Annotated in this window: 39 protein-coding genes and 2 pseudogenes (1 of these 41 running past the window's edge); 8 read left to right on the top strand and 33 right to left on the bottom strand. The window is 49.8% G+C overall.

All coding sequences use genetic code 11. The features are described from left to right. On the top strand, nt 1-286 hold the 3' portion of the coding sequence (pgk, locus tag B9Y58_RS09720; protein WP_073055898.1) for a phosphoglycerate kinase. Its footprint begins 971 nt before the window's first position; 286 of the gene's 1,257 nt are visible here — the last part of the coding sequence; its start codon lies beyond the left edge, outside the window; it ends in the stop codon at nt 284-286. Nucleotides 287-947: 661 nt separating this feature from the next. Further along, nucleotides 948-1,295 carry a hypothetical protein gene (locus B9Y58_RS09710; protein ID WP_073055894.1) on the top strand — a complete coding sequence of 116 codons (348 nt, stop codon included), beginning with the start codon at nt 948-950 and terminating at the stop codon, nt 1,293-1,295. 52 nt (nt 1,296-1,347) lie between these two features. On the opposite strand, the gene B9Y58_RS09705 is transcribed toward B9Y58_RS09710, so the two are convergent. The 24 genes and pseudogenes from B9Y58_RS09705 to B9Y58_RS09585 form a co-directional block, all read right to left on the bottom strand. Further along, complete coding sequence (locus B9Y58_RS09705) at nt 1,348-2,460, bottom strand: iron-containing alcohol dehydrogenase family protein (protein WP_073055892.1); 1,113 nt, start codon at nt 2,458-2,460, stop codon at nt 1,348-1,350. 4 nt (nt 2,461-2,464) lie between these two features. Then, complete coding sequence (locus B9Y58_RS09700; protein ID WP_073055891.1) at nt 2,465-3,022, bottom strand: ribonuclease domain-containing protein; 558 nt, start codon at nt 3,020-3,022, stop codon at nt 2,465-2,467. Between the two features lie 88 nt (nt 3,023-3,110). Next, nucleotides 3,111-4,160, bottom strand: a complete 1,050-nt coding sequence (locus B9Y58_RS09695) for a fibrobacter succinogenes major paralogous domain-containing protein (protein ID WP_083532280.1) — start codon at nt 4,158-4,160, stop codon at nt 3,111-3,113. Between the two features lie 8 nt (nt 4,161-4,168). Then, nucleotides 4,169-6,382 carry an FISUMP domain-containing protein gene (locus tag B9Y58_RS09690; protein ID WP_073055889.1) on the bottom strand — a complete coding sequence of 738 codons (2,214 nt, stop codon included), beginning with the start codon at nt 6,380-6,382 and terminating at the stop codon, nt 4,169-4,171. A 429-nt stretch (nt 6,383-6,811) separates the two neighbouring features. Continuing rightward, nucleotides 6,812-8,518 carry a Na/Pi cotransporter family protein gene (locus B9Y58_RS09680; protein ID WP_073055885.1) on the bottom strand — a complete coding sequence of 569 codons (1,707 nt, stop codon included), beginning with the start codon at nt 8,516-8,518 and terminating at the stop codon, nt 6,812-6,814. 206 nt (nt 8,519-8,724) lie between these two features. After that, nucleotides 8,725-10,545: a hypothetical protein gene (locus B9Y58_RS09675; RefSeq protein ID WP_073055883.1), complete on the bottom strand. Its 1,821-nt coding sequence runs from the start codon at nt 10,543-10,545 to the stop codon at nt 8,725-8,727. Nucleotides 10,546-10,574: 29 nt separating this feature from the next. Then, nucleotides 10,575-14,291 (bottom strand): hypothetical protein, encoded by a 3,717-nt coding sequence (locus B9Y58_RS09670; protein ID WP_073055882.1) that lies wholly within the window; start codon nt 14,289-14,291, stop codon nt 10,575-10,577. Nucleotides 14,292-14,391: 100 nt separating this feature from the next. Further along, nucleotides 14,392-15,015: an imidazole glycerol phosphate synthase subunit HisH gene (gene hisH / locus B9Y58_RS09665; protein ID WP_073055880.1), complete on the bottom strand. Its 624-nt coding sequence runs from the start codon at nt 15,013-15,015 to the stop codon at nt 14,392-14,394. A 61-nt stretch (nt 15,016-15,076) separates the two neighbouring features. Next, the gene (gene ispF / locus B9Y58_RS09660; RefSeq protein ID WP_073055878.1) at nt 15,077-15,562 is read right to left on the bottom strand and encodes a 2-C-methyl-D-erythritol 2,4-cyclodiphosphate synthase; all 486 of its coding nucleotides are present in this window, start codon (nt 15,560-15,562) and stop codon (nt 15,077-15,079) included. Between the two features lie 67 nt (nt 15,563-15,629). Beyond that, a complete protein-coding gene (locus B9Y58_RS09655; RefSeq protein ID WP_083532279.1) occupies nt 15,630-18,563 on the bottom strand; it encodes an FISUMP domain-containing protein in 2,934 nt (977 codons plus the stop codon). Between the two features lie 204 nt (nt 18,564-18,767). Beyond that, nucleotides 18,768-18,830: pseudogene (locus tag B9Y58_RS15165) on the bottom strand (hypothetical protein); the annotation flags it as partial. 508 nt (nt 18,831-19,338) lie between these two features. Continuing rightward, nucleotides 19,339-20,811: an NADH-quinone oxidoreductase subunit N gene (locus tag B9Y58_RS09645; RefSeq protein ID WP_073055871.1), complete on the bottom strand. Its 1,473-nt coding sequence runs from the start codon at nt 20,809-20,811 to the stop codon at nt 19,339-19,341. Continuing rightward, nucleotides 20,804-22,531, bottom strand: coding sequence for a complex I subunit 4 family protein (locus B9Y58_RS09640; protein ID WP_073055869.1), 1,728 nt, complete (start codon nt 22,529-22,531; stop codon nt 20,804-20,806). Before B9Y58_RS09640 ends, B9Y58_RS09645 begins: the two co-directional genes overlap by 8 nt. Beyond that, the gene (nuoL, locus tag B9Y58_RS09635; RefSeq protein ID WP_073055868.1) at nt 22,531-24,483 is read right to left on the bottom strand and encodes an NADH-quinone oxidoreductase subunit L; all 1,953 of its coding nucleotides are present in this window, start codon (nt 24,481-24,483) and stop codon (nt 22,531-22,533) included. The genes B9Y58_RS09640 and nuoL overlap by 1 nt, the downstream gene beginning before the upstream one ends. 3 nt (nt 24,484-24,486) lie before the next feature. Next, nucleotides 24,487-24,801 (bottom strand): NADH-quinone oxidoreductase subunit NuoK, encoded by a 315-nt coding sequence (gene nuoK, locus B9Y58_RS09630; protein ID WP_073055866.1) that lies wholly within the window; start codon nt 24,799-24,801, stop codon nt 24,487-24,489. Continuing rightward, entirely contained in the window at nt 24,801-25,346 is a 546-nt protein-coding gene (locus tag B9Y58_RS09625; protein ID WP_073055864.1) for an NADH-quinone oxidoreductase subunit J family protein, read from the bottom strand. Before B9Y58_RS09625 ends, nuoK begins: the two co-directional genes overlap by 1 nt. Next, nucleotides 25,346-25,915 (bottom strand): NuoI/complex I 23 kDa subunit family protein, encoded by a 570-nt coding sequence (locus B9Y58_RS09620; protein WP_233247904.1) that lies wholly within the window; start codon nt 25,913-25,915, stop codon nt 25,346-25,348. Before B9Y58_RS09620 ends, B9Y58_RS09625 begins: the two co-directional genes overlap by 1 nt. After that, nucleotides 25,915-27,270, bottom strand: coding sequence for a complex I subunit 1/NuoH family protein (locus B9Y58_RS09615; RefSeq protein ID WP_073055860.1), 1,356 nt, complete (start codon nt 27,268-27,270; stop codon nt 25,915-25,917). Before B9Y58_RS09615 ends, B9Y58_RS09620 begins: the two co-directional genes overlap by 1 nt. Beyond that, a complete protein-coding gene (locus B9Y58_RS09610; protein ID WP_085534910.1) occupies nt 27,270-28,889 on the bottom strand; it encodes an NADH-quinone oxidoreductase subunit G in 1,620 nt (539 codons plus the stop codon). Before B9Y58_RS09610 ends, B9Y58_RS09615 begins: the two co-directional genes overlap by 1 nt. 4 nt (nt 28,890-28,893) lie before the next feature. Further along, nucleotides 28,894-30,201, bottom strand: a complete 1,308-nt coding sequence (gene nuoF / locus B9Y58_RS09605; RefSeq protein WP_073055856.1) for an NADH-quinone oxidoreductase subunit NuoF — start codon at nt 30,199-30,201, stop codon at nt 28,894-28,896. 2 nt (nt 30,202-30,203) lie between these two features. Further along, complete coding sequence (locus B9Y58_RS09600; RefSeq protein ID WP_073055854.1) at nt 30,204-31,265, bottom strand: NADH-quinone oxidoreductase subunit NuoE family protein; 1,062 nt, start codon at nt 31,263-31,265, stop codon at nt 30,204-30,206. After that, nucleotides 31,262-32,455, bottom strand: a complete 1,194-nt coding sequence (locus B9Y58_RS09595; protein WP_073055852.1) for an NADH-quinone oxidoreductase subunit D — start codon at nt 32,453-32,455, stop codon at nt 31,262-31,264. The genes B9Y58_RS09600 and B9Y58_RS09595 overlap by 4 nt, the downstream gene beginning before the upstream one ends. Continuing rightward, entirely contained in the window at nt 32,452-33,051 is a 600-nt protein-coding gene (locus B9Y58_RS09590; RefSeq protein ID WP_073055850.1) for an NADH-quinone oxidoreductase subunit C, read from the bottom strand. The genes B9Y58_RS09595 and B9Y58_RS09590 overlap by 4 nt, the downstream gene beginning before the upstream one ends. A gap of 134 nt (nt 33,052-33,185) precedes the next feature. Then, a pseudogene (locus tag B9Y58_RS09585) lies at nt 33,186-33,686 on the bottom strand (NADH-quinone oxidoreductase subunit B); the annotation flags it as partial. A gap of 276 nt (nt 33,687-33,962) precedes the next feature. Between B9Y58_RS09585 and B9Y58_RS09580 the strand changes: the two are divergent. From B9Y58_RS09580 to B9Y58_RS09570, 3 genes are read left to right on the top strand one after another with little or no spacing between them, the layout of a single operon-like run. After that, nucleotides 33,963-35,651, top strand: a complete 1,689-nt coding sequence (locus B9Y58_RS09580) for a putative bifunctional diguanylate cyclase/phosphodiesterase (RefSeq protein ID WP_073055848.1) — start codon at nt 33,963-33,965, stop codon at nt 35,649-35,651. A gap of 17 nt (nt 35,652-35,668) precedes the next feature. After that, a complete protein-coding gene (locus tag B9Y58_RS09575; RefSeq protein ID WP_073055846.1) occupies nt 35,669-35,860 on the top strand; it encodes a 4Fe-4S binding protein in 192 nt (63 codons plus the stop codon). Next, nucleotides 35,853-37,055, top strand: coding sequence for an NAD(P)/FAD-dependent oxidoreductase (locus B9Y58_RS09570; protein WP_073055844.1), 1,203 nt, complete (start codon nt 35,853-35,855; stop codon nt 37,053-37,055). Before B9Y58_RS09575 ends, B9Y58_RS09570 begins: the two co-directional genes overlap by 8 nt. Nucleotides 37,056-37,100: 45 nt before the next feature. Here B9Y58_RS09570 and B9Y58_RS09565 read toward each other — a convergent pair whose 3' ends face one another. After that, nucleotides 37,101-37,826: an NAD(P)H-binding protein gene (locus tag B9Y58_RS09565; RefSeq protein ID WP_073055843.1), complete on the bottom strand. Its 726-nt coding sequence runs from the start codon at nt 37,824-37,826 to the stop codon at nt 37,101-37,103. An 18-nt stretch (nt 37,827-37,844) separates the two neighbouring features. Beyond that, entirely contained in the window at nt 37,845-38,999 is a 1,155-nt protein-coding gene (locus B9Y58_RS15085) for a histidine phosphatase family protein (protein WP_304529004.1), read from the bottom strand. 119 nt (nt 39,000-39,118) lie between these two features. Here B9Y58_RS15085 and B9Y58_RS09555 point away from each other — a divergent pair, with 119 nt between their 5' ends. Beyond that, nucleotides 39,119-41,593, top strand: coding sequence for a glycogen/starch/alpha-glucan phosphorylase (locus B9Y58_RS09555; RefSeq protein ID WP_073055841.1), 2,475 nt, complete (start codon nt 39,119-39,121; stop codon nt 41,591-41,593). A gap of 112 nt (nt 41,594-41,705) precedes the next feature. Further along, a complete protein-coding gene (gene ybaK / locus B9Y58_RS09550; protein WP_073055839.1) occupies nt 41,706-42,206 on the top strand; it encodes a Cys-tRNA(Pro) deacylase in 501 nt (166 codons plus the stop codon). 68 nt (nt 42,207-42,274) lie between these two features. Here the strand turns inward: ybaK and B9Y58_RS09545 are convergent, their stop codons facing one another. The 6 genes from B9Y58_RS09545 to B9Y58_RS09520 all read right to left on the bottom strand — a co-directional run bounded on the left by B9Y58_RS09545 (nt 42,275) and on the right by B9Y58_RS09520 (nt 51,351). Then, the gene (locus B9Y58_RS09545) at nt 42,275-43,276 is read right to left on the bottom strand and encodes a glycoside hydrolase family 11 protein (protein ID WP_073055838.1); all 1,002 of its coding nucleotides are present in this window, start codon (nt 43,274-43,276) and stop codon (nt 42,275-42,277) included. A gap of 71 nt (nt 43,277-43,347) precedes the next feature. Continuing rightward, a complete protein-coding gene (locus B9Y58_RS09540) occupies nt 43,348-45,822 on the bottom strand; it encodes an ATP-binding protein (protein WP_073055836.1) in 2,475 nt (824 codons plus the stop codon). A 47-nt stretch (nt 45,823-45,869) separates the two neighbouring features. Continuing rightward, on the bottom strand, nt 45,870-46,976 hold the full coding sequence (locus tag B9Y58_RS09535) for a BMP family ABC transporter substrate-binding protein (protein WP_073055834.1): 1,107 nt from the start codon (nt 46,974-46,976) through the stop codon (nt 45,870-45,872). Continuing rightward, nucleotides 46,966-48,066 (bottom strand): BMP family ABC transporter substrate-binding protein, encoded by a 1,101-nt coding sequence (locus B9Y58_RS09530; RefSeq protein ID WP_073055832.1) that lies wholly within the window; start codon nt 48,064-48,066, stop codon nt 46,966-46,968. The genes B9Y58_RS09535 and B9Y58_RS09530 overlap by 11 nt, the downstream gene beginning before the upstream one ends. 1 nt (nt 48,067) lies before the next feature. After that, on the bottom strand, nt 48,068-50,293 hold the full coding sequence (locus tag B9Y58_RS09525) for an ATP-binding protein (RefSeq protein ID WP_073055831.1): 2,226 nt from the start codon (nt 50,291-50,293) through the stop codon (nt 48,068-48,070). A 14-nt stretch (nt 50,294-50,307) separates the two neighbouring features. Next, nucleotides 50,308-51,351 carry an HD domain-containing phosphohydrolase gene (locus B9Y58_RS09520; RefSeq protein ID WP_073055829.1) on the bottom strand — a complete coding sequence of 348 codons (1,044 nt, stop codon included), beginning with the start codon at nt 51,349-51,351 and terminating at the stop codon, nt 50,308-50,310. Nucleotides 51,352-51,486: 135 nt separating this feature from the next. Between B9Y58_RS09520 and B9Y58_RS09515 the strand changes: the two genes are divergently transcribed. Then, nucleotides 51,487-52,536 carry a glycoside hydrolase family 16 protein gene (locus B9Y58_RS09515; protein WP_073055827.1) on the top strand — a complete coding sequence of 350 codons (1,050 nt, stop codon included), beginning with the start codon at nt 51,487-51,489 and terminating at the stop codon, nt 52,534-52,536. A 5-nt stretch (nt 52,537-52,541) separates the two neighbouring features. On the opposite strand, the gene B9Y58_RS09510 is transcribed toward B9Y58_RS09515, so the two are convergent. Further along, nucleotides 52,542-57,545: a hypothetical protein gene (locus B9Y58_RS09510; protein ID WP_073055825.1), complete on the bottom strand. Its 5,004-nt coding sequence runs from the start codon at nt 57,543-57,545 to the stop codon at nt 52,542-52,544. Nucleotides 57,546-57,671: the final 126 nt, after the last annotated feature.

The following is a 57,671-nucleotide window of genomic DNA, read 5'->3' as shown; positions in this document are numbered from 1 at the left end:
CTTCGTGAACGCTATCAAGTCCGCCAAGACCATCGTCTGGAACGGCCCTGCAGGCGTGTTCGAATTCGAAGCATTCGAAAAGGCTACCAAGGCTATGGCCGACGCAATCGTCGAAGCTACCGCTGCTGGCGCAATCACCGTGATCGGTGGTGGCGATACCGCTACGGCTGCCAAGAAGTACGGCGCCGACAAGAAGGTGACCCACACCTCTACGGGTGGTGGCGCTTCCCTCGAGCTCCTGGAAGGCAAGGTTCTTCCGGGCGTCGCATTCCTCACGGATAAGTAACTGATTATGAGGCGAGTGAAGCGCGAACGCTTGCGTTCGCATTTCCGAGCCGATGAATCAGCAATCGCGTAGCGATTGAAATTTGCCCATAGGCGTCGCGATACTTCGTTGTCGGGACACTCGCTGTATGATTTATACAGCTTCGGTCCCTCCGCCTCGTCTCGCTAGCCTCTGAACAAATTTTGGATTTTATAGGAGTCCTCATCGCGAGGGCTCTTTTTTTGCTCTGCTCACAACTGAAAAAATTTCTGGATTTATCAACTCCGCAACATCGTTTGCGGAGTTTTTTATTTTATCTATGAATAAACATTTTATATTATAGGCATGGCAAAGTTTTTGAGCAAGCATCTTGGAAATAACAAGCCTCAATGATGGGCCCATTCAAGAGGATTCAGCAAAATTGGACTCCGTTCTAGATCTACCTCAAATATCTAAAGCGAGTGCGCGATAAAAAGCCGAGTTTCAAGGGAACGATTGTCTTAAAACTTGAAATCGGTGAGCCGGTGGAAATTTCCGCAAGCCAAACATGTCGGATCAATCACGATTCCATTTACATTCCAAGAAAACAATTAGCATTCTAATTTCGCAACCAGGTGTTTGCACGCTTTGATTTTAAGTTTTATATATTAAACTTAAGAAGTCTTTAACAAAGGAACATCTTATGTCGATTGCAGAAATTTCTAAAAAATTCCATGCGGATAAGCGTGGTAATTGCGCGATGTCGGTTGCATATGGTTATGCCCGAGCCACAGGCAAGTCCGAGATAGATGCAACGGCCACGGCACAGATGTTCCGTGACTTTGGCGGCGGCAAGGCTCCTAACGGTGCCTGCGGTGCGCTCTATGCGGCAAAGATGATGCAGCCCGACCATGCCGATGCCATCGAGGACTTTTTCAGGCGCGGCGCGCAGAATTTTACCAAGTGCAGCGAAATCCGTCCGAACAAGATTATCCCCTGCAATCGCTGCGTGGAACTCGCCGGCGAAGCACTGGATTTTTTAGAAAAATAGAAACTAGAACCGCCCACCCCTAATGGGCGCAAACAAAAAAAACTAAAACGGTTTAGTTCGATTCTACGACCAAAGACTTTTCGTATATGAAGTCGACATCGGCAGCAGTGATTGCTCCGGGAACGAGGTCCAGCTTAGAGCGATTCGTTTTCATTGCAGCTGCAAACTGGTCGCGCAGAGCTCTCGGGATGGTACAAGTCCCGATTAATTTGCGAAGCATCGCCGCAAATTCCTCAATATTCTTAAGCCCTAAAAGAGAAAGTATTTTCTGAACGTCCTCGGGCACAAATTTTGCGCAGATCTCAGTGTAAGCGGCAAGGAAGTAGCCGACCGCGGGTCCGTGAGGAACACCCGCATGGAGTGTGAGATCATAGCTCATGCCATGCGGCACCGAAGTACTTGTATGGGCAATGGACATGCCGGCAATAGTCGAGGTGAGCATGAGCTTTTCATAGAGGCCCGAATCGATAGCGGCATCGGAGAGCAACGCGCTTTTGCATTCGCCCCAAAGCTTGAGGCCGTATTCCGGGAACATGCGGTTGAACGCATTCGACTTGATATTAAGAATGCTTTCGACCATGTGAGAAAGCGCATCGACAGCCGTATTCACAATCAACTGTTTCTTTGCCGAGGCAAGATACTTTCCGTCAACAAGCGCAAGCGCCGGGAAAATCACATGCGGAATACTTTTCTTGAGTTGAATCCCGTGATTCGTGATGATCGAAACTGGCGTCGCCTCGGAGCCTGTTCCACACGTTGTCGGGACAGCCACGACAGGCGCATGATCCAGAGGGCTGCTTGACGCTTTGTGAAGGTCATCGGCATCGACGGCAGGATTCAACAGGAGCAACGACACCGCCTTGGCGGCATCGATAGCGGAGCCTCCCCCAACGCCAATGACAAAGTCCGCCTTAAAACCTTGCGCAACCTGAACAGCCTTGCGCACCGTATCCGTCGACGGATTCTCTTCGACTTCGTCAAAAACCTGGAACGGGATATTGCCGGAATTCAAGACGCTTTCAACATCGTTCAAGGAGCCATTCGCTACTGCAGAATGGCGACCCGTCATAATGAGCGCGCGCGTTCCGACAGAAAGCAATTGATTCGCGTGTTTTTTCACGCAGTCCTTTTCAACATAAATATCTGTCGGAACAAAGAAACGCATATAATTACCGAATGTCCTGCTTGCTGAATGTCTTGTAATGGTCTGCGGTATAGTAAATCACGCAATCCGACGCATAGACAAGACGCTTGGTTCCACGGCTATCGTCATGATAATCCACGTCGGCTTCGTGATAAGAACCTTTTGGCAGAAGACCTTCACTGTCACTGTAGACGTCACCACCCACCATGAAGTCAAACGCGGTCCACGGATTAAAATTCCACTTCGAAAAATCTCTACCCGTTTCTTCTTCCACAAGGGCTATAGCCTCGTCCTTGGTAATATAATTGCTCGGCAACTTGTCGAACTTGCATAAGTATGCGGCCACGGAATCCTTGGTGGTATACACGCCAGACTTCACTACGGCATCATATACAGACTGCTTCGTTTCGCTAGAAGATGATGTCGCTTCTTCGCTAGAAGATGATTTTCCTTTCTTCGATGCCGAAGACCTTCTATAAAGGTCTTCATCGTCATCGCTGGAAACGGTCGGCGTAGAGCAGGCTGCAAAGAATGCGGTCACCGCACAGGCAAAGGAAATTTTGAAAAAAACATTCTTCAGCATATCTTAAATATATCAAATAAAACCCTATTTAGGAATACTGACCGGAATTAAATTTTGAAGTCGTCAATCAAAATCCACGTAATGGATTCTAGTCAGAGTCCTTCAGGCAACGAACAGACATCCCGACATCCCTCGGAGATCCTTCCAGCACCACTTTTCCCATACTATGCATCAGGAACACATCATTCGATCTCGTATCGGTTTCTTCCGTCGAAGTCCATAAATGGGCTGCAAGCCTGGCCGTGGAACCGAAAGAACCTTGTTCAGACATAAAGCTTCCCGGAAGAATTGAGAATCCGTAATCATCGGTACCTGCATACTGAGCAAACTCTTCTTGAATATACCAGTAAGCCTTTGACTTTAACTTGACACCAGCCATTTCTTGTCCGCCGACATAATTAATCAAGTCAATCCATTCCAAAAGACCCGGCAAATGCCAACCTTCGGGGCACGCTTTCATCGCATCGTTCCAACGATATAGCTTGCCGTATATTTCACATTTTTCAGGATCGTTCTCATGGCAATAGCCAACCGCATCTTCACCGGAATAATTCAAATTTTCGCCAAACCAGACTTGCCTTCCCAACTTGAGAATTCGGTATGTCTGACCATCGCGCGAATCCGTGAATGTAGAATCCGTCAATTCCGACAAACTCTCTGCACTAGAAGACGATTTTTCCTCTTGTATAGACGAGCTGCTCGAAGATTCATCAGGTTTCTCTTTGCTAGAGGAAGACTCTATTCCACTTGAAGATGATTCCTCTAACAAGGTTTCGCTCGAAGAGGACTTTTCGTTTTCAGAGATACTGTTCTCACTAGACGAGGATTCCTCTTTTTTGCTACTAGAAGATTTTTCGTCTTCAACGATTGCATCTTCGCTTGACGATGAAATTTCATCCGATTTGTCAATCTCATCAGAAGGAATCCACTTGTTCGAGTAACAAATGTATTCCTTATCGTCATCGGTTACGAATACGACTTCGCCTTTGCGCTTGTTGGTACAAGCCCCCAAGTCATAAATAGATTCAACCTCTTTTGTATCTGAAGTTGAGAGGCCACTTGAATCAATAGTATTTGATTCATCGCCACAAGCGAGTAATAGTACCAACGGGCAAAACGCGACAAGAGGGAAACGCATCGGGTAATTTATTCCTTATCCTTCACACAGCGCAGAGAGAATCCGCGATCTTTTTCGTTATAGCTGCTATAATAGTAGCTGATATAGTTGTATCGATAGTCAAGGAACCAATAAATAGCACCCGTACTTTTGGCAGCTTCATTTGCACTCCAGAAATTGGCAAAGTAGCCAGCATCGTCAAAAAGATAGCGGCTGTAATTGTCAGTCGGATCAGCATGAATGCCATAATAGGCTCCCGTCGGAATGGCAGAGAAGCCATATTCGTCGGTTGACTGCTTGATTGTGCTGTAACCCACCCAACCTCTAGAGGATTTCAATTTACCGGAATAATCATTTGTTGATGTTGAAGCCGTTTCCATTTTCGCAACGTAAGTCTTAAGCTGTCTCCATTCTGCAGTGTCGGGCACATGCCATTTTTCAGGGCAAAGGCCTCTATGCGGACTTTCAATAAGCGCAGCAGCCGAAGTCTTCAAGTATTTCGAATCAAGATTCATAGCGGCTGTCCAGCTATAAAGTCTTCCACCAACCTCACAATTGTCCTTGACATTTTTATAGCACCAGGCGTTTTCAACAAGGTTTGCATTATCTTCATCGTAATAGTTCAAGTTTTCTGCCATCCAAGTCTGAAGTCCAATGGTTATCGTCTTATAGGTCTTTCCATCACGACTGTCCTTGATTTCTCCATATTCCATTTCACTGTTCAAGTAAGCGCTCTTACTAAAATCGTAAACACCCATCTTGCGCCAATTTCCATTACCACCATCGCATACATAGGTAATAGGAGAACTGCTAGAATTCATATCGGTGAAAGTCTTCTTGTTATTACCCTTGGTGCAAGCGGTTTTGAAACTATTTTCAATAGACGTGGGCAAACGCCAACGGTCACCATCGCAAACATAAGTTTTGCCCAAGTTATCGCTGTAAGCGTTTGTCATCTTAATCATCATGCCGTCTTGCTTTGTATCGCACACTCCAATTCCATAAATTTCGCCAACAAACATGCTGATATATTTTTCGAAATTCGGAACAGAGCTATTCATCGCAGTCAGTTTTGTACGAATAACAGTAAGGTTGGAATCATTTTTCATAGCCCAGTCAGCCATGGCAACCTTTGCCGCAGAATCACTCCAACGGCCGTCATCTTCGAAATCGGTTGCAAGAGTCGTCAATCGGCTGGTAAGGTCAGCGTCGCTCAAGCCCCCCTGCAAAAGAATGGATGCAGCAAGAAGCTTCGCATCATCTTCGTAGCTTCCAAAGATGCTCAAGTCTTCAAAAGCATGGTTGTTGCCAGACCAACCGAAAGCAGCGAGAACTTCTTTTTCGGCAGCAGCCTTTGCCGCAGGCACATTTTTGTATTTGCCACTTTCTGCAAACAGGTTAATGATTCGCTTGTGAGCCAGGTGTCCCAAAACGTTGACATTTGCAGAATTACGATCACTCAAATCAACAAGAGACTTAAGGGTCAACTGGCCTGCGCTCTTTTTATAGGTGTTTTCATTGTAATAATAGCCATTTGCTTGCATCAATGCATATTGGCTCTTGAGCGTCACCTTAGCCGATGTGTATTCGCCCAATTCACTTGTAACTTCCCATTCAAAAGTGGTTCCAGTCGGGTCCAGAACATCGTCTAATTCAGAAAGTTTAATCGCTGTTCCGCTTGCAAAGGGACCTTTTTCGGCAACACCCGTAAAGGTTTTCTTTGATATAGCAACATTTTCTACAGTCTCATTTGCACCCTGTACGCTGGAACTCGATTCGGGAACACTGCTCGAGCTTGGCGCCGTTGAAGAACTAGAGTCATCCTTTTTAGATTCAGAAGAACTGTCCTTGGAATCGGACGACTTGTCCTTAGAAGACGAAGATTCATCATCCTTGGAATCGGATGATTTATCTTTTGAAGAAGAGGAATCATCATCTTTAGATTCTGAAGACTTTACCTTTGAAGAGGAAGATTTATCCTCTTTCGATGCAGAGGATTCCGGTTCTCCGATATCCTTCCAATCATTCTTGGTGCATTCGTAATTGACGCCTTTCTCTTCGACAAAAATGACGTCGCCAATACGATCAGATGTACATTTGCCCAAGTCGTAAATCGTCTCTACGCTAGATCCGTCCGCTAGAGTATCTTTTGCTTCGGGCTTGGTAGAAGTGGAATCTCCGCCGCAAGCGATCAAGAGTGCGCTTGAGGCAACCATTGCCTGTAGAGAGAACTTCATTTTCATTCGGACCTCGTTTGAGAGATTGATGGGACTATTCAATGTAAATATAATTTTATCACGATAATATTTCAAATAGAAGGATAACCCTTGAGAACCTATGTGAAATCGGTCACAAAAAAGGCCCAAACTGCCTTAAAAACGCAAAAAAAGCGAACCGAAGCCATGCAAAGCGCACGGCAAAAGTTCGCACGAAGCAGAATTGCGATGTCTTTTCAAAATTCGCCTAGAAACGAGCAAGGTCCTAATCTATATCTTGAAGCGGAAACAAGTTTCCGACAAGATATGATTACGACATCCTTCGACGAACAATGGGCAAAGCCCATTTCCCGCGCTAAAAGCGCGGAGTCTCAGTAACAAAGAACGATTTGGCGTAGCGTACAAAGCGTACGTGAGCCAAATCGTGATGCAGTATTGCGACGTTTATAGTCAAATTTAGGTGGAGAATTTTTTGTTCGTGTGAGCTTCTACCACGTTCACCACGTAGTCGCCGAGTTTTTCGCAATCGTTCACCACGTCCATGTAGTGCACGCCCATCTGGTAGCTGTACTTTTGCGATTCGATATCGGCAATGTTTTTCTCCTTGAGAAGCTTGCGGTAATCGTTGATCTCATTCTCCATATTCAGCGTACGGTTTGCGTCGGCAGTCACAGCATCGCTAATGACATCGATCATGTTCGTTAACGCCTTGTCGCAAAGTTGCATCATGTGCTTGATGCGGTTGTACTGCTCTTCGGTAAAGTCGTCGGAACTTCTAAACTTGCGGTTGATGGCGCGGGCCATATTGTAGCAAGCGTCGCCGATACTTTCGATTTCAGAAATTTCGCGGAGCATCGACTGGATATTCGTCTTACTTTCGGGGCTCAAGCGGCCTTCGGAAACCTGGTTCAGGTACTTGGCAATTTCAATTTCCATGTTGTCGCTGATGCCTTCGTACTTCTCGATGCGGGCAAAGAGCTTCACGAAATCGTTTTCGTCCTTCATCTCGAGCAGTTCGGGCACCATGCGGAACATCTTCTGCGTGCGGGCTGCAAACAAGTTAATTTCCTTGCGGGCTTCAAAAAGCGAAAGTTCTGCAGTGCTCATGAGGCCCGCACTGATAAACTTGACCTTGAAATCCTCGCCGTCTTCCTTCTCGCGGATAATCTTGCAGATGATTTTTTCCATCGGCTTGATGAACCAGATGAGGATAAGCACGTTGCAGAGGTTGAATGCCGTATGGAAGGCTGATAGCGCGTAGGTCACACGGACGCTCGCCTGGGCAACTTCTTCTTCGGTATGCGGCACGAACGTCGGGTCGAACCCTACGATGCTGCACACCATGTTCACGAACGGGCGGAACACTATCAACACCCACACCACGCCGAACACGTTGAACAGCATGTGGGCCAAGGCCGCACGTCTCGCCTGCGTACTTGCCGAAAGAGCGGCGAGGTTCGATGTCACCGTGGTACCGATGTTTTCACCCATCACAAGCGCAATGCCCTGATATATCGGAAGCACTCCGCTGCTGCAGAGCAAGAGCGTAATCGCCATGATAGCCGCAGACGACTGCACGCACATGGTAAGGACGCTACCCAGCAGCAAGAAGAGGAGCGTGCTGAAGATTCCCCAACCGCCGGTCGTCGCAAAGAAATTGATCACCGTCTGGTTATGGGCCAAGTCCATGGCCACCGCATTTTCACGCAGCGTGGTAAGGCCGAGGAACATGAACGCGAAACCGAACACGAATTCGCCGATGCTCTTGGTCGAATTCTTCTTGGTGTAAGAAAGGATGATGCCGAGGGCGAAGAAGGGCCACACCACCGAGCTCATGTTGAACTGGAACCCGAATATGGACATGATCCAGGCCGTGGCCGTTGTACCGATGTTTGCGCCCATGATAACAGGAATGGCCTGACTCAATGTGAGCAGGCCAGCATTAACGAAGCTTACGGTAAGTACGGTCGTAGCGGTAGAAGACTGCACCGAGGCAGTCACAAAGGTACCTGTGAGAAGGCCTCCAATGCGGTGCTTGGTCATGGTTCCAAGGACAGCACGCAAGTGACCGCCCGTGAGTTTCTGCAAGCCTTCGCTCATGGTCTTCATGCCGAACATGAGGAGCGCAAGGCAACCGATCATTTTAAGAATCATAAGTGTCATAGGACATTCCTACGGAACGCCACTACCGGATCATCGTCGCTGCCTTTCAGCTAGTTCGGGCTCATGGCGGTGAATTGTTTATCTGATTTGTTGCCGTAAATATAGAAATAAGTCAAAAGCCTTACGAGTGGCGCAAGGCTACGAAAACAGAAAAAATTTATTACAGCCAAAATGACCGCAGTATGGCGGAACAATCCGTTTCAACTTTAACGGATTGTCACTCTGCGGGATTCATTTCCATTACGCACAATGTAAACCCCGGCCTTCGGAACAGCGAGAGTAGCGACAGCCCCCACAGGTCTAGCCGACGCTACTAAGTTCCCCTGCATGTCGAACGCCTGCACCGGGCGGTTCGCGACAGCCCCCCAAACTGAAATGTTTCGGGCAGAGACAGCAACCTTCAGATTCGTAATAGACACCTTCGGAGCAACAACAGTCTTGCCCTCGTCAATGAAAGTCACCTCATAGGGCTTATCGGAATCACCGAAGAAATCGGTAATCACCTTTACGGTGCAAACCGTATTCGTATCCGTCTTCGCCTGAGCCATGCAGTCCGTCCGCACCCAATTACCGCCGTCATAAATCTGAAGAGCTTCTTTCATTTCTTCAAAGCCTAAAGACACCAACGAATCCTTTTGGTACATATTCGTCGTGTCATCCGAGTATTTACCGACAGGGGGAACCTCTACGCCGCCATAATACGATCTATACATATAATTATTGGCCCCTGCAAATTCATACACCAACGAAGCGGTATGACTTCCGGTCAAAGTATCCACATAACTATAGTTGCCTGCAACCATGCACCAATCCACTATTGCCGCAAGGCTCCCCGTATACCGATTTTTCGAAGAGCCCTCGTTTTTCACGGTGCCCCTGTTGTAATCCGCCGAAATTAGCGATCCCGTTATATACCCCGCAAGGCCGCCCGCATAGGCAAAATCTTCGGATGCCTTGACTGTTACCGGTCCATAATTATAGGAGGTTACCAAACAGGAAGCACGACTAAGCGTTTCTCCCACCATTTGGAGTTCGCCATAATACAAGCCCACTATACCGCCGGCATAGACTTTCTTACCAGAAAGAGCATGAACTCTACCCCAGTTGCCACAGTCTACTACATTCTGCGTAGAATCGAGCCTGCCCACAATTCCGCCCACCGTAAGCGTTCCTGATGTAGATTTGCCTTCGATTAGGCCCGTATTTTTCAGGCCGTTAAAAGATGTCTTGTGAGCATACCCCGCGATACCGCCTACTGAAACAGAGCCGCTTCCATTACCAAGAATCATTCCATTGTTAGAGCAACCCGAAATCGTTCCCCCGTCTGTACCCAGTTTATCACCCGTGCCCACAAGGCCGCCTGCAACACGCCCCGACACACGTCCGCTGTTACGGGAGTTTATTAACACATAGCGAAGCGAGCCCGCAAGGCCGCCGGCGATATTGGTCGAAGAAACCAGCGAGTTTTCATTCGTATCGTTAAGCATGGCGCCATCGTTATACGCCACAAGACCTGCAGCGATGTCTTCACTTTTCACAACGCTGTTACGAATTTTCACGTTACGGACACATGCATTTTCTTTTAAGTGAACTGCAACGCCAGCTGCAGACAAGCCTTCATCGTTTTCAAAACGGCTATTTGCAATCGTCAAATTTTCCACAAGATTTTCGACGCAGTAGAACATAGCTCTAGACATGTTCAAGCCGTAAATCGTATGGCCTTGACCATTGAGATACAAGTTCGTGCATCGTCCGCTCGTATCGACAGTCATTTTGTTCTTTGCCAGATGAAGAGTATCCTTGCCCATGACAAGGTCTTTCTCAATCAGGCCAACGACATAGCCGTCCGTTTCGATTCGCACTCCTTCGAGCAGTTTTTCAAATTGCTCGGCAGTAGAAATCTTGTAATACAGCGTATCTCCGATTCGTTCAAATTTATCTTGATCGAATTTCGTCGAATCGCCTATGGCAGCAAACGCTATCTGGGCAACCAAAGTCATTGCTACTGCCAAGCACATTTTCAACATAGCGAATCTCCTAACAAAAATTCTCTAGGTTATCGGACAACAATCAAGCGCGACTGTTTGCCGCTACGGACTAGGTAACGGCCCGACTTCGGAATCATCAGGTTCACCGAAGTCCCATGGAATCTAGCCGACGCCACCATGCGGCCACGCATATCGAACACCATCACAGGCCTATTCTCAAGCAAGCCCGTCACGGCAACGTTACGACCAGAGACTTCCACCTGCAACAACGAAGCCACCGGCTTCGGCAACACAGGAGTCAAGCCGCTATCATTCGGATTCAACGTAGAATCTGCATAGAAGACGTCTACAATATAGCCCACCTTATACGTTTCGTCTGCATCGCCAAAGAAGTCCTTGACCACCGTTACCGCGCAAGCACTCGTCGTGTCATAACTGAATACCGGCAAGCATCCATTATCAACATATTTTTCACTCTTGAACCCCGGATGCAACTGCATCACAGACGGATACATCATTTCTTCAAAGCTCAGAGGTTCCACAATGGAATCTCGCATGTCCGCCGAAGCGCCATTATAAGCCGGATAATTACCCATATCCGCGTTATAAAGCACATGGTTGAACGTGTCGAAGCCCGTAGCTTCATACGTCACGGCAGCCACCTTTTTGCCGGTCAAGGTTTCGGCAAAGGCATACGTCTGTGCTATAATTGCAGAATCCACTGTAGCAATTACACCACCCGTTACGGCATCGGCGACATTCGCCTCGTTTTTCACGCTGCCTCTGTTATAAGCAGTTTGCATCGTAAAGCCCTTGCCCTTACCAATGAGCCCACCGGCATAGGATTCTTCAAGCGCGCTCTTTACGGTCACGGGACCATAGTTAAAGCTGTATGCCACAGGAGTAATATACACAAAATTTTCGCTATTCGTGATTCGATAGATATATCCATCAATGCGTCCCACTAAGCCACCCGCGTAGACCTGTTTTCCGTTCAGAGCATGCACGCGACCCCAGTTACCAATTGTCGTTATGGTCGAATTGGAATCTGCCACGCCAACAACGCCACCCACCGAAAGAGAGCCCGAAATAGAAGACCCTTCTACCAAGCCTGTATTAAACACATTACTCAAGGTAGACGAGCGCGAGTAACCGGCAATGCCACCACCGACAACAGCTCCGTCTCCAAAAGCAACAACAGTGCCCGTATTGTAAGCGCTGCCGACAAGCATCGAGCTACCACCATACATATAATAAGGAGACGCATTACCCACAATACCGCCGGCAAGACGTCCGTACACCCTGCCAGAATTGCGAACACCTTGCAACACGCCATCAGACTGTCCCACGATACCGCCCGCAATATTTGCCGATATCACCGTCGTGTTTTCGTTTTTGGAATCCAGTATAAGACCCGCTTTCACATTATGGTTATCGGCAACAAGGCCGCCCGCAGAATATCCGCCGCGAACAAAGCTATTGCGAATCGTTACATTTCTGACGCATCCACTGTTTTTCACAGTCACACCAGCGGCAGAATAGCCCCAGTCATTTTCGAAACGGCTATTTGCAATCGTAAAGTTCTCAGCAACTGTGCCAGAATCGATGCAGAAGAACATCGCTCTAGACATATTGAGTCCATAGATGGTATGGTTATTGCCATTAAAGTCTGCGCTCACGCAGCTAGCATAGCCTGTATCCGCAGACATTTGACGTGCCGACAAAAGCGTAGAGTCACGCCCCATCACGATATCGTTCGCCAGTTCCACCTTCACTTTCTTATAATGGTAGTTTTCGAAATAACGCTTCATTTCCAAGAAGGCGGCCAATTCCTCCGGTTTAGAAATAGTATAAACCAGAGTATCGCCATCTGCATGGGACGGCGGCATCGCATAGCGCTGGATATCTAAATAGGTGGAATCATTCTTATACAGGCTATCGAACTTGAAAACCGGATAACCGCCACGACGCACCCACAGGCCGCGATTAGCAACAGTTCCGCCAGCCGTATTCAGCAAGTCAAGCATTTCGTCGCTTTGCAGTTCTGCAGTCGTTTTCTTGCAATCCGTGCAAACGGCACCATCGTAGTAATACCTTCCCATCGTCGCAATATCAACAAGAGAACCATCATAGTACGCATTCGTCGGCGCCACATACGATCCCGTAAATCCAAACAGGCCGCCAATGGTATCGCCCTTCACAACGGGAGCTGCACTATAGGTATTCTTTACAGACGAATCGGGATAAGTCCAAAAACCGACAAGGCCGCCCACTTCGCTATTGCCCATGTTCAGCTTACCCTTGGCAATCACTTTACCTCGGTTATAGACATCGCTAAAAATTGTATAATAGGCATTCCCCAGAATACCACCCACATTCAGGACTCCGTATTCAGTCGGATCATCCGTGACGGCTCCTGTAATATCGCCATAGTTGTACGACAACGACAAAGCAGGCAACTCCGAAGATCCACGACGTTCCATATAACCGGCAACGCCACCCGACCATACACGGTATGGGCCTTCAGCAGAGACTGTGCCGCGGTTTCCTAACTTTTCGAAGCCGCGAACATCCGTATAAATCGAGGCATTACCGATAATACCGCCGGCATAAACCTTTCTGTACGCACCAGTACCATAGGCTTTGATAGCACCCTTATTCAGTGCATTGCGGAAAGCGTTATTCCTGTTTTCACCAAAGATTCCACCCACCATCAAGGTGCCTTCGTCAAGTGCAGACTCGACGATTGCCGTCACATCGCCCTCGTTCACGAAATCGCGGGTTTCGCTAGTTTCGTTTTTATGGAAATGCTTACTACCGGCAATACCTCCGACATAAAGAGTAATTTGCCAATCAGAACTTACCGTATCGCAAGTAAAGGCCGTCTTCGCAGAAACATTTCCGTAATTCTGGAGGTTCCTCACAGAGCCCAACACATAACCGACAACACCCCCCGCATAAGACAGCGCCGACCCAGACACCATTTCGATATCACCACGATTAACGCAATTTTCAATAGATATACCATCTCGAGCATCGGCATCACCCGCAATACCGCCAACAAACACATTGTAGTCCGGCCCTACTTTTTCATTCTTTACAAAAGTAATCTTTGCCGAATTGGTACAACCGGCAACGCGTCCATAAGCCGTTCCCACGACACCACCCACATAGGTGCTACCTTTAACGGAACCACCAATCATATTGCAGCTCAAGATATAAGCCAATTGAGCATCCGAAGGGCTCAGCATTCGAGCCACAACGCCGCCTGCGATAAATCCACTACGAACATCCGTATTGATTACGTTTACGTTCGAAAGCCCCGATTGCATTTCAGTCACTACCGCAGCTGCCATGTAAGCCGTATCGCTACCAAAAGAACTGTTTGCCACATTAAAATCGTGAACGAGGCCACCCCCCTGGCCCACGATTTGGAACAACGAACGTTCCGCATTCAAGCCGTAAATGGTATGGCCCTTGCCATCAAAATCGCCTTCGAAATACTCGCTACGATTACCGCGTTCCCATCGTTTGGAACAAAGCTTTGACGTATCCGCGCCGAAGACAATATCGTTCTTCAAATAAGCCCTGAGACTTGGTTTGCCCATATTCGCCGTCGTCACGGAATCCAAGAAACCGATCAATTCCTCGGGAGAGGTTATCTCGTAGTATTCCACGCCGCCGGTCTTGACCGTTTTCGGAATTTTGACGGAACCATCCCATGCAGCAAAAGAAACCTGCACGAGCATAAATAGGGCGATAAACGCAAGCCTTCTTTTAGACATAAAGTCCTCCTAACTTTTCTGTAAATATAATTAAAGGAAAAGCCGGGCTCGGCCCGGCATTTCGTCAAGTACAAAATATCACGTTTAAATGAGATATTGTTTAAACTTTCCAGTCGCAGAAATTCTTGAGCATGGCAAGGCCTACATCGCCACTCTTTTCCTGGTGGAACTGGGAGGCAATCAGGTTGTCCTTGCCGATCAGCCCCTGGAAGGTCTGCGTGCCGTATGTCGTTTCGGCAAAAGAATATTCTGCAGGCACTACCGGGTGGTAGGAATGCACGTAGTAAAAGTCGCTACCGCTGCGGATACCCTTCATAATCGGGTGTTCGCGGGTAAAGTTCACCTGGTTCCAACCCATGTGAGGAATCTTGAGTCCCGGTTCATCCTTAAAGCGCACCGCTTTGCCGGGAATAAGTCCAAGAGTCTTGACCCCGCCATCTTCTTCGCTTTCTTCAAGAATAATCTGGCAGCCAATGCAAATACCAAGCACAGGATTGCCCGACTTCACCACGGTCTTGATGGCCTCGCCGATACCTGTACGGGTAAGAGTTTCCATGGCAGAGGCCGCAGCACCTACGCCCGGGAAAATCAGGCGAGTGGCCTTAGAGATTTCATCCGCATCGCGGCTAGACTTGGCCTCTGCACCAATATGTGCAAGAGCATTCATCACCGATGTCAAGTTACCGGCATTGTAATCAACCACGATAATTGGATTTGCGGACATAAAAACCTCTCTTTACGCAGCCAAAGATAGAAAGATTCCGTATTAATCTCGGAATGACTAATTACAGACTGCGCACCATGGCAACAGTCTGGCTGGCAATGCCTTCGCCGCGACCGGTAAAGCCGAGTTTTTCAGTCGTGGTTCCTTTGATGCCGATCTGCTTAATGTCGAGACCCAGCACGCGAGCGATGTTTGCCTTCATGGCATCCTTGTGCGGATTCACCTTCGGGCGTTCGCACATCACGATGCTGTCGATGTTGACAATCTCGTAACCGGCCTTACGCACCTCTTCGCCCACCTTGCGCAGAAGTTCCAGACTGTCGGCTCCCTTGAAGGCTGGGTCCGTATCCGGGAAGTACGTGCCGATATCGCCGAGGCCCGCGGCACCCAGCAAAGCATCGCTAATCGCATGCAGCAAGACATCGGCATCGCTGTGACCGAGGAGTCCCTTTTCGTAAGGAATATCCACGCCGCCAATAATGCACTTGCGACCTTCTACCAACTTGTGAACATCAAAACCGATGCCCGAACGATAAATCTTGTCCATAATTTGTTCCTTTTTTATTCGGTAGGAAAGATAATAAAAATCCCGGAACATCAGTCCGGGTATCTCCCTAGTCCTTTACGCAGCGTACTGAATAGGATCGGGAATAGAATACCTTCTGAAAACTATAGTAATCGCTATCGTAGGGAATATCCATGCCATAGAACAAAGAAATCTTATCATTTATGATTCGCACTTCAGAAACGGCGTAATACACATCGTCCTTGTTCCGTACGTCGACACCGTAATCCTTGCCAGCTTTGTTTTTCGCTGCATTGTCAAAAAGTTCCTGCCATTCCATCATCGAAGGAATATGCCACCCCACTGGGCACACGCCTTGCACAGGAGTACAAAGTTGTGGTCTCAAATCACCAAGAGCGCTTGTGTGAGTCACGTTGACTGTGCCATACCACGAATACCGACGGGTACCTGCTGCACAAACGCTAGAATCCGCACATGCGGTCTCGTTCACCAAGTTAGGCATGGCCAAAGTATCGTAGTAATCCAAGTTTTCCGCCATCCAGGTCTGTTTTCCGACTGTCACGACGCGGTACTTGTGTCCATCTCGCGAATCCGTAACAATTCCGTTCTTTACTTCGGCCGCAGGGCCTCGCGCCGCAAGTTCTTCTGCCGAGCAAGCCTCCAAGTTCATTTTCGCTTCTTCCATCATGCCATAGAGGTCGTAACGGACCCCAGTCACTCTTTTCCATGAAAAGACATTGTATTCATCGTAGTCACATACAAAATAATATCGTTTACCGTATGACAAATCATATTTCGCCGAACGCCATCTGTGCAAGGTTTCGTCACACGGTTCCAGTCCTGCAACGAACTGTTTCACAAGCATTTTTTCCAGGGAATCTCTCTCAATCCTTTCATGCGTAAGCGTTCCGCCCTTATCGGCACAGTAATACCAGAAACCGTATTGGTCCTTTTCATACTGCAAGGTATCCGACGGCACACAGGGCAGGAGCGAATCCATGGCCGCATAGCTTGCATAGGAATCTGCCAGCATTTTATCAATTCGGACAAAGGTGTACTTACCATTCTGTTTTTCACAATGGAAATAATTCCGGAATGCGCTATCGCGAACCACAGAGAGCGTATCCGTTTTTGCATCGCATGTGTATCTCGCATTTACATCGGCAATCCCTGCCAAGGTCACAGCATGGTCGTAATCAAGTGCCTCATATTGATATTTTCCTCCGACATTTGCACAATGATAATACTTAGCCATGTCACTTCCCTGGGTTTTCTCGAAATACGGGTAAGTAATCAATTCTAGCGTATCGGAATTCGCCGTACAATTCGGAAGTGTCTTGACGTACTGTTTGTTCAGGTAATCCCTGGCGTGACTAAAATCAGATTCGTAGAACTTGAAACCGGCCGTTCCATTTTGGCAATGGTAATACTTGCCTGCAAGCGTATCCACAATATACTTTACCGTATCGGATATATTTGCACATTCCGTCGCAAGATAATTCTCGTGGGCAATTGAATCCGCAAATGCGCGCGTCGTATCCTTGAAGGTGTAGACACGCTTTTTGTCCCTAAGGATTTCGGCACACACATAATAAGTGGAATCAAACGAGAATGAACGCAGCGAATCCCGGCCTCTTTCGCATGGGCGCTGTTCCGAAAGGAATCTGAGCGTATCGTTTGCTGGGACCCACGAATCAAACGTACATACGAACTCGGAAGAATCCTGCAACTTTTTCAATTTCCATAACGAATCTTCATTGCATTCGCCAAAGAAAAAGCTCAACGTATCGTTTCCATCGTCAAACCATCGATTTGCATGGTGTCCACAAACATAAATTTCCCCTCCAAATTTCACTCTTACCTCTTGAGTCACTTTCCTGGCCGGAGTCTCTTCGACCAACCGTAAATCTTCGTTGCATGGTCCTATATATTTTTCGACCACCAAATACATAGGAGCTTTAGACCAAGAGCCATATTCAAAAGAGTTGTGAAGACAATAATAGTATGAGGTATCTCCATCGGAGACAATGTCATTTGTCGAGGAATCAATGGCCGTGCACGGGCCAAACTGACGATCCAACGGAGTCAAAGGACGCAAGACATATTCGCCATTTTGGCGTTTGTCGCAAACGAGGGAATCGCCCTTGTATTTAGAGCCCTTGACATTGACATGCACAGCTCCTATCGACAAATCATCGCAAGCATCCAGCCCGTAGGCATGTTCAACGAGAGATTCTACAAAAGTCCAGTTCAGTTTTACGGAGTCCGGTCTTTTTAGGAGCGAATCCATACGGAACCAATCATCTATGATGTAATCAGCAAATTCAACTAGGTCGGAATTATCATAAACACCGTCTGCCATGTCCTGGCGGAAATCTTCTATACGTTCTACAAAGGCGCTATCCGAACCTTCGAACAAGAAGAATTTGTACCAAGGAGCCATTTCGCTGAATTCGCGACGGGAAGACTCCGCAGGCAGTTTCAAGAATTCAAAGCCGAAGTTTTCGGTAAACCTTTGCATAGCCAACTGCTTCGCCGCGTCAAACGGGTATTCGTCGGCAACAAGCGATTCCACCAGCGGGACTTCCAAGTGCGTCATCAGGGTTACATTCGGATTCCATACATTCGAAATATCGCTGATAGTTTCTAGTGTCAGCGGAACTGCCTTTGAGCCCAAGTATTTCCACTTTCCCTTGACCTGGATTTTCACATACGGATACTTATATGTTCGGCTAGGGATTCTGTAATCGAGAGAATCTCCTTTGAGGATGTCTCCCTGGATTTTTTCTACTTCGGCAAGGGAACTGTCCAACTGAATCAGCTCCACCTTTTCAGGAGTAAACACACTGTCCTTGTCAAACGGGAACAAAACGACATTGCCCTCAATCGTACGGTCATTAATAGGATATTGTCCCCGAAGATTATGTTCCTTGACTTTGAAGTAATCCGTATCGGCAGCTTCATAATACCAATCAGAACAACCCACAAGGGCCACTGCAAGCACTAGCAGTAAATACACCATGGGTTGCTCCTCTCATAGCAGGATTCAGAACCTTTCTGCGCATCCAAATCAAGCTTGACATCGTCCAGTTCGATTTTCAAATGGAAAAAATAATCCTTGACCACGTCGCAATCGTATCCGAAGTCTCTCGTAGAAAAACTGCCTTGTGGCGTAGAAATTTCAAAATCATTGTTTTTCAAAAGTTTCGTAAAGCTGTAATCTACATTATGGACAACAATTTTTTCGGCCTTTGTACAGCCATAATCGGAGCAACCGTATATATCTACGAACAGTGTGTCGGGAAACCTGTAGGCGCTATACTCGTCTTGATTTTTTACGACAGACAATCCTAGCCCTATCGAAAAGACATCCGATTGATCACTCACATCGCTATAGACAGAGATTGCATAAACAGTCTTACCGTCCGATTTGTTCTTCAATTCCTTTGCATGAGTTTCATACTTGTAAAAATTATATTTGCCGGTATGATTTGTATCGGCAGCGAAATTGAACAGCAAGGAATCGGCGGGTTGCCAATAAGCAGAATAGACATTGGCTTCGTTTAGCGATATGGTATATTCATTATAATCATACATCGAACATCCCTCTATAACGAAGAATGTCGAAAAAAGAAAAAATACAACCCACCCTTTCAATTTCATGCTTATAAATATAAGTCATCTGTATACAGATAGGACATCTTGTATGCATTAGTCCGATAAAACGACAAAAAACCGCCCCGAAAGGCGGTTTTTATATAAATTCTAGACGCTTTGCATCTAGAAAGTCGCTTTCATTAAACGATGAGCGCGACCTTCGGGAAGATGCCGACCACAATCAGGGCGATGGCGGCAAGGGTCACGGCAAAGCGCAACAGGTAGGCGTACACGGTGTTCTTGCCACAGCAGCACTGACATTCGCACTCGGCCTTAAGGGGCATGAACAGCACGAAGGCAATGCGCAGGTAGAACACTGCGGCCACCAGCGAAAGGCCAAAGGCAATCGCGGCGATTACGCCGAGTCCACCCGAAAGGGCATCGGTAAAGAGCGTGAACTTGGCGAGGAACCCTGCTACAGGCGGCATACCAGCAAGGCTTGCCAAGCAGACCGTCGTAGCGACAGCCACATAGGGGCGCTTGCGGCCACGACCCTGGATGTCTTCCAGAGTTTCGTTCTTGTCGTCCTTACCAGCAAGGTAAGCGATACCGGCGAGGGCACCCGCGCTACCGACTGCATAAGTAATCAGGAAGTAGTACATGGCTCCCATCTGCACCGTGCCTTCGGTAGCATAGTCCGGCAGCAACAGGCCGATTACGATAAAGCCCGCGTTCATCACGGCGGAGTATGCCATAATGCGGCGGATAGACTTTTGAGCGAGACCGCCGAAAGCGCCGATTGCCATAGAAAGCAGCGACACCACCACAATCACGTAGAAAAGGCTCTTATTTTCACCATGAATGGTCACCTGTTCAGCCAAGTTCCATGCCGGAGCAGAACCGATGCGGGTCACCAAGGAACCAAGCCAAAGCGTACCCAAGGCAGCGAGTGCTCCCACCTTGACTACAGCAGCCATAAAGCCAGTCACCGCCACAGAAGCACCCGTATAGACATCTGCAACCCAGAAGTGGAGCGGAGCTGCACCGGCCTTAAAGAGGAGCGCGAACATGGCCAAGAGGACGCCCATGCCATAAAGCAGGCCGCGGCCAGCGATGACAGAGGCAAAGATGTGGGTCGAACCGGTAGCACCGTAAATGAGAGCGACACCGTACAGGAAGATTGCGCTGAAGACCGATCCCGAAACGAAGTACTTGAAAGCACCTTCGTTCGCATTCACGTCTTTGCGGCGAAGACCCACCAAGGCGTAAATCGGGAAGCTAGCCAGTTCCATACCCAAGAAGAGGGCAAGGAAATCGATAGCCTGGGTCATGAGCAATGCACCGCAGGTTGCAAGCATCAACAGGGCGTAAGCTTCGCCACCCTTGAACTTTTCGTGGCCGAGTGTCCACTGGAGGCCCGCAATTCCGAGGAATGCGCAGAGCACGACAGAAAGACCGAGAACTCGACGAACCGGATCCATGGCATACAAGTCCATGAAGGTATCGTTAGTGGTCAGGTAGTAGGCACCAGCACCAAGGGCAATGAACAAGGTTGCCACCCAGGGCAAAATCTTGTGCTTATTTTCATCCTTGATAAAAGGTTCTGCAGCAAGCGTCGTGAGGGCGCCCAAAGCCACAAGAATCACCGGCAAGAGATTCACGTAATTACTCATTGGTAGAAGCCTCCTCGTTTGTTTTGGCCTCGTTAGATTCTGCGTTTTCGTTCGCATCGGCGACGTCGGTTTCGCTCATGGCCTTAAGCTGGGCAATCAGCGAAGCGCGTTCTTCGTCGGTAAAGCCGTTAGCCTTCAAGTTGGAATCCAGCTGACGCAAATCATCTTCGGTCATGGGCTGTGCCACGGCAGCGATGTTTTCGTCTACAATGGATTCGCCTGTGGTATCGGCAGAAGCTTCAACCGTCTGAGCATCGTCGGCAGGGTGAGTCAACTTGTTCATTTCCTGAACAGCGGTTTCGTCAAAGAGCTGGAGCGCATTGGTAATGAAGGCCGGATGCATACCGAACACCAGAAGAAGGATACCCATCACGCCGATCGAAGTTCCTTCGAGAGCGGTCATGCGCTTGCCGTCTTCATATTCGCGGGCAGGCTTGCCAAAGATGACCTTCTGCACAAAGCGAAGCATGTAGGTTGCTGAAAGAATCAGGCAAAGACCAGCGGCCAATGCCGGAAGCGGGCCCATATCCCACAAAGACATGAGCACGGTAAATTCGCCAACGAATCCGGCTGTTCCCGGAACGGCGAGAGAAAGCACCGCCAGGAATCCGAAGAGGGAACCGAACACGGGGTTGCGAGAGGCAAGACCGCCGAGCTGTTCGATATCGCGAGTGCCGGCAAAGCGTTCGGCAATACCCATCAGGTAGAACTGGGCGCCGGCGCTAAGACCGTGAGCAACCAGGAGCACCAAGACTGCCGGCAACATGGATTCAGAGAGGCTGAACACGCCCGCTACAGCCAAGCCCAAATGGCTCATGGAGCTGAAAGCGAGGAGCTTCTTGCCGTCGGTAGCGCGCAGTGCCATCAAGGCACCGTAAATGGCCGTAGCCAAGCCGAGCCACATCATGGAATCCACAATTTCCATCGAAAGCGGGAAAATCGGAAGGATCCAGGCGATAAAGCCGAACACGCCAGCCTTACTCATGGCACCCGTAAGGATTGCCGAAAGCGAAGCCGGAGCTTCAGCATAAGTAATTGCCTGCCAGCCATGGAACGGGAAAATCGGAGTCTTCACCAAGAAGGCCAACAAGAAGCAAAGCAGAAGTGTTGTCTGCGTTGCCGGATCAAGATTCTGGAGAGCCACCGCCAAGGAAAGCACCAGGGAATTGTCTGCCAGCGTAATCAAGTACCAGAGGGCAACCATCATCGGGGCAGAACCAACCAAGGTGTAAATCGCAAACGTCATAGCGGCCTTTTGACGGTCCTTGCCACCGAAGCCTGCAATAAGCACTGCGGCGGGGAACACCATGGCTTCGAAGAAGAAGAAAAACAGCACGGCGTCTGCGGCGAGGAACGTACCGTTCATAGCACCCATCAAGGCGAAAATGCCGATGGCGAAGTTGCGGTAGTTCTTGTTAACCGTATTGCGAGCCGTCATCAAAGCCACAAGAGAAAGTGCGCAAGAAAGGAATACCATCCAGGCACCCAGACCATGGCTGTACAAGTAGTAGTAAACAGCACCCTTGGCACCCGGAATACGGAACCATTCAACCGCTTCGGTAGCCTGGTTGCCACTGGCGATCAGGGCAATGGACAGAGCAACGAAAGCAAAGCCGAACAGGAAGGCCAGTCTAGAAGAAGACTTAGGATCTTCCTTGGAAGTAGCCATCATCAAAATGGCTGCGGCAAAAGGAGCGAGGACAAGAAGATGTAAAAGCATTAGAACAATCCTCCGGTCAAAAGTACAACGGCAACTAAGGCGGCGACACCCACCAGGCTAAGCGTAAGCTGCACGCGCACCTTGCGCACCTGGAAAGAACTCACGCCATCACCAATGATTTCAACAATGGAACCCACGGTCCACTGAATTCCCTGCAGGACCTTATCGACAAACATGTCGGCGATAAAGGCTGCAGCCTTGGTCATGACAATGAAAATTTCATGGATGTAGTCGAAGAAGAAGGTCCAGTCAGCCTTGAAGCCAACAGGAGCACTGCTCAACTTAGCCGGAATGCGCGGAATGCGGGTACGGCCGTAAAGCACGTAGGCAACAATCATACCGAGCAGAGCGGCTGCCGTGCCGAAACAGGCAAAGGTCAAAGCGCTCACGTGATGAGTTGCAGTACCCAAGCTGTAGTTCTGTGCTTCGCCCACCACCGGAGCGAGAGTATTTGCAAAGAACTTGATGCCCATGGAGTCGGCCCACAGGTAACCGGCAAACACAGCACCGAAAGCGAGAATCACCATCGGGATAAGCATGCTGGCCGGAGCTTCATGAATGTGTTCTTCGCTTTCCTTGGAACCACGGTATTCACCGAAGAAGGTCATGATAATGAGACGCCCCATATAGACCGCCGTAATCACCGCAGTAATAAGGCCTACATAGTAGAAGATTTCACCGAAGGGGGCGTTCGTATAGAGACGTTCCAAGATGAGATCCTTAGACCAGAATCCTGCAAAGCCCGGGAAACCGATAATAGCGAGGAAGGCAAAAATCATCACGCAAGCAGTTACCGGAGTCTTCTTGATGAGACCACCCATGCGGCGCATATCCTGTTCACCCGCCAGGGAGTGAATCACGGCACCGGCGCCCAAGAAGAGGGCGGCCTTGAAGAAAGCGTGGGTGAACACATGGAAGATGGAGGCATCGAAGGCGGCAGCGCCTGCAGCCATGAACATGTAACCGAGCTGAGAAATCGTCGAGTAGGCCAACACCTTCTTGATGTCGTTCTGGAAGAGACCTGCAACAGCAGCCCAGAAAGCGGTAAGCATACCCACAATCAGGATGATGATGAGCACTTCGGGAATAAGAACGAACATGCGGCTAAGACGGGCCAACAGATACACGCCAGAGGTCACCATGGTAGCGGCATGGATAAGGGCAGACACAGGTGTCGGACCAGCCATGGCATCCGGGAGCCACGTGAGAAGCGGAATCTGAGCGGACTTACCCGTGCAACCTACGAAGAACAAGAGGCCCGCAATCGTGAGAATCGGAGCAGCAAGTTCCACATGGCCACCGGCAATGAGCATTTCAACGAACTTGTTCAAGGCATCGTAATTGAGAATTGCAGAGCCACCCAAGGTCGCCAAGCAAAGCATACCGAGCAAGAAACCGATATCACCCACGCGGTTCACGATGAAGGCCTTGTTTGCAGCCTTGCAATTGTTCAAGTCGTGATTCCAGAAACCGATAAGCAGGTAGGAGCAAAGACCCACGCCTTCCCAACCGAGGAAGGTCAGGAGCAAGCTATCGGAGAGTACCAGCACTATCATGCTGAACAGGAAGAGGTTGATGTAGGCGAAGAAGCGGGTGAAGCCGCGATCACCATGCATGTAGCCAATCGAGTAGAGAGCGATGAGCGAACCGATACCGGTCACGAACAGGAGCATCACGCGGGAAAGACCATCGAACAGGAATCCGATATCGACCTTGAGCATCGGGATGTCGATCCAGTTGCAAAGCGTTTCTCGGATACCTTCTTCGGGCATGCCAAAGGCAAGGAGCACCACGCATACGAACGAAATCACCGGGAACAGCACCGAAAGGGCACCTACGAAACCTTCAGAGGGGCCTTTCTTGCTCCCCGAAGAAATCACGGCAATCGCACCCAGAAGAATCGTTCCGAGAAGCGGGAAAAGAGGAATTATCCAAAGCGGTAAATTTGTCATTGCTTACCCCTTCATATTGGAATAGTTGTCGGAATCGACACTTTCGCGGTTGCGGAAAATGAGGATCACGAGTGCAAGGCCCACGCAAGCTTCGGCAGCGGCAACCGCAATCGAGAACAGCGGCACAATCTGGCCGGCCACGCTCAATTCGGCAGGAAGCGTCTTTGCAAAGCCCACGAAAGAAAGATTCACCGCGTTCAGGGCAAGTTCGACACCCATGAGCACGAAGAACACGTTACGGCGAGCAAGAGCCGTAATGAGGCCAATGGTAAAGAGCACCAAGGCGAGAATCTGAATGTAAATCGGTTGGAGTTCCATTACTTTTCCTCCTTATCTTCGGCGACAGCTTCGTCAGTACCCAGGCGTTTCTTGGCCATAAGCACCGCAGCGCCCATGGAAGAAAGCAGCAACAGGCCAAGCACTTCGAACAGGACGAAGTAACCGGGGCCAGTCTTCGAAGTATCGAAGAGATTCTTGGAAGTCATTTCCACAGAGCCACGGAGCGTCGTGACGTCAAAACCCATGGGCGAAAGCACCAGGGCAAAACCCACGAGACCGGCAAGGGCTAGCACCGCAATGACCACGAAGATGGACACGCCATCGAACATAGGTGTCTTGGAATCCTTCGCGGCATTCAACACAGAAATCACGAACACCAGGAGCATCATGATAGCGCCGGCGTAGACCATAATCTGTACGACACCGATAAAGGGGCTACCCACGAGGCCGTAAATGCCCGCAAGGGAAAGCATGGTGAGCACCAGCGAAAGACCACCGTACAGCGGATGCTTCGAGAAAAGCACGCCCAAAGCGGCAACCACGGCAACCGCAGCGAGAACAATGAAGTAAATCAGGGCAAGCATTACTTTACCTCCATTCCCCAGACAGCGCGGGCCTGGGCATTCTTGGTACCACCCGGAGCCACTTGGCTCTGAGCGTCATCGGGGTAATCCTTCGGATTCCAACTCGTGAGAGTTTCGAGGGTTGCCACGAATTCGTCACGGGTGCGGTGTTCAAAGATGATTTCCTTGGTATCCATACGGAGCGCATCGACCGGACAGGCTTCAACGCAAAGGCCGCAGAACACGCAAGTCAAATGGTCGATATCGAAGCGCTTGACCTTCTTTTCGATGCGCGGATCGTCACTGGCGGTCGCTTCGATATAAATACAGTGAGCGGGGCAAGCTGCAGCGCACATGCCGCAGGCCACGCAACGGGGACTGCCATCGGGGCGAAGCATCAGGCGGTGCTTTGCACGGTAAGTGCTACGGACTTCGGGCTGACCTTCCGGGTAAGAAATCGTCGGAAGTTCTTCGTAGCGGAACAGGCCGCGGGCCGCGTGCTTGAGCGTTGTCCACAAGCCGCGAATGGCCTCGAAAATGTAGAGGCGTTCTACCCAGTTCATGGGTCTTTGCTTAATAACGCGGGCCATTAGTTACCTCCCATCAACTTCGCGACCACGGCGGTCACGACGAGGTTCAAAATAGCGATATTCAAGATAATTTTCCAGCCAAGATGCATCACGTGGTCGTAGCGGAAGCGCGGTAGCGTCCAGCGGACCCAAATCCACACCCAGCAGAAGAACACGCTCTTGGCGAGGAGCACCAGCAGGTGGATGGCTGCAGTACCGAGAGCGGCACCCAAGCTGTTCACCACAACGCCGTTGACCATGGAGTATTCCGGGTTGTAGTAAAGCCAAGAGCAAACGCCCGCAGCGATAAAGGCTGCCGTGACGATCCAGGCCACCGTCTTGTAAAGCGTGTATTCGCGCAGGATTTCCATCTTGTTGCTCTGCTTGGAAGCGGCAAGCTTGCGAGAATAACGGTAAATCATGTGGAGGAACGCAAGACCGAGGAATGCAAGCACCCAGCAGAGAATGGCGAGAGAGCCACCCATGTGGGTCTGAATGGTTTCAGTCGAGACAAACGGAACCGAGTAGCCACCCAAGAAGAGGGTTGCCACCAAAAGGCTACTAATGCAAATGTGAGAGTATTCGCCCATGTAGAACAAGCCGAACTGCATGGCGCCATATTCGGTATGGTAACCGGCAACGAGTTCCGGTTCACCTTCGGCGACGTCGAACGGAGCACGGCCCGTTTCAGCAATCGTCGCAATCAAGAAGCAGAAGAAAGCCACCGGCTGAGCCACAATGCCCCACACATGGTTTTCTTGCCAAGTCACGATATCGGTAAGGCTGAAGGAACCCGCGAGCACCAGGAGGCCCATCATGGAAAGACCCTGGCAGACTTCGTAGCTGATAGTCATTGCAGTGGTACGCAAGGAACCAAGGTAGCTGTACTTGGAGCGAGAGCTAAGGCCAGCAAGAACGGCACCGTAGGCAGAAAGCGAACTGAAGCCGAAGAGCAACAGGATGCCCACTTCGGAATCCACGATCGGACCTGCAATACGAACCACCTTGCCACCCCATTCGAACACCATCGGGCCAAACCACGGAATCACACACGGGCTAAGGAACACGATAGCAAACGGAATGGCAGGAGCCACGTAGTAGAGGAACTTTTTGGAACCGGTCGGAGCAAACATTTCCTTGAAGAAAAGCTTGGTACCGTCGCACATGTTCTGCACATAGCCAAACAGGCGAACCTTACCGAAGTACGGAACCTTGATATAGGAGCGGTTCGGGCCCTGGCGGTCCTGCATAAAACCTGCACCACGACGTTCCATAGGAATCAGGAGCAGAATATAGAGAACCGGCACAAAGCAGAAGGCGAACTTCGCGATGGTAATTGCCCATTCCACCCAAGTTTTGGATTCAATAATATCCATTAGGCGTTACCTCCTTCGAGCAACTTACCAGTGCTCTTGATGGTATCGTAAGAGAGTCCAGCCAAGACGCTTGCATATTCACCAGCCTTCTTAAAGGCATCGAATGCGCTGTCAAACTTGCAACCGGCAAGTTCAGAGAGCACCTCGTATGCGGGGCGAAGGTTTTCGTCGGGGCAAACCGGGCAGGCATTCAGCTTTTGCAGAATGTTCAGGCTATTCACCATGGTACCCTGGACTTCACTCCAGTGACGGATACCGAAAGCAAGTGTCGCCTTAGAAGCAGTTGCATCGTTGAACGGAGTGAAAGCAATACGTGTCGGAATTTTTTCAAGGGCAGAGGCAGCAGAACCACCTTCGCCGAAGACATCGGCATTCACCGTCAAGAGCACCTTAAATTCAGGAGCTCGCTTTACGAGGTCTTCAAGATTATTGTCGGCAATACCGAGCAACTTGATACCGGCACGGTTTGCAAGCGGGTCGCCACTCATGGCAATGCCATCAGGGGCTCCCACCTTCTTGAAGGTGCCGCCGAAAAGTTCGGCGGAGTCGCCCAAGGATTCCTTGAGCATGCGGAGTGCGGCGAGATCTTCGATGGTGCAAGAGCCACCGGCAACGAGGGCGACCTTGCCCCCGACCTTCTTGACTTCGGCGAGCGCTTCCTGAATCACGTGGAAGCCCATCGCCGGCAAGCGGTTCTTGTCGAAATTCTGGAACGCAAGGCGGCTCGTGTTGGAAAGCCAGCTGCGGTTCACTTCGGGGTTGCAACGCGGCATCACGCGGTAAATGTGACCGTCGGCGTGATCCAGCCAAATGTTTGCACCGAGAGAATCGTCCATCGAAATCGTCGGCGTGTGGCTGAGCAGCCAAACGCGCTTCTGGAAGCGGAAGTACTTGGCCGTCATAGCGCCCACCGGACAAACGTCCGTGACGCACAAGTCGTATTCGTGGTCAAGTTTTTCGCCCGGGAAGGTCGTAATGTAAGTGTGGTCGGCGCGGCCAGCAAGTTGCAGCTGTTCGGAACCGGCAATGGTACGCATAAAGCGCACGCAACGGTCGCACTGCACGCAGCGTTCTTCGTCAAGCAAAACGCGGGGGCCTAAGTCCACGTGCTTACCGCCACGGAGCTGACCCTTCGCATCAATGAACTGGTGCGCCGGATTGCCGTGGTAGTTCTTGCCGTATTCCGGGCGCATACGGGATTCGTTCTGCCCCGCTTCCATATAGTTTTCTTGCAGGGTGCATTCACCGGCCTTGTCGCAAATCGGGCAATCAAGCGGGTGGTTCACCAGCATGAATTCTTGCGTTGCCTTGCGGGCGTTCTTCACGCGGGCACTAGATGCGGGCGTGTAAATCTTCATGCCCGGAGCGACCGGCGTGTAGCATGCAATCACGAGCATGCGACCGCGGGGGCCTTCTTGCTCCACCAAGCACTGGCGGCAGTTACCGGACACCGGCAAATACTGGTGGTAACATACGTGAGGAGTTTCAATCCCGACAGCCTTGAGGGCTTCGAGGAGGTTCGTGTCGCCCGGAACCATCACCGGCTTGTCGTCCACGAAGATTTCCACCTTCGGGCTGTTCTCGGTCGGGAGTTTCGGCATGTTATAGTAGTTACTCATATGATTACCAGAAAATTCCAGGACGATAGTTTTCCTGAACACGCGGCTTGGCATGTTCGGGGTTCTTTGCGATTAATTCATCAAAGTCAGCGCGGAACTTCGCCGTGTAGGAGCCCACCGGGCCACCGAGCGAAATAGAAAGCGGGCAAATCGTCACGCCGCCAAATCCACCAGAAAGGCTCTGCATCAGTTCCACGTCGCCGTCGTGACCCTTGCCATCCACAATCTGGTTCAGAATGCGGTGCAGAAGACCCGTACCTTCGCGGCACGGAGTGCACTGGCCGCAAGATTCGTGGCTGTAGAAGTTGCCAAGCACGTTCAGGAGTTCAGCCATGTTGTGCGTATCGTTAATCACGATCATGGCGCCCGAACCGAACATCGTCTTCATGGAAGCGAGGCATTCGTAGTCCATGGTGGCTACGGCACATTCGCCGGCGTTCAGCGGAGCACAGGAAGAACCGCCCGGGAGTACCGCCTTCAGGTTCCCGCCCACGACGCCACCGGCGTATTCGTTGATCATCGTCATCATCGGAGTGCCGAGCGGAGCTTCGTACACGCCCGGATTCTTCACGTCGCCCGAGATGCAGAACACCTTGGTACCGCCTGCACGGGGCGTCCCCATCTTGGCGTATTCTTCGGGTTCATGCTGGAAAATCCACGGGAGAGACATAATGGTCTCGACGTTGTTCACGCAAGTCGGGCTCTTCCAGGCGCCACTCACCGCCGGGAAAGGCGGCTTCAGACGGGGCTGTCCCTTCTGGCCTTCGAGCGAGTTGATCAAAGCAGTTTCTTCACCGCAAATGTAGGCGCCTGCGCCACGGTGAACAAAGATATCGAAACTGAACTTGGTGCCGCAAATGTTTTCGCCGAGGTAGCCGGCGGCGTATGCCTGGTTCAAAGCCTTGTTCAGGCTTTCGATGCAGGGCAGGAATTCGCCACGGCAGTAGATGTATGCGGCACGGCTACCGAGAGCCCAGGCTGCAATAATCAAGCCTTCGATCAAGCGGTGCGGATCTTCCATCATCAGGAAGTGATCCTTAAAGGTACCGCCTTCGCCTTCGTCAGCGTTGACTACAATGTACACGGGCTTGCCGGAATTGCGCGGAACAAAGCTCCACTTCATGCCGGTCGGGAAGCCTGCACCGCCACGGCCACGCAGGCCGGAACGCTGCACGTAGTCAATCACTTCGAACTGGCTCATGTTGAACAAGCGATCCGAAATGTTCGCATAGCCGCCCAGCTTCTTGTAGACTTCGATGTCCTGAGCACCCTTGCCAAAGTTTTGCGTACAAACTTTTACTACTTCAGCCATAATTACTTAGCCTCCTCAACCGGAGCCGGTTTCTGGGTGGTAACGGCTTCCTTGGAAGGCTTTGCCGTACGTTCACCGGAAGTTGCAATCATGCGATACACATCGCCCGCCTTGCCGTTTGCATCGACGAAAGCCTTGTCCTTCACGCCGGGCTCGCCCACGGCGACCCAGTCATTGCCGTTCTTCTTTTCGACGACAATCTTCGTGAATTCGGGAGCGCCCTTCCAGGTGAGGGTCGCACCGTTTTCGTCGGCTTCGGCCTTCACGTTAAGCACCGGAGAAGGCGGAGCGTAGTCAGCGACCTGCGGCTTGGCCGTAGCACCCGGAGCACCGGGATGGCCACCGTGGCCCTTCACTGTGCCGCCGAGTACGTCGTGCTTCGGCACGTTATTCGCATGGGCCTTGCACCAGTCGATAATGCGATCGATGCTTGCTTCGGTAAGAGTCGTACCGCGCTTCATCTTGAGCTGACCGTCGACCACGTCGGTGGCGAAGTCATCGTTCACCAGCATCATCGGGCCGTTGCCGCAGCTACCCAGGCATTCCACCTGGAGCACGGTAAACATGCCATCGGGAGTGGTTTCGCCGGACTTAACGCCAAGCTTGTTTTCCACATACTTGATAAGCGGCTGGGCACCCTTGATAGCGCAGCTGATGTTGCGGCAGAACTGCAACAGGAACTTGCCCTTGGGAGCGTGGTTGTACATGGTATAGAAAGTGGCAACGCCAAGAGCATGAGCCGGAGCGCAACCGCAAACGTTTGCCGCCCAGCGGATACCTTCAGTCGGCACCCAGCCGAACACGCCCTGCACCAGCCAAAGGACTTCAAGCAAAGCGCCCTGGCCCACCGGATAGCGGCTGAGCAAGTCGGCGCAACGTTCCTTGATTTCGGGAGTGTCGAGCTTGGCGAGCACTTCCTTCGGAGCGGGCTGCGGAACAGGCTTGTTCACGTAGCCAAAAGTCTGACCCGGATCCGGGAGAGCGGGAATCGCTTCGCTCGGGCCGTCGAACTTCAAATGGTTATTCGATACAAACTGAACTGCACCTTGAATATGTTGTGTCATCGGTCAAGTTCTCCAGCAATCATGTTGAGGCCAGGCAGAGTTGCCATGGAGTCGGCAAGGGTCAGGCCTTCGACCAGTTCGTTAAATGCAGACACATGGGCAAACGACGGGGAACGCACCTTGATGCGGTAGGGGTGGCCGCTGCCATCGCTTACGATGGTAAAGCCGAGTTCGCCGTTCGCGCATTCGCTTGCGCAGTAGTATTCGCCTTCGGGCACGCGCACACCTTCGTACACGCTCTTGAAGCGGCCGATAAGGGCTTCCATGTCCTGGTAGGCAAGCTTGTGCGCTGGCACGCGGATGCGTGGGTCGACAATGTCGACCGGGCCTGGAGCGAGGCGCTTCAGGGCCTGGCGCACAATCTTCACAGATTCTTCAATTTCGGCAAGGCGCACCTGCAGGCGGTCGTTGGCATCGCCCTGGGTTCCCACCACGACTTCCCAGTCGTAGGTTTCGTAGTCGTAGTAAGGTTCGTCCTTGCGGAGGTCGCTTTCGACACCCGTCGCACGGAGACACGGACCAGTCCAGCCGTAGCTGATAGCGCGTTCGGCAGAAATCTTGCCGACGCCCACGGTACGGTCGAGGAAGATACGGTTGCGGTCCAAGCAGGCGTGCAGGTCCTTGAGGGCCTTTTCCACCGACTTGCAAGCAGCGAGCACGTCGTCTTCGAAACCGTCGTAGCTGTCGCGGTAGAGGCCGCCAATGCGGGCAAAGCTGTTCGTGAGGCGTGCGCCCGTGAGCTTTTCCCAAATCAGCATGATTTCTTCACGCGGATTGAAAGCGTACATGAACGGTGTGGTGCCGCCCAAGTCCTGGAAGGCAGCAGCCGTGCAAATAAAGTGGTCGTTAATGCGAGAGAGTTCGTTCACAATCACGCGGAGCACCTTGCAGCGTTCCGGGATTTCGATACCATACATGTTTTCGACTGCGCGGCAGAATGCAATGTTGTTCATCATTGCAGAGCAGTAGTTCAAGCGGTCGGTGTACGGGATCACCTGCTGCCAGGTGCCGCGTTCGACCATCTTTTCAAAACCGCGGTGCATAAAGCCGATTTCATGGACTCCGGCCACGATGGTTTCGCCATCGAGGGCAGCCAGCAGGCGCACGCAGTGGTGAGTCGCCGGATGCGTCGGGCCCACGTTCAGGGCCATCAGGTTCATCTTTTCGCCATTCGGGTCAAGTACGATCATTCTCTGATACTCCCTTCAAGATATTCTTCTTCGACAGGCATGATTTCCTTGGAGCGCTGGATTACCTTGTAGCCCTTGGATTCCAGACGCTTTTCCAGTTCAGGAATCAAGAAATCGCTTGTCGAGAGCCACTGGCGCTTCTGGGCAGGATAATCCTTGCGCAGCGGGTGGCCTACAAATTCAACATGGTTCAAAATGCGGCGCAGGTCCGGGTGTCCTTCGAACACGATACCGAACTGGTCGTAGACTTCACGTTCAAGCCAGTTGGCGCTTGCATACAAATCTGTAAGGGTCGGCACCTTCAGGTCGGCTTCGCTGACCACCACCTTAAGACGGACGCGGCGGCCCGGGTTCTTCATGCTCTTAAAAGCGTAGCTCACGGCAAAACGCGGACCTTCATGGTTCGGATAAGTCAGGTAGTCAATTCCGGCGAGGTCGAGGAGCATGTCGAACTGCATCGACGGATCGTTCTTCAGGAATTCGACCGCATTGTGCAGGTATTCCTTCGGGACCACCACGCAGGCATCCCACTTGGCACTCGCATCACGCTTGGCGCCAAACTTGGATTCTAGAATGTCAATCACGGATTCCATCATTACTCCTTCCAGAACTGTGCTTTCTTGACAAGTTCCTGCTCTTTTTCAGTCACGAATTCCTTGAGCTCAGCAGTCTTTTCGCGAGCAAATTCACGGGCTTCCGCCTTCGCCTGTTCGGTTTTCGCCTTGATCATTTCGAGCTGATCCTTGACGCGTTCGGCACGCTGTTTCATGTAGGACTCATCCTTGATCTTCTTCTGGAGGTCAAACATCGCCTCGAAGAACGCTTCCGGACGAGAGGGGCAACCACCGATATACACGTCTACCGGAATAATGTGGTCAATGCCCGGCACAGTGCAGTAGCAGTCATAGAAACCACCGGAGCTGGCGCAGGCACCCATGGCGATTACCCAACGGGGTTCGGCCATCTGTTCGTACATGCGCTTGAGTATTGGCGCTTGCTTATAGGAAATGGTACCGGCCACAAGTAGCACATCGGACTGACGCGGCGTAAAACGCACATATTCAGACCCGATACGGGACAAGTCGTAGCGACCCACTTCGGTACTCATAAATTCGATTGCACAGCATGCCGTTCCATACGGAAACGGCCATAGGGAGTTCGTACGGCCCCAATTGACCAAAAAGTCAAGAGAAGTCGTAATGAAATTCGGCTTTTCTGCCTCATTACTCATAGGAGGTTACCTCTTTAAATGCGTGCGTAAAGATAGCTTTTTAGAGTAAGGGAGAGAGCCTAAAGAGCAAAGAAAAGATGAATGTAATATAGTATTTTAAGTTAGCTTAGTCTAATATCAAAATCTAATTTTTTTGCGACAGGAGACTCGTTCGCCTTAGAAAAAACATATATTGAGAGATATGCATCACATTTGTACTCCTTTAAAAAGAAATACGGTTGCAACCCATGTAATTTTTTTGTAATTTTGGCGCGGTTTTGGTATGTTGAGGATGTAATGGATATTCCTTTGTACAATGATATTTATCTTGATTTTAGGTCCAAGCTCTTGGGTCCAGTCTTTAGTACAGACGAAATATTCGCCCTTATGTCCAGGCACCTCCCGCTTCTTGCCCAAAGCACACACATCGGCCTAGTCCACTGCAGTTTCTATGCACCGGTTAGCCAATTTGCGCCTAACGGGATTTCCGGGGATTTTACGGCCTATCACGACAAGAAAAATCTGCCGACAATACCGGCCACTCCCGATTTTTCCGAAACCATGACCACTGGCGAGCAGGGATCCTTCACCTTTCAGGCTCACCCTATCGAAGGCCATTCCTTTACAGAACAAGAAAGGAAATTCGTCCAGCTCCTGAGTTGGGACTTCTTTATTCTCACTGGCCGCGCCCGCCTCATGGGCAATACCCGCAAAGTCGCCATTTCCGACGGCATGACCGGAGCCTACAACCAAGCAGGCATTTTCGCCTTTACCCAACAGTTCATCAGGGAAAATCTCAAAGACTATACCGCCTTCTTTATTAACCTGAAGAATTTCAAATATATTAATAAGTCCATGGGCAACCAGATGGGCGACCTCGCCCTTAGGACCTTCGTAAAGCAGATTCTCCTGTTCCTGGACAAAACCGAGCTCATAGCAAGACTGGGTGGCGACAACTTCTTCGTTCTGACCAAAAAAAATCGCCAAAAGGAATTTATTGACAAGTTCAAGATTACAGAGTTGAACTTAAGTCAGGGCCCCAAACCCGTAGACGTCCGCATTCAGACCCGTATAGGAGTCTACCCCATCGAAGAAAACGTGATCGTAGGCGACGCCTTGAACAACGCCTCCACAGCAATGATGGCCGCGAGAGTGATCAAGAACCGCGACGTGGTGTTCTTCACCAAGGAAATGCAGATTCAGTCTATCCACCAGAGAGAAATCTCCAGCGAATTCCACAACGCCCTCAGGAACCGCGAATTGGTGGTTTTCTACCAGCCCAAGATAGACCTGGCGGACAAACACATAAACGGTGCCGAAGCCTTGGCACGCTGGGTCCGTCACAAAACAATCGTGCCGCCCATGGACTTCATTCCGGTTCTGGAACGCGAAGGTTCGATCTGCGAATTGGACTTTTACGTTTTCGAGACCGCCTGTAACGACATTCACGAGTGGATCAAGGCGGGCATCGAACCCGTCCGCATTTCTTCGAACTTTTCCAAGTTGCATTTACGCAACGAAGATTTTGCCGACCGCATTCTCGGAATTCTACACAAATACGAACTTGACGGCAAGTACATCGAAGTGGAACTAACTGAAGTATCCGACTTTGACGATACCGTTGCCATGAAGAAGTTCATCGACATCATGCGCCAAAACGATATCGGCGTCGCCATCGATGACTTCGGCACAGGATACTCCACCTTAAACGTGCTCAAGGACTACAACATTAGCGTAGTCAAGATTGACAAGTCCCTCCTGAATAACATCGGCAAGGCAAATTCCCACGACGAAGTCATTCTCCGCAACGTGGTGAAAATGGCCCGAGAATTGAGCAAAGACGTCATCGCCGAGGGCGTGGAATCCCAGGAACAGGCCGACTACCTCAAGGGAATCAATTGCAGAAGTGCGCAGGGATTCCTGTTTGACAAGCCCCTGGTCCGTGACGACTTCCAGAAGCGCCTGACCGGCGAAGTGGTGTACTAATTTCTATATTCTTCTTTATGAAGAACCTCGTTCACGACAGAAAGATTTGTCTCGCCTGTGCGGGCTGTGTGGGCATTTGTCCCCAGATGGCCTTGGACATGTACGGGCTCGACTTGCAGATTGACCCCGAAAAATGCATCAAGTGCGGCATTTGCGTCAAGGCATGCCCTGTAGGCGCGCTAAAAATCGAGGAGGCAAGCAATGCTTAATTCCGAATACGATGTCGTGGTCATTGGCGCAGGGCCCGGCGGTTCTGTAGCCGCAAGAAACTTAGCACGTGCAGGGCACAAGGTGCTGCTTCTCGAAAAGCGCGAACGCATCGGGTTCCCGGTACGTTGTGGCGAGGCAAGTACGACACTCGCCGACTTGCAGACTTATGGTCCCATCGACGACAGCTGCATTGAAAGCATTATCAACGGGCTCTACATTTACGGCCCCGCCGGCGTGAACATTGAGGTTCCGAAGCCCGCCACCGGCATCATGCTGAACCGCGAAATTTTCGACCCGTGGCTAGCAAAACTTGCGGCCGACGACGGCGCCCAGGTAGAAACCTGTGCCCGTGCCGATTTCGTGGGCGACGTGGAAGGCGGCAAGCGCATGGTTCGCGTCGTCCTCGGCAAAGGCGACGGATGCGGTACCGTCACCGAAACTGCCACACAAGAAATTTTTGCAAAAATGGTCATCGCAGCCGACGGTGTCGAAAGCCGCATCGGTCGCATGGTGGGCCTCAAGTCCGCGCAGAACCCGCGCGAAACATGCACGGGCGTAGATATCCAGGTCCAGGGGCTTTTGACCAAGCCCGACTACCTGACCTTCTGGCAGGGGCATGACTTTATCAACGACGGTTACATCTGGAGTTTCCCGAAGCAGAAATCCAACGTCACAAATTTCGGCGCAGGATTCCTCGCCGCAGGCAAGCACAGCGGAAATATTCTCGAAGTCACTATGGAATGGCTCGAGAAGCTGTTCCCTGGTGCAAAAATCAATCATACCGTCGGTGGAATGGTCCCGGTTTCCAGCACCCTCAAGGACTACACTCTCGACCACTTCGCCCTGGTGGGCGACGCCGCCCACCACACCAACCCTCTTACGGGTGGTGGCATCGCTGCCGCAATGCGCGCCGGCAGATTCTGCGCCGAGTATGTGGACCAGGGGCTCAAGGCAGACAATCTTTCGAAGGCTTTCTTGAAACAGTACGAAACGCGCTGCTACAATTACTTCGGCAAGATGCACGACTTCGAATACAAGTTCCGCAGATTCCTGCTCGCCATCAACCGCGAAGACCAAATCGGACTTTACAAGGTGCTGCAAGGCTTCGCCTTAAGCGGATACAAGAAGAGCGCCTTCCTCAAGACGCCCATTCAAACAGCGAAGTATCTGTACAAGTTCTGGAAGTTTAAATAGTTGGCAGTACCTGCATTCCACATTTCACACTGTTTTGAGTTTTGCTCAAAACAAATTATCGACTTTCGTTTGGGCAAGCACACGATTATAGATAATCCGCTTGCCCATTTTTCCGTCTGTCGCGCACACGTGATCTTTAGGCGGTTTCAAAACGGAAGTCACCAAATGGGCGGCCACCGTTTCGGCATGCACCGGGCGCACGTATGCCGGAATCCATTCTGGATGCGCCCCAAAAATCTTTTGCAACAGATCTTCGCCAAAACGACGATCCTTGTGCTTTCCTAATAGCAGCGAAGGACGCACCAGCGTCAAGGTTTCAAAGCCAATCATGTCTAGGCCTTCTTCCAACAGCCCCTTTAGGCGATTATAAAAATAGGGCGAATGACTGTCGGCACCCATGGCGCTTACGCACAAAAAGTTTTTCACTCCGGCCTTCTTGGCAATGGCTGCAAGTTTCAGAGGCAATTTCAGGTCAACCTGTTCCTGAGCGGCCTTTCCTCCCGCCTGCTTTCTAGTGGTACCTAGACAACACACCACTGCATCGCAACCGGTAAAGCCCGCATAGAAAAACAGACGCATGGCATCATTATCCTGTTCAAAATCCACCTGTTTGAAGTCGATTTTGAAAGCGCCTTCAAGAATTCCCAAATCCTTTAAATCAGGCACTTTTCGGACGGGACAAAAAACTCGCACCACCTGCGGGAGGCGCGCGAGTAATTTCAAGACATTCTTGCCGACAAGTCCAGTTGAACCTAGAACAGCAATTTTCATCGCTATAAACCGAGAATTCTACGGGTTCTGCAGAGCGGCGAGAGAATCAAGCGTAGCCTGATGCTTTTCGGTATACATGTAGCCCAAGTCAATTCCACGAATCGGCAGAAGCGTCACGAGATTTGCCTCGTCCACGACGATAGCGATACCGGAAAGATAATTGGCCCACTTGCCGCTTTCAAAGAACTTCAAGTCAACCGTTCTGTTTGAGGCATAGGCAATCAACGGCTCAATCAAAAGGTCATGAGAAATCAACACACTCACACGCTTCCAGTTCGGCAGATTTGCCAAGATTACTTCGTTCACGAACTGGTCGCCACGCGGCATCAGCTCGTACAAGTATTCCGGAATCTTGTCCTTGGTGAATCGAGACGGATTCGGATCGTCGTAAGCCCAAGAAGAAATGAACTTCCAGGAACCGCCACGGTTTCTGACAAAGGCGTCCATGGTATCAGAAGGGACCTTCAAGAAGTAGCCACCATTGATACCTTCCCAAGTAACCACTTCAACGCCCGTTTCGCCGCGGCCCTTAGCAATGTTTTCTGCCGTCGTGCGGGTACGGATAAAATCAGTCGAAGAGTAATAGAAGGATTCATCGCCACCGGCAAGCTTCGCGCCTACGCTCAAGGCCTGTTCCACACCCTTTTCAGTCAAAAGGGATTCCTGACCTTCGCTAGTTTCGCGTTCGGCATGACGCATCACGAACACCAACTTCGATGTCGCAGGTACCGCCTTGTACACGTCTCCTACATCAAAGAAGCCTGTGCTATCGGGAGTAACGGCCAAATTAGCGGCAGCCGGATCGCGATTGAAAGAAGACACCGTTGTTGCAGGGTCCGGATTGACAACAGGATCAGTCGGAGTCGTCGCCGTATCCGTCGGAATTTCCGGGTTCGTTACAGGATCGGTCGGATTGGTAGCCGGGTCAGTAATCGGATCCGTCGTCGTCGGATTGGTAGACGGGTCAGAAGGATTTGTGGCCGGGTCTGTTACAGGATCTGTAACAGGGTTCGTTGCAGTCGAATCAGTCGGAGTCACCGCCGGAGTCGTCGTTTCGGGAGCTGCCGGCGTAGAATTGGAAGAATCGTCACCACAACCTGCAATAACAACAGAAATAAAGGCTGCACAAATCATAGGAAAAGCTTTGCCGGCAATAAATTTTTTCATATTCATCGTTTTTCCTCTAGTTTATTATCTATTCCCCTAATTTAACTATTTGCTCCACACAAAACCCGTAAATATTTCTAAACTTAATGGTGTAAAATTTTAACCCTAACCCATAGGACCGTCTTATGGCAAAAACATTCAAAAAAGCAGAAGAAGTGACCGTGCTCGGTAACGACGCGGAATCCTTCCGTAAGGCCTTTACCGACCACATCCACCACACGCTCGCCCGTAACAGCGCGACCGTGACCGACCACGAAAAGTTCCTCGCCGTGGCATACGCCGTGCGCGACCGCTTGGTTGACCGCTGGATCAAGACGCAGGAAACCTACTACCAGAAAGACGTGAAGCGCGTCTACTACCTGTCCCTCGAATTTTTGATTGGCCGTACCCTCGGCAACTCCGTTCTGAACCTCGACGTCGAAAGCGCCGTGACCGAAGCTCTTGACGAACTCGGCATGACTCTCGAAGAACTCCGCGAACAGGAAGTTGACGCAGGTCTCGGTAACGGTGGTCTCGGCCGCCTGGCCGCTTGCTTCCTCGATTCCATGGCCACGCTCGAACTCCCGGCTACCGGTATGGGCATCCGCTATGAATACGGTATGTTCAGCCAGAAGATCGTGAACGGCGAACAGGAAGAACAGCCGGATAACTGGCTGCGCCTCACCAACCCGTGGGAAATCGCCCGTCCGTCGAACGAAGTCAAAGTTCCGATGTACGGCTACGTCGTGAGCTGGATGGACGAAAAGGGCAAGCTCCGCAACCGTTGGGAAACCAAGGACTACGTGCTCGCCCTCCCCTACGACACTCCGATTCCGGGTTACAAGAACAACACCGTGAACAACCTGCGCCTCTGGAGCGCGAAGTCCACCGACGACTTCGGCCTCAGCTACTTCAACAACGGTGACTACATCGCCGCCGTGCAGGACATGGAACTTTCCGAAACCATTTCCAAGGTGCTCTACCCGAACGACGCTTCCATGAACGGTAAGGAACTGCGCCTCAAGCAGCAGTACTTCCTCTGCTCTGCATCTCTGCAGGACATCATCCGCCGCTTCAAGAAACTCCACGAAGGCGAATGGAAGGTGTTCCCCGAAAAGGTCGCTATCCAGCTGAACGACACGCACCCGGCCATCTCTATCGCCGAAATGATGCGCATCCTCCTCGACGAAGAAAACCTGGAATGGGACGAAGCTTGGGAAATCGTGACGCACACGTTTGCCTACACGAACCACACCCTGATGCCCGAAGCTCTCGAAAAGTGGCCGGTCAGCCTCTTCGAAAAGCTGTTGCCGCGTCACCTCCAGATTATTTACGAAATCAACGCTCGTTTCCTCCGTCAGGTGTCCCTCAAGTGGCCCGGCGACAACGCTCGCCTTGCCCGCATGAGCCTCATCGAAGAAGGCGGCTGCAAGATGGTCCGCATGGCTTACCTCTCCATCGTGGGTTCGTTCGCCGTGAACGGTGTGGCAGCACTCCACTCCGACCTCTTGAAAACCACGCTCTTCAAGGACTTCTACGAACTGTGGCCTGAAAAGTTCAACAACAAGACGAACGGCGTCACGCCGCGTCGCTGGGTCCGCAAGGCTAACCCGGCTATGTCCGAACTCATTTCTTCCAAGATCGGCGAAGGCTGGGTCAAGGACCTCGACGAACTGAGGAAGCTCGAAAAGTTTGCGAAGGACGCCAAGTTCCAGAAGGAATTCATGGCCGTCAAGAAGCAGAACAAGGAACGCCTCGCCAAGTACCTCAAGGCAACGCAGGGCGTGGATGTCGACGTGAACACGTTCTTCGACGTGCAGGTCAAGCGTATCCACGAATACAAGCGCCAGCTCCTGAACATCCTGCATGCCATTCACCTGTACATCCAGCTGAAGGACGGCAAGGAAATCATGCCGCGTACCATCATGATCGGTGGTAAGGCCGCTCCGGGTTACTGGATGGCCAAGCAGATCATCCGTCTTGCCAACGCCGTGGCCGCCATCATCGATGCCGATCCGGTTTGCAAGGGCAAGCTCAAGATGGTGTTCCTCGAGAACTACCGTGTGTCTTTCGCCGAAAAGATTATTCCGGCCGCAGACCTCTCCGAACAGATTTCGACCGCAGGCACCGAAGCTTCCGGTACCGGTAACATGAAGTTCGCCTTGAACGGCGCACTCACCATCGGCACGCTCGACGGCGCCAACGTCGAAATGAAGGAAGAAGTCGGCGACGACAACATCTTTATCTTCGGCCTCACCGTGGAAGAAGTGACCGACCTCCTCGCCAAGGGCTACCGTCCGCGCGACTTCTACGAACACGACGACGATCTCCGCCGCGTGATCGACCTGATTGCATCCGGCTTCTTCAGCCCGGATCGTCCGGACCTGTTCAAGCACATTGCAGACAAGCTCCTCACCAACGACAACTACCTGCTCTGCGCAGACTTCCGCAGCTACGTGGATATGCAGAAGAGAGTCGCCGAGGAATACTTGGACAAGAAGACCTGGGCTGAAAAGGCAATCCTCAACGTCGCTCGCATGGGCAAGTTCAGCTCTGACCGTACCATCAAGCAGTACGCCGAAGAAATCTGGAACGTCAAAGGCTGCAGCATCAAGCTGTAGTTTAGTAGGCAGTTAACAGTAGGCAGTGATTCTAGAACCAAGGCCTATTACCTATACCTTATGACATTAAAAAGTCCCGCGATGAAAGTCGCGGGATTTTTATATTTAAAATATGGAAATCAAGAAGACGAATGCGGCGAGAATCCTGGACCGCCAAAAAATTTCTTACGAACTCATCCCCTACAAGGTCGACGAAAACGACCTGGGAGCACAACACGTGGCCGACAGCCTCGGCGAAGACATCAACCAAGTTTTCAAGACCATACTTGTTCACGGCGACAAGATCGGCTACTTAATTTGTGTGGTACCGGGCAACCTCGAAGTGGACCTGAAGGGGGCCGCCAAGGTGAGCGGCAACAAGAAAATCGACACCGTCCCGCTCAAGGATTTGACGCCGCTCACCGGCTACATTCGCGGCGGTTGCAGCCCGCTCGGCCTCAAAAAGAATTTTCCGATTTTCATTCACGAAACCGCGATGAATTTTCCTTACATCTATGTAAGTGCAGGTGAACGCGGATTGCAACTGAAAGTTGCACCCGCCGACCTCGTAAAGGCGACCCGCGCCACCGTGGGCGTAATCGCGCGAGTCCCGCCCGAAGCCCCCGAAGATTAAGCGAGCATTTCAAGCATAAAAAAGCCTCCCCCGCAGGAGAGGCTTTTTCAAATTCACTATGAATCGAACTACTTCACCGAAATACTACGGAAAGCGCGATCCTGTTTCACCATGTAAACGCCGGAATTGTACTTGGCCTTGATTGCCGCATTCAAGGTTTCTGCGTCAGCCGTTTCAAAGGAGCCGAGGTACTTGCCCTGAGCGTCAAACACGAGCGACGTATTGTTACCGACAGTCATAGAACGAATACCCTTGATAGCCTCCGTCGAGCTGCTGGATTCAGGTTCAGCAGAAGAGCTGGACTGTTCCGCACCTTCGATATAAACCTTGGCATAGGGGAAGTCATATTCACCCTTGGCATTTGCACCGCTATTGCTTCCGGCTTCGCCGAGAATCTTGGCTTCGTGCATCTTGCCCATTTTCATGCCAAGTTCTTCCCACTTCTTGAAGTGAGCGGTAATGTCAATAGTACCGCAATCGCGCTTTGACTTACGGACGCTGAAATACTGCTTAAAGTATTTATTGTCGCCATCGATGGAATAAGAGGTGCGGTCACCTTCATAAACCGTATACTGAGCACCATCGATTTCAAACACGCCATGATTCTTTGCAGAAGCTCCCTGAGCAACCCAGTCGCCCGGCATATACTGGCTACCGGTGTTATCCACAATGTACCATTCCACCAGAGGTTCACGGGTCCAGCCGTAAATGCCGATATAGGAATAATCGATTCCAGAGAGCCCGCTCTTGACCAGCTTGAAGTCCGCCTTCATGTGGCCGATTTCTTCGTGAGTCTTGTCGCTATTGAAAGCAAGACCCGTGCGGCACAGATAGTCCTTGGCGCCGGTCATTTTGCAATTGAAGGAGCCGTCGGCGTAGAACGTCGCAGAACCACCATTGCCGCCTTCGTTCCAGAGTTCGTAACCAACGTTACCGATAGTACCGACCTCGTTCGTAGACACTTCCACGGATTCACCGCTATGGGTTGTCGTATTACAGAAATCCTGAGCAAAGGTATTTGCAGTCAGGACACAAGTGGCAATTAAGCCAAATTTAAGAATAGTTCTCATATACACCTTCCTGTTGTAAGACGAAATTTAATTCAACAAAATTGTCTTTGCAAGTTCGCAAACCGTATTCGTTAATCCAAATTGAGGCAGCCCGACTGAATTCCACGAATAAGCGACTTGTACTCTTCCATGAAAGCTTCGTGATTTTGCTTCACGAAATTCAGGTTGTTTTCTTTGCAAGCCAATTCAAGTGCCTTGGCATCTTCATAAACTTTGATTGCTCCGATTGTAAGAGAGGTGCTTTTTACAGCGTGAACCGTAATGCGGTAATACTCCAAGTTGCCATTTTCAAAGTATTCCTTTAGTTCTGCAGTCTTTTCACTTTTTACATATTCGTCAAGCATTTCTTTATAGAACTTCTTGTCATTCATACAATAAGCAAGGCCTGTTGCCGTATCCAAGAAATCTGACAGAGCCAACTGCGACTTGGGTTCTGTGACCTTGAGAGGTTCATCAAGCTTTTCTTCTCCAATAATCTTGACCAATTCCTTAGACAGGAATTTTTTTAGTGTCGCGAGCAAGACTTCCTCGCGGATCGGTTTCGCCATGTAATCCGAGAAGCCTTCATCCATATAGCCATTGCGGGCTTCTGCCACGGCATTTGCGGTCAGCATCACTACCGGAGTATTGGCATTCGGATTCTTCTCCAGCTTTTTCATGCGGCGGAATGCTTCCACGCCATCCATGACCGGCATCATGTGATCCAGGAAAATGACATCGTAACGTTTGTTTTGTATGAACTCCAAAGCTTCGGCGCCATTCATCGCCGTATCAATTTGAATCTTGGAGCCTTTCAAAAGGCCTACAAAAACCTTCAGGTTCATTTGCACGTCGTCAACCACCAAGATTTTCGCCTCGGGCGCTTCAAACCTTTCTTGCGCGGCATCCACCACATTCACGTGTTGCCTATAGAGCTTTTCAAAATCGCCAAGGGGTTTTTCATCGCTGACTTGCTGCAACAGGCATACTGTAAAGACAGACCCTACACCGTAAGTACTTTCAACCTCGATGGTACCACCCATCATATCCAACAGTTGCTTGGTCAAATTCAGTCCGAGGCCTGTCCCTTCAATGTTACGGTTGCGTTTTTCATCGAGTCGCACAAAGTCGGCAAATAATTTTTCGCGATCTTTTTCGCGAATACCGATACCCGTATCCTTCACCTGTATAAAGAGTTCCACACGGCTAGTATTGTCGCCCTGCATCGGATCGACATCGACCTTTTCAGCCCAGACAGAAAGCGTAACCGAACCTTCGTTCGTGTACTTGACCGCATTCGAAAGCAAGTTGTTGACCACCTGTCTAATGCGGACTTCGTCACCGAACAACGCCGTCGGGATTTCGGGTGAAATATCCATTACCAGTTCCAGGTTTTTATCCTTGGCACGAACAGCAACCATGTTGTAGCAGTCATTCAAGACCGTAAATACGCTATACGTAACAGGCAAAATTTCCATTTTTCCTGATTCGATTTTGGAGATATCCAAAATGTCGTTAATCAGAGAAAGCAACGTCTGGCCTGCACTCTGAATATTCAAGGCATAATCCCGCAGGGTTTCATCTTTGCATTCCTTCAAGAGCATGGAATCCATACCTAGAATTCCGTTAATCGGCGTGCGGATTTCATGACTCATGTTGGCCAGGAATATACTTTTTGCCTTGCTCGCACTTTCAGCGTTTTCCTTTTCGCGAATCAATTCCTTGTTTTCGCGCGCCTTCTTTTCAGAAAGCACCACATAAACCATTGCAATGGTAAACATGAAAATCAAAAGGCCGAACACCCAAAGAATCAAGAACGAAATACTGTCTTTTTCTGAGGCCACCTCGCTGGCAGGCACCACGCCCCGCAAAGAAACTCCCGGCAGTTTAAGTTCTGCCACAAAGTAATAGTATTCCGTATCTTCTACTTCCCAATTAGTCGCAGCGGCAATAGACACATTCAATCCGTTATACAGTTTATCACGAACCGCACCGTACCCATTTTCGCCCCACAGCAAATCGGTCCCTAAGGAATCGTTAGGAGACTTGACAATAATGGAATCGTTTGACCCCCAAATAGCCGCATAGCCTTTACCCCCGTAACACACTACTCCAAAATTCTTGACAACCGTTTCTTCCTTGTACATACGGAACAACACGTACTTGATATTTTTTCCGCTGTATACAGGAGCCGAGAACATAAGCCCCGTCCCCTTGGAATAACTGATGAATCGCGCTCCATGGAACGATTCCGAAATGCCCTTAAAATCCGAAGCATTGATTTGCGCGGTATCGCCGCTATAGACGATTTTGCCATTCAGCGCAACAACACCATAGTAATATTCCCCATTCGGGTCTTCCAGTACAGAAAGCATTCTCTCTACATGGGGCAAATTGGCCGACACACCCGAAGCAATACCCGACAAGGATTTCAGTTCAAGCAACAGGCGTTCCGCTTCGGCATTAGCATAGCTTTCTGCCTGGTACGCCACCTGTTTTTCCGCATAATTCAGGAACAAACTCGAGAACTTGACACGCAGCAACACTCCCACCAAAAGGAGAATCAATACAAAGAAAAGAATTCCTATTAAGGGCCTTATACCAAATTTTTTTATCATGGTTCAATCGCACCCTTGACAAGCCAATTCATTTCGCTGTGCAGAACTTCGTCACCAATGGTTTCGCCCTCTTCAGAGCGAATTCCTCCATGGACATCCATAATCCTTCCGGAGAACACATTGTGACCCGTCTTGATTTTCTCTGCGGCCGCATTTACCAGAGCTTTCACGGAATCGGGAACCTCGCTAGAATAGAAAGCGAGTCCAACGGCATCTTTTTCAAGCCCAATCCAGTAATCCATATTTTCGTTGTCTTTTTTCTGGATGTAGTCCTGAATAAAGTCCTTGTAAATAATGGACCAATCAATAGCGATAGAGGTGAGCATCCTCGGAGAGAATCTATTGTTTTCTACATGATTTCCGATGCAATAAAGTCCACGTTTTTCGGCAACCTCAATAATAAACGCCCTATCTTGGTGAAAAGCGATGACATCAATACCCGAGCTGTCAATCAACTTATTGGCGTTTTCGGTTTCCGTCTCCCCTTCGTTCCAGGAATTGGTCCAACGCACAAATACTTTCGCTTTCGGATTGACGCTCTGGACCCCCAAAATAAAAGCATTCAAGCCCCTATATACCTGGATATTCTTCATCGCCGCCACATAACCAACGTGATTCGTTTCGGTCATGGATCCCGCAACAATTCCCGCTAGGTATCGAGCCTGGTAAATGCGGGCAAAATAAGCTTTATAGTTGGGAGCATCAAATTCCCAGTTGATTCCGTAAAATGTCACATCCGGATGAGATTCAATAATGTCCCTAATTAAAATGGGATAGTTATAACTGGTAAGCACAATGACTTTCAAGCTATCGCCAATCATTGCATTCACCGCATTTGCAAGGGGCACTCGTTCCTCGGGGATGTCGATTGTCAAAGTCCTTTGCACACCAAGGGAATCACATGCCGCCCTTATCCCCTTGTAATGCGTTTCATTCCAACCGTTATCGGCCGTATCACTTAAAAGGACAAAGCCTACACGGAGTTTTTGAGATTCCGTTTTCTTGACCGATTCTCTGTTATCAACTTTTTCAAATACCACATACAGCAACACAAAGAAAATGGCGACAGCCACTAGCGCCCCTATGGTAATCCTACTCTTCATCTGTTTTCACCCCCTTTACGAACCAGTTAAAATTATTCAGCATATCATTATCGGACATGCTTTCTCCTTCATTAATGCGAATCATTCCGGTGTCGTCTTCGATGGGTCCGTAAAATACATCAAAAGAACCATCCTGAATTTTTTTGCGTTCATTAGCCACAAGTTCTATCGCCTCCGGACTCACATGTTCTGTGAACGGAGCCAAGTCAACGATACCTGAATTAAGGCCGCTCCAATAATTTTTACCCACAAATTTTTTCTTGAGCACCTCCAGAATATGAGGCGTATAGAAATTTTCCCAGCGCCACACAGGAGCCGTCAAGAAATGTTTCGGATAAACACTCGCATTGTCCAAGTTGTAGCCCACAATCCACAACCCAAGAGAATCGGCAATGCGCATCGGCTCGTGACTATCCGTATGCAAGGTAAGCACATCGATAGAATCATTTCGCGCCAAAAGAGCGCGAGTCGCTTCGGCGCAAGCGTCATCTTCGTTCCAGGACTTCGTCCAGCGAACAATTACATTCGCATCCGGATTCGCCTTTTTCACACCCAAGGTAAAGGCATTGATTCCCCGGACTACCTCGGGAATATCAAATGCGGCCACATAACCGATTTTACCGGTTTTAGTCTGCATACCGGCGACAATACCCGAAAGGTAACGCATCTGGTAGATACGACCGAAGTAGGTCGACATGTTCTTGGAATATTTCACGCCAGAAGCATGAAAAAATTTAACATCCGGATGCCTGACTGCAACATTCTGGACATAAGACCCGAGCTGGAAGGAATTCGCAATGACAATCTTTGCACCCGCAGCAATCAAGCCTTCCATCACTTCTTCAGAAGTTTTATTGGCAGGAATCCGTTCACGATACATAACATCCAAGTTCAATTCCTTGGCTGTTTTCCGCATGCCCTCGTAATGCGACTGTCCCCAGCTACGGTCTTCAATGGAACCGTTCATAATCATCGCAACCTTTGTCTTTTCGCGAGTAATGTCGGTATTTTTCTTTTTCACATTGAACGTGAGCAATCCCGCTATAATAACAGCAAGGATTAACGTCGGGATAACATAAACCAATTTCATGTTACGACTCTTCCGCTGCAAGATAGTTTGACAATTTTTCTAGAATTTTCTTATAGTCTGACATGCATTTTTCATGCTGCTTCCGAACAAAATCAATATCACCTTCTTTACAAGCACTTTCAATCGCCTTGGCGGTGTCGGACAAAGCCACAGCCCCAATAGTCAGCGATGTACTTTTCAGGGAATGCATGTTGATCCGGTAACTTTCAAAATCGCTTTGGGCAAAAGCGTTTTCTAAATCGGAGCTGCGGTCATTTTTCACATACTCAGCAAGCATTTCACGATAAAAGCCTTTGTCATTCATGCAATAGCCAAGTCCCGTTGCTACATCTATGACACCCGAAAGATTCCCTAGAACATGCGGCGTTTCATTTGCTGAATTCTTTTCGCCAACATCCGCATCGTCAATCAGTTCCGGCGGCAGGAACTTTTTCACCGTCGAAAGCAGGACTTCTTCGCGAATAGGCTTTGTGATATAATCGGTAAATCCAGCTTGAATGTATGCATCCTTGGCGCCGACTACAGCATTGGCCGTAAGCATCACCACGGGAGTCTTCGTGATGTCGAAGTTCTTGATATCCTTCATACATTGGAGGGTTTCTATTCCATCCATGACTGGCATCATATGATCGAGAAGAATCAAGTCATAATGGTTATCTTCGACAAGCGAAAGTGCGTCTTCGCCGTTGGTCGCCGTGTCAATCGTTATTTCCGTTTCCTTGAGAAGTCCGCAAACCACCTTCAAGTTCATGCTCACATCGTCTACCACCAGCAACCGGGCCTTTTTCGCCTTGAACTTTTTCACGCCGGAATTAAACGAAATGAATTCCTTATGACGATCCATAAAGTTGCCAATCGCCTCGTCGCTCATTACAGGCTGCGGAATACGGACTTCAAACACGGAGCCTGAACCATAGACGCTCTTCACCAGCACGCGGCCATTCATCATTTCTACCAATTTCTTGGTAAGGTTCAAGCCGAGGCCTGTACCCTCGATATTCCTGTTATGGTCCAAATCGATTCGTTCAAAGCTCTGGAACAATTTATCGCGGTCATCGGAACGGATGCCAATACCCGTATCGGCTACGATGATAACAAGTTCAATCCGTTTGTCGGATTTTTCTGCCGGTAGCGTCTTGAAATCAACCAACAAGTCCACCGTTCCCGATGGCGTGTACTTGATTGCATTCGAAAGCAGATTGTTCACAATCTGGCGCAAGCGAACTTCGTCGCCCGTGAGCAGCGAAGGCGTTTTGGGATTCACGTTGATATTGAATTCCAGCCCCTTGCTTTGAGCGCGAGGTTCTGCGACACAATAGCAATCGTTCAAGACCGCAAACAAATCATATTCGCCGACAAAAAGTTCCATCTTACCCGATTCAATCTTCGTAATATCCAAGACATCGTTCACCAGCGACAAGAGCGTATGTCCCGCATTCTGAATATTCTGGGCATATTCCAGCAGCGAGGTATCCTTGCATTCCTTCAGGAGCATGGCGTTCATCCCTAAAATACCGTTGATCGGCGTGCGGATTTCGTGGCTCATGTTGGCAAGGAAAAAACTCTTGGCCATGTTCGCCGATTCCGCATTCTTGCGGGCTTCTTCGGCTTCGGCCCATGCCTTTCGAAGTTCGTCGGAATGTTGGGCTTCTTTGCGGGCATTATCCAAATTTTCAAGCAAACGGTGCGTGAGTTTTGCAATGGTAATGCACAAAAGCGTCATGGTAATCGCTTCAATCAAAAAGCCCGCCGAACGAGAAATCCACCAGAATGTATCCGAAGAAAATTCTGCATGGTTGGCACCGGGAGCCCTAAAGTAAAGGGATACCACAATCAATATGTAACTGAATATCGAAATTTTAAGGGTAAATGCCGCATTGAAAAATAAAAGGCTTGTGACCATGGCAAGAGAATAAGTCATGTAAATGCCGATGTTTTCATTAGTCGCAAGCGTCGCGATGATGCTCCCCATACCCAATACGCAAAAATACCGACGCACCACGAGCGGAGCTCCCATGCGTTCAATAAATGTCGGAAGCCACAGAATTACGAAAGCGATCGCTGTCAAAATCGTCAGTTCGCAATAGTCTATTTTAAACAAATGAATCACGTTTCCGAAATAGATTAACGGAAACATGGCCCATAACCAGCGCATCACGCGTGTCAGGGTTTGCAAAACACGACGGTCATTTTCATCGAAAATATCGTTAGAATCAATAGTCGGCATCGCCCACCCCGTTATCAGGCAAGTCCATCGTCACGCATGGTGTAATTCACATCTTCGTCAATCATCTGGAGCATGACATCGGCGAAGTCCGGATCGAACTGCTGACCGCGACCGCGCACAATTTCACTGCGTACCGTTTCTTGCGGCAAGGCCGAACGATAACTACGGCGGCTCGTCATGGCATCGTAAGCGTCGGCCACGGCGATAATGCGACCAATTTCGGGAATACTATAACCGGCAAGTCCTTCTGGGTAACCCTTACCGTCGAAACGTTCATGGTGGAAATGTGCACCGATTTCGATTTTTGGCATCTCGGTGATGTTCTTCAAGATTTCGACCCCGATACTTGGGTGCTGCTTAATCGTTTCGTATTCTTCGTCCGTGAGCTTGGAATTCTTGTTCAGGATATTGTCCGGAATACCGATTTTCCCGATATCGTGCAGCAGCGCAATAAAATAGATTTCGTCCTGGAATTCCACGGGCTTGCCTGCGCGGCGAGCAATTTCCTTGCTGTACTTGGCCACTCGGCTGGAATGACCGTTCGTGTAACGGTCCTTGGCATCAATCGCCGAAGCAAGCGTTTTGACCACCTGCAAAGAAAGAACTTGAAGTTTGCGACGGCTTTCTTCGAGTTCGGCCGTACGGCGCTCCACCTCGCTTTCAAGGTTGACCTGCAATTTGCGGAGCGAGAGAATTCGCTTGATGCGTTCAAGCACCACTTCGGGAACCAAAGGCTTCTGTATATAGTCCAGTGCCCCTTCCCTAAACACCCGGACCTCGGTCTCCCGGTCACTGTCCGCCGTCAAGAACACTACCGGTAAATCGTTGCAGTTCTTCATCTTACGGATTTCAGCCAGCAATTCGAAGCCATTCTTGCCCGGCATGTGTACATCCAAAAGGGCAAGCGCAGGCAACTCCTTCGACAGGTAGTCCAACGCTTCCTCGTAAGAGTTCGCCATCACGACGTCATACGTCGAACTGAGCATGTGCTCGGCGAATCTTAAATTCATTCGGTCATCGTCTACGATCAAGACCGTCTTGTTTAGCGAAACCAACATGTTAAATCCTCTTTACACTTCGTAAATATATATTAGAATACGGCCTTTTTAACGATTTCTTAAAAAAATATTCCACAAATATGACGAAATACTCACGTTTTGGCACAAAATGGCGTTTTTTTATATAATTAAGGCATGAAATTCCCCTTTTTCAGCCTTTTTTCCTTCTGCGCGGGAGTCGCCTTTTTCGCGGCAGCCTGCTCCTCGGATTCCTCTTCCAATGCCGAAAACGCCGAAATAAGCGAGCAGACCACCCCCTCCGGAGAGTCCCCGGTTACCGAACCGACCTCATCTTCCGCAGATGTCCCTGCAATCTCCAGCGAGGCTGAAAATCCATCCACAGCAAATTCTTCCGCTACCGACATGAGCAGTTCTCGCGATGCCGAGAGCAGCGCAAATGACATTGCCAGCAGCTCGAGCGGAATCACTTCAAGCGGAAACATTTCGAGTGAAAGCAACCCCGGCAAATCCCCGTATCTCTGGCACGACGAATTCGACGGCGACATCGACTCCGAAAAATGGACTTTTGAAATCGGCACCGGTGCCAGCGGCTGGGGCAACAACGAATGGGAATACTACACCGACCGCAAAGAAAACGCCTACATTAAAGACGGCATCTTGCACATTCGTGCCAACAAGGAAGATTACGAAGGTTCCAAGTACACCTCGGCCCGCATGATTACCAAGGGCAAGTTCAGCTTTACCTACGGCACCGTTGAAGCGAGAATCGCGCTCCCCGTGGGCAAGGGCATTTGGCCCGCCTTCTGGCTACTCGGCCAAAACATCGACGCCGTAAGCTGGCCCGCCTGCGGCGAAATCGACATCATCGAAACGGTGAACAGCGAAAACATCGTCTACGGAACCAACCACTGGGCATACGAAGGCAACCACGCCGAATACGGCAACAATACCAAGGATTATTACGGCACAAGCAAGGAACTAGATATCACGCAGTTCCATACCTACAAAATGGTCTGGGACGAAAACGTTATCGTCATGTATGTTGACGACTTCAAGTATCACGAGATATCCATAAAAGAAAGCACCGGCGGAACCGATGCTTTTCACAAGCCATTTTTCTTTATCTTGAATGTCGCCGTTGCAGGCAACTGGCCCGGATTCGAAGTAGACGACTCGCAATTCCCGAACGAAATGCTCGTCGACTACATCCGAGTGACGCAATAAATTTCTTAGCGAAGATTTATCTTGAACGTCTTCGACATTCCCGGGTAGGCAACCCGGACAATGGCGATGCCGTTTGCAGGTAATCCCTGTAAGGCGATGCTCTGGGCGTTACGCACCACCTTTGCCGAGATTCTCTTGCCGTCAATACCAACTACAGAGACACGGGCATTTGCAGGAACATTCTGCGTAAACTCAAGTGTCCAAGCTCCTGTGCCGTGGCGCACCAGACTCACGCTGTTCGGGGCGGTAATTGCAGCAACCAACTTCGTGGGGCCCGCAATAATCTTCCAGACGAGCACGGAATCCTTGTAATCCTTACCCACATACAGCGAGGTATCGTAACGGAGTACGGCCATTGCATGGTATTCCCCCGGCTTTGTCTGCGAAGCATCGGCATAGTCGACCGCAACCTGTTCCGGAACGTTTTCAAGCTTTACGGAATGTTCCGTAGAATCAAAATCAAATTCTACAGTCTTACTCCACACGATCTTCGAAAGATCCAGCGTGTCCTTATTGATGACCCACCTTAGGCTATCCATGAAGACAGGCGCATTGTACAGGGCAGTATCGTATTGCAATGTCACGCGGGCAACATACGTTCCAGGAACCGTTGCACTGTCATTGCAGTAAGTTGCCTTTACCTGTTCCGGAAGGCCACTCAAAGAAACAGCCTTAGCCTTTCCATCGTAAGTGAAGGGCGCCGTATAGTCCCATTTCACCTTCGAGAAATCCAGGTTCTTTTTGAAGAGGGACATCAAAGAAACCCAAACCGACTTTTTGTAGCCATCTGCAGCAACGGTGAGAACCGCAACCGTGTCATGATCCAGAGCCTTGAAAGAAACGGTATCGGCATTCAACACTACCTGCGACACGTTCGATGTCCAAACCGCCGTTTCGCCAAGGGCATTCTTCGTAGCAACTGCAAACGGACTCCAGACTAAATCGGCATGTTCGTAGTCTTCTTTTCCAGTTTTTAAATAAGCAGGCGTTGCACCGAGTGCGCTGATTTTGCGGATAGCTTCCACCGGAGACTCTGCAAGTGCCTTCAGCTGCGGATAACAACCTTCCACCTGGATCCAGTTTTCGGCATTCAACACCGAGGGTAAAGAATCTGCAGTAAGTTCTGCAGTCAAGCGCCTTGTATACGCTTCATTGGTATCAAGGCGTGCCCACTGCAAATCGACAACGGCACTATCCCAGTTTTCGGCATGGTAAAGCTCCGGATTTTCAAGATGCGTGTAACCATGGAGAAGCACCGAGCTTGCTACATCAGGAGCTATTTTGTCATTCGCTCCAACAAGGCTTCCGCTAGACGCATCTTTCGCATCGTCATCAAAGGAAAGCGTACCACCATTTACGATATTTTTCATGTTCATATAATTATACGACAAGCCGACTATGCCACCCATCCAGAGCGAAGGCAGAGACTTCTTCGTAGAAACAGAGCCGTAATTTGCCACGTTTTCGATTTCTGAATGAAGAGATTTGGTGTAGCCGACGATGCCGCCCACGCCGACATAATAGGTATTATTAGCAGACGTTTCGAAAATCACGTCACCGATATTTACCGATTTTTCAATTCTAAAGAATGAAATGTCTCCGTTTGCAATAGCATCTCCAGCAAAACCGACAAGGCCACCAACATAGTCCGGCGACGCGGTTCTACCTGCCGGATCCAATTCATCCATCTTATACCCTGCATGGATATCGCCTGAATTGTAGGACTCGCTTATGGTTAGAGTCAAGCCCAATCCAATAAGACCGCCCATGCTCAATTGCCTTGTGTATTCCTTGTCCTTTGCAGCATAAAGATTACCCTCATTACCGCATTTCTGCACCACAGCAAGCGTATCAGCGGATTCAAGGGCACCGACAAGACCGCCTGTATACAAGCCGCCACCATGGGAATATACATCCCCGAAATTAAAGCTTGTTTCTAGACGGACCTTTCTAGAATTCAGCATGCCCGCAACTCCCCCGACATAAGATGAAGAATTATCCTTCTTCTCAACGGAAACCTTTCCCTTGTTCATGGCATCTTGAATATCTACATACTTGGTTTCCGTATAGCCCAGAACGCCGCCCACAATAGAGTAGACTGCCGATGTATCCAAGTACACATCAACAGCACCTTCATTCACAATAGACTCTAACAAAACGGAATCTGTGCTAGCTTCAGCAGAAGCAAGGACACCACCCACATATGCATTTTCGCCAACGAAAATTTGCGCAGAGACATGACCTTTATTCACAAGGTCAGATGCTTTCGTATGTATATATCTGCCAAACACACCTCCTACATATTTGTCATACAAGTACGCATACAAGCTAACATCAATATTACCGGTATTGGAATTATTTTCTACCACACCATCATTTGAATAGACTTCAGCCAGGAAACCTACTGAACCACCCATACAAACATACTCTGCGTAACTATCGACCTTGATATCGCCCTTATTATGGTTATCTACGAATCTGACAGACGAAGTGATTTCGCCAGCGATGCCACCAAGATACGACCCTGCGGCACCCGTTAGATTGCCCTCGTTTATATTATTTTCAATAGTAGACTGCGCATACACAACACCCAGAATACCGCTCATTGCGTCAACATATGTTCCCTTGATATCAGCCCGGTTCACATTACCTGTAACAGATGCTTTTAAACCGTTCGTAAACCCAATCATTCCACCGACGGCCCCTTGAGACTTGGTGCTATCCGCACGAACGACTTCGACAGAGCCCTCTACCAAATTGTTCTGCAAGAAGAAATCGTTTAATCCTGTTGAAGCAACAAGGCCACCAGCCGTTCCATCGCTGTAAACGATTCCGTCCGACGTATTGTTGCGAATAATGCCCACATTACCGCCCATATAACCGGCAATCGCACCTGCAGAACGACCTCCCGCAAGCCGAATATGGACATTTTCAAGCACCAGATTTTCAACAATGGCCGTATCGGCAGCGATAATCGTTTCGAAAAGGCCTCCATTCACTTGAGAAAGGGAATCTTCGATATCAATATAGAGATTCGAAATCTTGTGATTCGCGCCATTGAGTTTACCCAAGAAATTCTTGATAGGAGTCCAGTTGCCTTTGCTAAGGCCACAGACAGAACTCAAGTCCAGATCTTTGGTAATCTTGAACGCGAGACGAGCACCCGCAGCATCCATTAGAACGCCCTTGTATTTAGTCGTATCGGCAAGAGCCTTTCTGAACAGCAACAGTTCTTCCACTGAAGAAATCGTGAGCGGATTTTCAACCGTTCCCAAATTACTTGTCGCAGTAACATTCACGATGATTTTTTTCGTTGCATTTTCATTAAGCACATAAAGGGTATCTGCACCCAAGGAATAAGGCATTGCAACAGAATCGTTCACAAAAGAGATATTTCCACGAGCGCTATAAACATCGACTGCATTCTCAGCGGCATCTTTTACCGTATAACCCATGTTTTTCGTAATGTGGGCAACATCATCGCCAAGGCCCAAGCGCACCGGAGTAGAGGCCACCTGCTGAGCGTCGCGGATTTCTTTCATCGGGTTTTCGGCAAGGGTCTTGATTTGCGGATAGTAGCCTTCCTTGTACACCCAAAGGGAATCGTCCAAATCAGCAATCGTTTTTCCCGAAATCAAGCTGTCCGTAACATAGGCGTGCGCCGCATCAATTGGATACTGGCAATCCTCTTCAAAATGCGACATAACGCTATCGTAGATTGCAAAGGTATCGGGAGCGGCAATGCTTAAGTTTGCCGAGACCTTTTCGGTAGCACCTGCTTTCACCCAGCCCACGATTCCACCCGCATACCCAAAACCGACTGCACCTGCATTCATGTTATGGTCTGCATAAAACACGCCGCTATTGTTGTTTCCGACAATTCCACCGGCATAGGCACCTGCATTAATCACGCCCAAGTTAAGCGATTGAGAAACCGTTATATAACCAGGAGACGATGCCGCTATAAATCCAACAATGCCCCCCGCATTAGTCCCTGCAAAAACGCCACCCGAATTTACGCATGTCAAAACGGTCTGCGGGTACATCGATTTCAAATGTCCCACGATGCCTGCTGCCGAAGTAGAAGCCTGCACGTAACCAGAATTAAAACAATTCGCAATGGAAGCCCCGCCGTCTGCAGTAACAGCAATAATGCCACCCGAAATTTTACCCGAGCTCACGTTTCCCTTGTTAATCAAATAATTCAGCTTGGCAGGTGTCATTACCGAACTGTAATCCGCGGCGACAATTCCTGCAGCCGTATCGGCAGAAGAAACCCCACCCAAATTCGTACAACTGTCGATATGAACTCCGAATCCAGTTACAGCACCGACAATTCCACCAGCCTTGCGTGCGCCGCCAACAAAGCCTTCGTTCACGCAGTTCTTTATGTTCACACCATCGGGAAGGGGGGCATTTGCGGCAAAGCCAACAATTCCACCCACAGCAGACCTTCCGGACACATAGGCTTTATTCTTGCAATCGGAAATGCGCACGTTATTCCTAGCGAGTCCGACAATAGCGCCCACATCGCCATCACGCTCCGAAACAATCCTTGAATTTTCACCAATAGTCAAGTTAGAAATGACGGTCTTGGATTCGTTTTCTGTTGACGCGACTCCAAACAAGCCGTAATAACCGATGGCCGTATCACCACGTTCCGGCAGAGGTTCATTAATATAGAGATAATCAACCGTTTTGCCATTACCATCAAAGCTTCCCTTGAAGGGGTGTTCGTAGGTTCCAATCGGAGTCCAGTTTCCGACATTCTTTCCACAAACGGTACTCAAGTCCAAATCGCGGACAAGTTTAAAATACAGATCCGTCGCACCATCAGAGACGTCTACGCCCTTGAATGTACCGCTACCGGCATTCACCGCATTGCGCAACAAAACCAAGTCATTTTCGTTATCAATGGTCAACGGATTTTCGGCAGTTCCCAAATCTGCTGCGAAAACGGCACAAGAAAGTGCAATAAAAAACAAACACGCCCTTTTAAGCATATTCATCCTCCTTATATTATACAAGGTAAATGTAATTAAAAGTGACCCGCCGGCATAGCCGGCGGTTCTTCATGGACGGGCATAGCCCTAGGATACTAGCAACGCGTCGCACGCGTTGACGGCCTGACACTG

The organism is Fibrobacter sp. UWB15 (genome assembly GCF_900177705.1).
Taxonomy (GTDB): domain Bacteria; phylum Fibrobacterota; class Fibrobacteria; order Fibrobacterales; family Fibrobacteraceae; genus Fibrobacter.
Note: the sequence above shows the minus strand (reverse complement) of the source record. Positions and strands in the feature narration are given on the sequence as shown.

Coding starts and splice junctions, on each gene's coding strand:
- B9Y58_RS09645 (WP_073055871.1), bottom strand. CDS start 20,811: ATGAGTAATTACGTGAATCTCTTGCCGGTGATTCTTGTGGCTTTGGGC.
- B9Y58_RS09610 (WP_085534910.1), bottom strand. CDS start 28,889: ATGAGTAACTACTATAACATGCCGAAACTCCCGACCGAGAACAGCCCG.
- B9Y58_RS09570 (WP_073055844.1), top strand. CDS start 35,853: ATGCTTAATTCCGAATACGATGTCGTGGTCATTGGCGCAGGGCCCGGC.
- B9Y58_RS09525 (WP_073055831.1), bottom strand. CDS start 50,293: ATGCCGACTATTGATTCTAACGATATTTTCGATGAAAATGACCGTCGT.
- B9Y58_RS09625 (WP_073055864.1), bottom strand. CDS start 25,346: ATGCTTGCCCTGATTTACTTCATTGTTCTCGCTGCGGTTGCCGTGGTT.
- B9Y58_RS09655 (WP_083532279.1), bottom strand. CDS start 18,563: ATGGTGTATTTACTGCTAGTGCTTGCAGTGGCCCTTGTGGGTTGTTCT.
- B9Y58_RS09680 (WP_073055885.1), bottom strand. CDS start 8,518: ATGACACTTATGATTCTTAAAATGATCGGTTGCCTTGCGCTCCTCATG.
- ispF (WP_073055878.1), bottom strand. CDS start 15,562: ATGGACAAGATTTATCGTTCGGGCATCGGTTTTGATGTTCACAAGTTG.
- nuoL (WP_073055868.1), bottom strand. CDS start 24,483: ATGACAAATTTACCGCTTTGGATAATTCCTCTTTTCCCGCTTCTCGGA.
- B9Y58_RS09535 (WP_073055834.1), bottom strand. CDS start 46,976: ATGAAGAGTAGGATTACCATAGGGGCGCTAGTGGCTGTCGCCATTTTC.
- B9Y58_RS09600 (WP_073055854.1), bottom strand. CDS start 31,265: ATGACACAACATATTCAAGGTGCAGTTCAGTTTGTATCGAATAACCAT.
- B9Y58_RS09620 (WP_233247904.1), bottom strand. CDS start 25,915: ATGGCCCGCGTTATTAAGCAAAGACCCATGAACTGGGTAGAACGCCTC.
- B9Y58_RS09545 (WP_073055838.1), bottom strand. CDS start 43,276: ATGAGAACTATTCTTAAATTTGGCTTAATTGCCACTTGTGTCCTGACT.
- B9Y58_RS09695 (WP_083532280.1), bottom strand. CDS start 4,160: ATGCGTTTCCCTCTTGTCGCGTTTTGCCCGTTGGTACTATTACTCGCT.
- B9Y58_RS09670 (WP_073055882.1), bottom strand. CDS start 14,291: ATGTCTAAAAGAAGGCTTGCGTTTATCGCCCTATTTATGCTCGTGCAG.
- B9Y58_RS09590 (WP_073055850.1), bottom strand. CDS start 33,051: ATGATGGAATCCGTGATTGACATTCTAGAATCCAAGTTTGGCGCCAAG.
- B9Y58_RS09530 (WP_073055832.1), bottom strand. CDS start 48,066: ATGAAATTGGTTTATGTTATCCCGACGTTAATCCTTGCTGTTATTATA.
- hisH (WP_073055880.1), bottom strand. CDS start 15,015: ATGTCCGCAAATCCAATTATCGTGGTTGATTACAATGCCGGTAACTTG.
- B9Y58_RS09520 (WP_073055829.1), bottom strand. CDS start 51,351: ATGTTGGTTTCGCTAAACAAGACGGTCTTGATCGTAGACGATGACCGA.
- B9Y58_RS09675 (WP_073055883.1), bottom strand. CDS start 10,545: ATGTTGAAAATGTGCTTGGCAGTAGCAATGACTTTGGTTGCCCAGATA.
- B9Y58_RS15085 (WP_304529004.1), bottom strand. CDS start 38,999: ATGAATATGAAAAAATTTATTGCCGGCAAAGCTTTTCCTATGATTTGT.
- ybaK (WP_073055839.1), top strand. CDS start 41,706: ATGGAAATCAAGAAGACGAATGCGGCGAGAATCCTGGACCGCCAAAAA.
- B9Y58_RS09595 (WP_073055852.1), bottom strand. CDS start 32,455: ATGATCGTACTTGACCCGAATGGCGAAAAGATGAACCTGATGGCCCTG.
- B9Y58_RS09640 (WP_073055869.1), bottom strand. CDS start 22,531: ATGCTTTTACATCTTCTTGTCCTCGCTCCTTTTGCCGCAGCCATTTTG.
- B9Y58_RS09565 (WP_073055843.1), bottom strand. CDS start 37,826: ATGAAAATTGCTGTTCTAGGTTCAACTGGACTTGTCGGCAAGAATGTC.
- B9Y58_RS09615 (WP_073055860.1), bottom strand. CDS start 27,270: ATGGATATTATTGAATCCAAAACTTGGGTGGAATGGGCAATTACCATC.
- nuoK (WP_073055866.1), bottom strand. CDS start 24,801: ATGGAACTCCAACCGATTTACATTCAGATTCTCGCCTTGGTGCTCTTT.
- B9Y58_RS09710 (WP_073055894.1), top strand. CDS start 948: ATGTCGATTGCAGAAATTTCTAAAAAATTCCATGCGGATAAGCGTGGT.
- B9Y58_RS09575 (WP_073055846.1), top strand. CDS start 35,669: ATGAAGAACCTCGTTCACGACAGAAAGATTTGTCTCGCCTGTGCGGGC.
- B9Y58_RS09515 (WP_073055827.1), top strand. CDS start 51,487: ATGAAATTCCCCTTTTTCAGCCTTTTTTCCTTCTGCGCGGGAGTCGCC.
- B9Y58_RS09510 (WP_073055825.1), bottom strand. CDS start 57,545: ATGAATATGCTTAAAAGGGCGTGTTTGTTTTTTATTGCACTTTCTTGT.
- B9Y58_RS09705 (WP_073055892.1), bottom strand. CDS start 2,460: ATGCGTTTCTTTGTTCCGACAGATATTTATGTTGAAAAGGACTGCGTG.
- B9Y58_RS09555 (WP_073055841.1), top strand. CDS start 39,119: ATGGCAAAAACATTCAAAAAAGCAGAAGAAGTGACCGTGCTCGGTAAC.
- nuoF (WP_073055856.1), bottom strand. CDS start 30,201: ATGGCTGAAGTAGTAAAAGTTTGTACGCAAAACTTTGGCAAGGGTGCT.
- B9Y58_RS09580 (WP_073055848.1), top strand. CDS start 33,963: ATGGATATTCCTTTGTACAATGATATTTATCTTGATTTTAGGTCCAAG.
- B9Y58_RS09690 (WP_073055889.1), bottom strand. CDS start 6,382: ATGAAAATGAAGTTCTCTCTACAGGCAATGGTTGCCTCAAGCGCACTC.
- B9Y58_RS09700 (WP_073055891.1), bottom strand. CDS start 3,022: ATGCTGAAGAATGTTTTTTTCAAAATTTCCTTTGCCTGTGCGGTGACC.